Here is a 57238-nt window from a genome sequence, read left to right on the forward strand (position 1 = left end):
GTTCGCCAACAACGTCCAGCCCAGCTCTACAGCCAAAGCTTTATTTATCCATCGCAATACCCTTGAATACCGCCTTACGCGCATCTCGGATCTCACTGGCCTTAACCTGAGTAATTTTGACGATCGGCTGTTGCTTTACATCGCCCTGCAGTTGGATAACGGCAAGCCGGAACACGCCATGGCCGGCCAGCAGTCTGATTTACGACTATCTTCCCATTTCTAGGCGCACAGCCGCATCGCTGATTTCCCGGCCCGCCAGGCTACATGCGACAACTTTTTGGTTACGGCCTGGCGCATAAAAAAGCGTCTTTTCGCGCCGGCCTCATTAGGGCAGTTTCACTTGCCAATTATGTCTACAAAGGCAATGTCTTAATTTACCTTTTGATAACACGCGCGAAACATTAAATAATCGATAGGTTCGGTTGCCGATTTTATATTTCTCTGCTGTGACCCGTTTCAATATTTTCTCTGGAAAAATCGTATACATTTTATGGGTAATTTTATTTATTTGTCCTGCAGGTGGATCATATGAATAATAAATATAAGCTGCACGAATTCCTTGATGTAAAAAGGCTGCAGACACTTCAGGATAATTTCAGTAAGTCGATGATGATTGCACTTGTCGTTGTCGATGAAAACGGCGTCCCGGTCACTAAACCCAGCGGCTTTTCTGATTTTTGCGCCCGCTCCCGCATGACCCCTGCTCTGGCAAACCATTGCTATGAGAGTGACGATGCGGGTGGCCGCTCGGCAATGCTGGCGGGCAAGCCGGTGGTTTATCGCTGTTACTGCGGCTTTGTCGAGTTTGCCGTGCCGATTATGATTAACGATCATTATCTTGGCGCATTTATATCCGGGCAGGTAAAAGTCGAACAAGAAATTGAACAAACGATACCTTATATTCTCGATAATACGGCCATTTGGCAAGAAATCCCCAGGTTGGTTAATTTGCATCAGAATACGAAACGTATGCCCTATGAACGTTTCGAATCGACTGCATATACCCTGCTACACGTTTCGTCCTATCTGGTTGAACAGGCGCATGCCAATAATATTCAGCGGGAGCTTCATAAAAAGGATCTTGAATTAACCGATGAACTGCGCAAGCGGGTTGAAATAGAACGCTCACTGCATGAAGCTGAGTTCAAAGCCTTATCCTATCAGATCAGCCCACACTTCTTATTTAACGTACTAAATACCATTGGCCGCCTGGCTTTTTTGGAAGGCGCGCAGCGCACCGAAACAATGGTGCATGACTTCTCCGATATGATGCGTTATTTACTACGTAAAAATAACCATGGGTTAATAACGCTCAGGAATGAAATAAATTATGTCACGAGCTACATGTCGATTCAAAAAGTCAGAATGAATGACAGGTTCAATTATGTATGCGATATACCAGAAAAATACCTGGATATCGTTTGCCCCTTCCTGATATTGCAACCCCTGGTTGAAAACTTTTTCAATTACGTAGTGGAGCCACGTGAAATAAGTAGCCAATTGGTTATCCGTGCTACTGACGATGGCCATGATGTCATTATCGAAGTCAGCGATAATGGCGATGGTATTTCCGCACAAGACATTGATAATATTTTATCCGGCGATGAAACCCGCCGGAAAGGTGGGATCGGCATTAATAATATAAAAAACCGACTCCAGCTATTATTCGGTGAAAGCTATGGTTTGGAAATAATAAGTCCACATAAACCGCAAATGGGCACCACGATAAAACTACGATTTCCAATGCTACAGGCCTAAGATGCCGGGGATAGATTATGTATAATATAGTGATTGTCGAAGACGAACATATTGAGTCCGAAGCGTTACGCAGAATCATCTCGCGCTGTGTCGAAAATTCGGTGATCCACGAAGCCGCAACCGGCAAAAAAGCGATTCAGCTTATCGATCAGCTCAACCGAATTGATATGATGTTTGTAGATATCAATATCCCGTTGCCCAACGGCAGCCAGGTGATCCAATACCTAAGGAGAAACAATAACGAAACCAAAGTCATTGTGACAACGGCCAATGATGACTTTGATATTGTACGCAGCATGTTGAATCTGAATGTCGATGACTATCTGCTAAAGCCGGTTAAACAAAGTACGCTGACCGCCACCATTAAAAAAACGCTTAACCATAGCGATGACGATAATGCGATTTCCCGTGAGATGAAGCAAAAAATCGCTGCGCTTATTGATGCTTGCAGTTACCGGCAGTGGCATGATTATTTGTTCGACACGCTCAATGGCAAGCAGAGCGCCACACCGGGCGAACAGAATAAGGCCTTCAGCGATTTTCTTGAGGTGCTTAATCAATACCTTGCAGGAAAAGAAGAAAAAATCAGCGCGCTGGGCAAAAAGGTGGATAACGTGATCCATGAGGTGGCCTTGCATGGGCTCACCAGCCACAGTTATTACCGCATTATGCTGGCGATGTTGAGCATCAGCGAAGAGATCTTCGATTACAGCTTTAAACACCTCAACGCCAATATGGACTTTGTCGAGCGAGCGAAATTCCATATTGAGAAAAATATATTGAAAAACATCACGTTGGATGACATTGCGACCCACGCTTTCGTCAGCTCATGCTATCTGAGCCGTGCCTTTAAAAAAGCGACCGGCACGGGTTTTTCCAACTATATCGCTAACCGAAAAATGGCGATCGCCAAATCGCTATTGCGGTTTAGCGATCTCAAGGTGAACACCATTGCATTAGAGTTATCCTATCAGGACGCCAACTATTTCTGCCGGATATTTAAAAAAGAAACCGATATGGCGCCTTCAGATTATCGCAAGGCGTGCTTACCGGCGCCGCATGCCGCGGGCGGGCAACCCTGCCATGCCTGTTAATTTTGTACCAATGCCAGGAGGGAAAACAAAAAAGTCCACCATGCAGGCAATATAGTTCACGCTAACGCTTTACGCTTATTTATATAATCGGATCAAACCATTATAACAAGCGGCGTTGGCGTGAATGACTCTCTGTTTACCTCAGAATCGGTGGCCGAAGGGCACCCGGACAAAATGGCCGACCAGATTGCGGATGCAATACTGGACGCCATCCTGTTGCAGGATCCCTGGGCCAAAGTCGCCTGTGAATGCCTGCTCAAAACCGGCGTCGCTGTTGTAGCCGGTGAAATATCCACCCACGCCACCGTGGATATTGAACAGATCGTCCGCAACACGATCAGAGATATTGGCTACGTGGGTTGCGGCGTGGGCTTTGATGCACTCACCTGCGGCGTGTTGAATATCCTGGGCAAACAGTCTGGCGATATCGCGCAAGGCACCCGCGGCGAATCCCCGCAGCACCTGGGCGCCGGCGACCAGGGCATAACCTTTGGTTACGCCTGTAATGAAACAGCGGAATATATGCCGGCGCCGCTGATATACGCCCACCGCCTGATGGAACGCCAGGCGTTACTGCGCAAATCGCGGCGCCTGCCGTTTCTGTTGCCCGATGCCAAAAGCCAGGTGACGTTGCGCTATCACCAACGTAACGTGCAATACGCCGATGCCATCGTGGTTTCCACACAGCACTGTGCCGATATTTCGCTGGCAGCGCTGCGCGAGGCGGTCGTCGAAGAGATTATCAAGCCTGTTATTCCCTCCCATTGGCTAACCCCGGCCACCCGCCTGCTGGTTAACCCCGCCGGGCAATTTATCATCGGTGGCCCGGTTGCGGACTGCGGCCTGACCGGGCGAAAAATTATCGTCGACACCTACGGCGGTGCTGCCCGCCACGGCGGCGGCGCATTCTCAGGGAAAGATCCCTCCAAGGTTGATCGTTCCGCCGCCTACGCCGCACGCTATGTGGCAAAAAATATCGTCGCCGCCGGGCTGGCTTCGCACTGTGAGATCCAACTTGCCTGGGCTATTGGCGTGCCGCACCCGGTGGCGCTGAGCGTAGAGACTTTCGGCAGCGGCAAACTGCCCGCAGAGAAATTGCAGCAGTTGGTCTATCAGCATTTTGATCTTAGCGTTTTCGGCATGATCCAGATGCTGGATCTGTTGGCGCCCCGCTATCGCCAAACGGCTTGCTACGGGCATTTTGGCCGGGAAATTTTTCCCTGGGAAAAGACGGATAAGGCAGAAATATTACGTGAAGATGCCCAACGATAACGGGTTATACGCCGCTAGGCTGGGGCGGCCAGAGATGCCACATCATGAATACATCAACAGGAGAAGGTTATGACCGGGCAAAGTTTAGGTTTGATTGAAACCGTCGGCCTGGCCGCGGCAATAGCAGCGGCGGACGCCGCCGTAAAATCCGCGAATGTCAGCGTGATGGGTTATGAACTCACCAAAGGCGGCGGCCTGGTGACGGTCAAACTGGAAGGCGAAGTTGGCGCAATCAACGCCGCCGTGGCTGCGGCGATCGTGGCCGCCGGCAAGGTTGGCCAGGTTTATGGCCACAGGGTTATTGCCCGTACGGCGCAACATATTGCCAGCCTGGTTCACTCGGCCGAAACGATCGGCCAGGCGCCCGCGCAACAGGCGCCGGCAACCCCCGCAAGCGATAAGATCCCCGTGGTCAACGTTGAGCCTGATCTGGCAACATCCTGCCTGGAAAGCGTGGAAGCAACTCCCCAACCCACTGCAGCAGAGGCACCGCCGGCCGTAGAACCACCAGCCGCTGAGCCAGAACCGGATGGCGCGAAGAAAAACACGCGCCCTACAGCCAAAAAAGGCGGCAACAAATAACCCCCAGGCAAGAACCAGCGCATTTAACCTTTTACCCCGCCACCCGCAAGCTGGCGGGGTTTTTCTTGCTATTGATTATCAAGAAATAGCGCGGAGTAAAAACAAGAGAGAGGCCGGCAGAGAACCTGCCGGCGGTGCCGTTACAGCAAAGGCAATAGCGTGAAGAACCCAAGCATCGCCAACAGGTTAACCAGGGTGGTCATGATCGCAATGGTCATCGCGGGCGGATCGATATGGGTATCGCCGTGCACCAGGAATACGCGCGAGACAAACTCCCCCAACAGGGCGCACAGCAACCCGACAATCGCGGCCCAAATCAGGCTTTGTGAAAACACCGCGGCAAGGGCTGCAGGCAACGCAATATGATGTGATACCGGCACCTGGGTATTAAAGTGCAAAAAGATCAGCGAAAATGCCGAGAGGCCGAACGCCAGCAGCGCCCCATCCCCGCCGAACTTGTGGCCGAGATACCCCGCCATCAGCCCTATGCCCACGCCGAGCACCGACAACTGCGGAATACGGCTGTGGTACGGCATCCAGCATTTGTCCTGCGGCGGGTAGCAATGGCGGATCCCCAGCTCCGGTTTGCCCAACAGCCCCGTTTTACCAAAGGCCAGGCGCACCACCATACCGGAGATCACCACGGTTAATGCAACGGTATCCGTCCAAGCGTAGCCCGGCGCAAAGGCAGGGATCTGATTTAATCCCCAGGCAACCGCATAACCCAGTACGCCAAATATCCCGCCAATCAGTAATACGTCGTATGCGCCTAAACCGCTTAGCCCCGCGGTAATATCACGCCCGGAGCTGAGCATCCCTTTCTTTGCCGCATAGGCCGTCGCTGCAACGCCGGCTGCAAACCCGCCGGTATGCGGGCCAAAAAAACCGAACGGAAATAGAATGAAGTCCGAAGGTGCGCCGGTAATAATCTGAACAATAGCCATCACAATGACCAATATCCCAACAAATTCAAACGCGGCCAGCGCCCCCACGGCGGCGCCGAAAACCCCGCCGCCAAATGCGACTAATATATCGAAGCTATTCATATAGCTTACCTCTTTAATTATTGGAAGAAATAAGATGTCTACGAAAGAAAATAGGGTTACCGCTGGCCGAAATGCATATTATTATGGATATAGACTCAGCCGCCGATCTGGCATTTAAACCCTAAAGACTCAACTTCTTTTTTTAATAGCGCCATTTTTTTGTCATCGGTCTTCTGTGCATCCCCCATGGGATATTCCCGCCCCAGCAGGCCATATTTATTTTCACCAAACACGTGATACGGCAACAAATGGAGGGTATCGACATTTTGCATTAACCGCGCAAATTCAGCGATGCTGTGAATCTCTTCGGGATTATCGTTTACCCCAGGCACCACCGGAATGCGTACAATCACTTTGGTGATTAGCGAAATACGGATAAGGTTTTCCAGAATCCGGCTGTTATCCACGCCGGTATTGCATTTGTGCACCGCAGGGTTAATCGCCTTGATATCCGTCAGGGCAAGATCGACATACGGGAAAACATCTTCAATCACTTCCCGGGTTGTGAACCCGGTGGTTTCGATGGCGGTATGCCAGCCCTTCTCTTTGCAGGCCTTCAGCAGTTCACGCGCAAACTCTGGCTGCGCCAGCGGTTCGCCGCCGGAAAGCGTCACCCCACCGCCGGAACGGCGATAAAGATTCTCCTCTTTTTGCAGCTCGCGCATCACCTCCGCCACCGTCATGCGTTTGCCTTTCATTTCCAGCGCATGCGTCGGGCAAACCTGGGTGCATTTGCCGCACTGAATACAGCGTTCACGATCAACAAAGAAAAGATTATTGACTGAAAGCGCCTGCTGCGGGCAAACCTCAATGCATTTGCCACAGTGGATACAGTCGTTTTTCTTGTAGATTAATTCAGGCTGTGGCCGTTGCGATTCAGGATTACTACACCATTTACAGGCCAGCGGGCAGCCTTTTAGAAAAGGAATCGTGCGTATCCCGGGGCCATCGTGTAAAGAATAACGTTGAATGTTAAATAAAACGCCTTCAGTATCGTACTGAACTTTATTCATAACATTGCTCTTAATAAACATTGCGGGGAATAAATACACGGAAATTACCCGCAAGATATTTAGATGCCGATTCGCCGCCAATAAAATAGCCAAGACGGCGAGCGCACGAATTTATGTTGGTAATACCACCGCGATTAACGGTGGCAAGCCGCAGGGCATGCTGTTATTCGGCCCGTCCTGGGCCGGTTAGCGAATCCATCAGCGCACGCGCCGTTTTACTGACTACGCATCAGAAGTGATGTTCAGTACGGCTGATAATGTCGTCCTGAACTTCTTTCGCCAGCACCACGAACTGCGCGCTATAGCCCGCAACGCGTACCACCAGATCCTGATGCTGCTCGGGATTTTTCTGCGCCTCGATCAGGGCATTACGGTCGATAACGTTGAACTGCACATGCATGCCCTTTTTATCAAAATAGCTGCGCACCAGGCCGCTAAAGTTACGCAAACCACTCTCCCCGGCCAATGATGAAGGCAGGAATTTTTGGTTATACAGCGTCCCGTTCGAAGCGATAAAGTGATCGAGCTTGGCTACCGAGTTTGCCGCAGCCGATGGCCCCAGGATATCCTTACCCTGGCGCGGTGACACCCCATCTGCCAACGGCGCTTTGGCCAGGCGGCCATCAGGCAGCGCCCCCACATCTTTACCGAACAGCACGTTGGCGGACACCGGGTAAATCCCCGCCTGGAACTGCCCCCCGCGTGGGTTGGTGTATTTCTCCACTTCCTGGCAGTAAATCAGCGAACACTGGCGGGCAACAAAATCGACATCGTCAATATCATTACCGAAGCACGGCGTGTCTTCCATGATGCGGCGAATCTCTGCATAGCGCGTGCCGTTGCCCGCGCCCGCCGCGGATGGTGATGCGCCATCAATGGAAAGCTGGCGGTAGACCTCTTTTTTAATCGCGGCAGGATCCAACGCGCCGTGCTGATCGATGATGCGTTTCACTACCGCATAAATATCCTGTTCGCCCAGCGCGGCTTTGCCTGCCGCCGCATGCGGCGCGCCGCCGATCGGATAGCCATAGTTGGTATCCAGCGCGCTTTTCAGCTCATCAAGCGTCACTTTGCGGTCTTCAAACACCTGTTTTTGTATCGCATACACCGAATCGCCCGTGTCGGCGACGCCAAACGCCTGCGGGCCGGTGAAGTTATAAATCGCGCCCCCTTCCTGCAACGATTTACCGCGGCCGATACAATCATCCACCAGGGCCGAGAGAAACGGCAGCGGGCAACGTTCGCCGTGGGCGATGTCGACGCTGTTACAGGCTTCCACCAGTTGGTGCACGAAATGCGCCATTTGTTGACGGAAGGCCGTATAGAAATCATCCATACTGGTGTACTGCGTCATATCGCCGGTGGCCGGGCCGATCTGTTTATTCCCCGCCTTGCCGTTGTTCAGCGTAATCTCCAGCACCTTAGCCACATTAAAGAACGCAGCGTCATGCCAGCCCTCAGTGCGATGCGGCGCCTGCGGCTCTACGCAGCCGATAATGCAGTAATCACGGGCGTCATGCAGCGATACGCCGCGGTTTTGCAGCGCCGGAATAATCACTTCGTCGTTATACATCGCCGGCACGCCCAGCCCCAAACGCACCAGCTCGCACGCGCGATACAGGAATTCATCCGGCGTGCCCTGCCAGACGCGAATAGAGAATGAAGGCTGCGGCAGGCGCACGTGTGCCGTCGCCTCCATGCACATGTAGCTCAGATCGTTGGTGGCATCGAGGCCATCTTCCGTCTGCCCGCCAACACACAGGTTCTGGAATACGGCATAGCCGGCAAACGCCTGGGCCGAAATTTCATCACGCGTTTTGTTAATGTCGTTGAGTTTGATCCAACAGCAGTCCACCAGCTCCTGTGCGAACTCTTTCGAGATGGATTTATCCGCCGCCAGATAAGGATACATATATTGGTCGAAGCGCCCGGGCGAGATGGAATGGCCGCTGGATTCAATTTGCAGCATGCACTGAACAAACCAGAATGCCTGGCAGGCTTCCCAGAAGGTGGTGGCGCCGAATTCCGGCACGCGGCTGCAGTTTTGCGCGATTTGCTCCAGCTCGCGCTTGCGCGCCGGGTTGCTCTCTTGCTGGGCCAACTGCGCCGCCTGTTGAGCATAACGCTGCGCAAATTTGATGGCGGCGTTATAGCTGATGATAACGGCGTGGTAGAACTGCTCTTTCTTGATATAGCCGGAGGAGCTTCTATCAAGCTGCTCCAGTGCTTTGGTGGCGGCATTGATAATGCCGCGGAAGCCGATTTTCAGCACCTTGCCGTAGTCCACGCTGACGTGGCCGACGCCGCCATAAAAGTAGTTGCCCACGGTAAACACGCCGTTGGCCATACTCTCTTTGGTGCCTTCAGACATATACGATGCGGCCAACGAACTGGTGGTTTTACCCGGCCAGTAGTTAAATGCCGCCTGCAGTTCCTGCGCCGTTTTCTCTGGAATAATGAAAGGATCTGCTACGCGTGAACCCATGGTGCCAAATTCTTTCGCTACCCAGTCGAAGGAGAACTCCGGGCAGATTTCTGTTGAGCGTGGGTTAATGGTAACCGCACCGACGATAAGTTCATCAGGCCGAATAGTCACCGGCAATTCGCTAAAGATCTTTTCGACCACTTTCGCCCGGCGCATGATTGCCGGTAGCGCTTCAGATGCTTTATAAGCCTCTGTCGCCAGCACTGCGCGCTCTGATTCAACATACGGTTTAGCATGCAGGATCATATTCTTGAGCTTGACAACACGATCGGTCGGATGAGTAAAACCTTTCTCTAACATACAATAACTCCCGAAAATTAATTTTGTTAACCTTGCGGCAGTGCAGGGTGCTTATGGATAATGTTCACGCCAAGCAGAGTAATAAACTGGCGCAGTATTGCCGGATGCCCCATCCAGGTGGTTGCGGTAATTAAATTGCCGTCAATAACCGCTTCATCATCAGCCGCATTCATCCAGATGCCACCCGCCAACTCTATTTCAGGTTTTACTGTGAAAAATCCCGTTAAGGTTTTTCCTTGCAGCACGCCGGCGGCGGCTAATATTTGCGGCCCGTGGCATATTACGGCTAACGGTAATGAGAAGTTCATTGCATAGTGGACAATATTCAAGACGGATTTATTCAGCCGAAGATATTCCGATGAACGCCCGCCCGAAATATAAAAGCCACAGTAATCTTGTAATTTTATTTCATCGAAAGAGGCCGTTAGCCGGAATAAGTGGCCGGGTTTTTCGCTGTAAGTCTGGTCGCCTTCAAAATCATGCACGGCGGTTTTAATAAACTCCCCGACTCTTTTCCCCGGGCACACTACATCCACTCTGAAACCCAACATGCTTAATGCCTGCCACGGCACCATGACTTCGTAGTCTTCGGAAAAGTCGCCTGCGAGCAATAAGATTCTTTTCATCATGAGATTCTCAGAAGTGGCTGTCATCATCCTCAATGGTTCGCATGGCTTCATTGACGGCGGCGACTTCGCCGAAAATAGCCAGGGTGGTCACATGCTGCGGGCAACTGCCGAAGATCTCCGACACCACAACGTGCGCGCTTTTACTGGCCATATCGGCATAAAAATACAGGTCAGGCACCGGCAGCATAATCAGGCCAATCGCATCAATTCGAATCAAATCCAGCCGCGAACGAAATTCCCCCGGCATCCGGCGTTTTAACATGGCCAACACTTCCGGCGCCGGCGCATTAATGATGCGTTTTTTCATCTGGCTATGCCCCCGCCGAGCGTTAGCGAATATTCAGCGCTTCAACCATGATGCAGTGCCGTTTCCTGGCAAAATTGCGCGCCGACGTGAGCCCTTCGCCGGTCGGGCCAGCAATGGTAAACGTGGTGTGCCCTTCGCCCCCTACCCCCAGCCCCGCATACGAAGGGCCGTTCTTGACGAAAATGGTGGTCTGAATCTGCCGCGCCATTTTGGTCAGTTTGTCGACGTTGGTGGAGTGCATGATGGCGGTATGGCGATTGCCATGCTCAACCTGCACCGCCAGTTCGATCGCTTCATCCACATTCTCCACACGTACCACAGGCAGCACCGGCATCATGAGTTCATGCACCACGAAGGGATGCGTTTTCTCGGTTTCGATGACAATCACCTTAACCTCCGGCGGCGCGGCGATGCCGATCTGCTGGAGCAAGTAGCCGGCATCTTTCCCGACAAACGCGGTATTCGGCCCATTGCCCTGTTCATTCATCACCAGGCGCTGCAACTGCTGAATCAGCGCTTTATCGCACAGCAAATAACCGCCGCTCTTCTTCATGCAATGGATCAGGTAATCGGCGACCTGGTTCACGACAATCAGTTCTTTTTCCGCTACGCACGGCAGGTTGTTATCAAAACTGCAGCCCTTGATGATGTCCCGGGCGGCTTTTTCAATATCGGCCGTTTCATCCACCACCACCGGTGGATTACCGGCGCCGGCGCCGATGGTTTTTTTGCCCGACGACATCACCGTTTTCACGATCGCCGGGCCGCCGGTCGCCACCAGCATATTGATGCGCGGATCGCTAATCAGCGCGTTGGTGTTGTCAATCGAAGGCTGCGCCACCGTGACGACCAAATTGGCCGGCGCGCCCAGTTGCGCCAGCTTGTCGTTGATCAGTTCCACCGCATATAAAGACACTTTTCTTGAACGCGGATGGGGGCTGAATATCACGGTATTTCCCGCCGCCAGCATACCGATACTGTTGTTGATGATGGTTTCGGTCGGGTTGGTCGTCGGGGTGATCGAACCAATCACGCCATAGGCGGAATATTCAACCAGGGTTAACCCGCTGTCCCCACTGCAGGCGCTGGTGGCCAAATCTTCCAGCCCGGGCGTCTTCAGCGCAGCCATGCGGTTTTTGATCAGCTTATCCTGGTAGTTCCCCATGCCGGTTTCTTCCACCGCCATGCGAGAGATGGTTTGCAGCACCTCATCCTGAAGAAAAACGCTGCGAATGCCGTTGATAAACGCAGTGCGGTCCTGCATTGAGCAATAACGATACTGGACCTGCGCGGCAACCGCTGCGGCAATGGCCTGATCCATGCTGGCGAACACCCCGTTGCCCGCCGCGGGCGCCGGTTGCACCTGCTGCGCCAGCGCCTGGGCCACGATATCATCCAGGCCGGCCAACACCGCCGGCTGGGCGCTCGCCGGCGCTGCGGTTGGCATCACGGCAGCGGCAGGCGCCGCTTTCGTGTATTTGCTCAGCACATTCGATACCGCTTGAGCTATTTCAATATCATTCATCTTTTCGATTCCTTACCCACACCGCACGCACGCTTCGCCATCCGAGGGTTTCAGATATAGGGCGTTGTGGTGGATTTAATTTCTGCTGGATCTAACGTGGCCAGGAGCTGCATCCCAACGTCACGGGCCGCAATCACCGCCTGGCGAACGGCGCCGGAATCCCCGGCAAAGGTAAAAATCACTTCGTTGCTGAAACTGGTGCCTTTACTTGGGCTGGCATAGCCAATCGGCTCTATCACCGCGGATTTTGCCGCCGTATCCGCAATCACCACGCCGATCGCCGCCGGGGAGGCGCAGGTCATGCCGAAAGACTTACCGACCGGCGCGCAGAAGGCTTTATTCAGCGCGTAGCTGGCGCGGGCGGTGTATTGAAACTCAAGGTGGCCGGCGGGCGAACCATAAACGTCGCCCATCGTGCGTTCAATTTCGGACAGCGCAACTTCAATGGCGCGCCGAACGTCGGAAACATCTTCCGCCCCGAAGATAATCAAACAACCATGCCCACCGCCCCCTTCCGTATCGCGGGCCAGTTCGATGACCAATATTTCACTGTTGGTCGCTTTAATCGCTTCATCGGCGGCAAAAATATGCGGCCCGGCGCCGGTGCGCGCACCAAGAATACCGATAGAGCGATATTTCTTGTCGATATTCATAATTTCATGCAGCTGATTATCGACGTTCGCAATGACCAGACCAATGGTATGGCCGATTGCAGTACCGACAAATTCAGTCAGGCCGCAGCCCATGAACGAAGCCGCGGTCGAGCCTTTGGTGGGAGCGTCGGTCTGTTTTGTCATCACTTCAGATATAATCTGCTCAACAAGATTATCTCTCATGGTCAGTATCCTCTGTAGTTATTAACCGACGGCTTTTGGCAGAATTTTTTCCACTTCGATATGCGGGCGCGGAATAACGTGTACGGAGACCAATTCGCCCACTTTCCCCGCCGCCGCAGAGCCTGCGTCAGTGGCCGCCTTAACCGCGCCCACATCACCGCGCACCATTACCGTTACCAGGCCGGAACCAATTTTTTCATAGCCAACCAAGGTCACATTGGCGGATTTCACCATGGTGTCAGCGGCTTCAATTGCGGAGACCAAACCTTTTGTTTCAACCATTCCTAATGCTTCTTGTTGCATAACGACCTCGATAATTCCGATAGAGAGTAAAGGTGCACAAAGCAATAACGCATCGCCGATGTGCGTAATATATTCATACAAGTTAATGTTATGGCTATTTAGCGGAAATGTTTTGCCCGTCAGCGGGACTTTCTTGTTATATCGCCCGTAAACCGGACAACAAAATCCACCTGTGGTTAAAAACGTGGCCGGAAATAATAACGCGTTATTAGACACCTAAAATAAACTGTTCAATACGGTGAATTTAGCGGTTATTTTTGTTATCTCCCTCGCATTTTTATTAAATTTTTTACTCTAAATAATTCGAGCTGCAGAAAAGCCAACACACCTGCAACTTTAAGTATGACGAGTATAGCGATATATATTCAGGCTTTTAACAAAACGGCCTGGGACAGCGCCGCCGCATCATGGGCAATCATTTTTTCTTCATTGGTAGGAATGACCGCGACAATCGGTGTGCCCGGCGGAGAAATCACCCCGCTGCGCCCGCCGCAGGTTTGTTCATTTTTTTCCGCATCAAGCCGCAACCCCAGCACGGCCAGCTTTCTGACGGTCAGCGCGCGAATCAACGCCGAATTTTCGCCAATGCCGCCGGTGAACACCAACGCGTTGAGCTGCTTAAGCGAGGTAAGGTGCGCACCGATGTGCCTGGCCAGACGATGCACCATCACATCGATCGCCAGCGCTGCGCGCGGGTTGCCCTGGCTGCGAGCTTCTTGCAACGTTCGGCAGTCGCTGGAAATACCAGAAATCCCATACAGGCCAGACTGCGTATTGACCATGTGGTACAGTGATTCCATCGATTGCCGGGTGCATTTGGCAATGTAGGCGGCGGCGCCAAAGTCCAGATCGCCGCAGCGGGTTCCCATCACCAGGCCTTCCAGCGGCGTCATCCCCATTGAGGTATCAACACTTTTGCCATCTTTTACCGCGCACACCGACGAACCATTCCCCAGATGGGCGATGAGAATGCCGTGATCGTCCGGATCCAAATTAAAGGTGGCAGCAGCCACGCCGGCGATATAGCGATGCGAGGTACCGTGAAAGCCATAACGCCGCACCTGATAGCGCTGCTGATATTCCAATGGGATGGCATAGGTGTAGGCTTCCGGCGGTAATGTCTGGTGGAACGCGGTGTCGAAGACCGCCACCTGCGGCAACGCCGGGAACAGCGCGATAGCGGCCTCAATCCCCAGCAGGTTGGCGGGGTTATGCAACGGCGCCAATACCGAAAGCGCCCTGATCTTCTCAACCACCTCGGCATTCAGCAACACCGAATGTTTAAAGCCGTTGCCGCCGTGGGCGACCCGGTGACCAATAGCGTGGATAGCCGGCAACAGGCGTTGCTGCGCTAATTTATCAAATAACGCTTTTAGCGCCGCGCGGTGATTGGCCGCCGCCAATACCACGGCCGTTTTATTCCCTGCGCGATCCTTAAAGGTCATCACGGCATTATCCAGCCCCAGCCTTTCCGCAATGCCGGATAAAACCGGCGCGTCTTGCCCAAGCGGGATCAGCGAAAACTTAATGGAGGAAGAACCGCAGTTAATCACCAACACCAACGACGTTAAGGACATGCTGCCCCCTAAAGAAAAATGAAAAGAAACCCACGAATTTGGCCGGCCTGCCGCCGATGAGCGCGATAGCGATACGCGGCCTAAGCGATAAGTGAAAAATAGGCGGTGCTAAAGCGCCGCAGTACGTTACGGGCGATCGTCAAATCCTGTTCAACCGTGCCGCCGCTGATGCCGATGCCGCCGATGAGGCGCCCTTGCGCCCACAAAGGAAGCCCGCCGCCAATGCAGCAAATATCGGCCAGATGCGGCAAGCCATAGAGCACGGCGCCGGGCTGCACCAATGCGGCAAGCTCATGGGTCGGCATTTTCAACGCGACCGCGCTATAGGCTTTTTGAAAGGCCAGGGTGTGGCTGACCAACAGCGCGTGATCCATGCTGAAGAAATAGCGCTGGCGCCCGCTGCCATCCACCAGGCTAAACACGATGGGCACACCGCAGGCATCGGCCTCTTGTTGGGCGAACAGGGCTAAATGCGCCGCATCCTGCAGGCTGAACGCAGCCCCCGGTTCCGGCATTTGCCGGGCAATGGCGGCATCAACCCAGCGTTCAATCGGCAAGTATCGGGCAGGATCTGGCGCTGACATAGGCGTTTCCTCATGACGATAAAACGGCGTTATTTCCCATTTAATTCAAGGGAATCCACGATGCCGACCACGGCGGCATCAATCACCGAATGCTCCCGGCCGTTACTAAAGCGCGCCGAGCTGCCGGTGGTGACGATGACGATTTCGCCATTGCCTGCGCCAACGATATCCACCGCCACCTGCACATTGCTGGTGGGTAAGAAATGTTCATCAAGGCGGGCGACGATGAGCAGTTTCGAACCGTTGAGTGAGGCATGCTTGGTGGTAGAAACCAACGCACCGGTCACTTTTGCCAGGTACATGTTCCCTCCTTTATCAGCGTTGCGTAATGGAGATATGCCGCCGCCTGATTTCATCCAGTGCGGCAGGGGTAATCAGCGTATTGCTGTCGGCGGCAAGCGGTTCCCCGGCGGGATGCAGCCGAATATCACGCAGGGTAATCAGCGTTTTTTTCCCCCGCAGTGGCCGGTGCGCACCGGCCACTGCGGTAGGGCATGGGCCGGCGGGTTTGCGCCCTGAAATAACGATGCCATAGCTCGCCAGCACCTGCGCATAGGATGCCAATCTGGCCAGCCACGGTGCGGCCAGACTACCCCCGGACATGGCCAAACATTCGTTATTCAATGTGACAATCACCTGCTTTTGCCGACTCAGCGCATCAAACACCCATTCGCCGGCGATGTTATCGCGGATACCCAGCGCAATTTTGCTCATGCTGTTGCCAGACAAGGCCGGCAAAAAAAGGCAGCCATAAGGGGTATCCTGCATATCGCCTGGCGGCAGCGCATGGCAGACCGCGCTGGGGCACTGGCGCGCGATCGCCTGCATATACTGGGTTTTCAACGGCGAACGGCCGGCACTGTGGGAAAAATACACCCGCAGCGGATAGCCACGGCTCGCCAGCGCAGCCAGGCAATCTAGGGTGGCGGGCAAAGCGAACATATCGTCACCGGTGATCAACACCCGCACGTCTTTATCCCCGGCCGGCACGGCGGGCTTTTTTTGCGCCACCAGCTCAGCGATGATGGTATCCAGCAGTTGGGATAATGCCTGGCTGTCCATAACCCCTCTCGTATTAATACATATATATCGGGCCATACCTCGCGGCAACGGCGGCTTAGGCGATCCGAACCTGGCGCACCCGATCGCCATTACGCAGCCCGAAGCCGTTGGCTTCTTCCACATCGATATGCAGTTCCAGCACCGCATCGGCGCTGGCGCGCACCACAACATGGCGCAAGATGCCGCCACGTTGCCCTTCGGCCTGCACAGCGATCTCCATCCCATCGCGCAAGCCGTATTTTTCCGCTTCCTGTGGTGAAATATGAATATGGCGCCAGGCGACAATCATGCCGTTGGGTTTGATGACGCGCCCCTGCGGGCCGATGATTTCGATCCCCGGCGAGCCGTCAATATCGCCAGACATTCTGACCGGCGCCTTCACCCCCAAGGCGAAACCGTCGGCGACCGAGATTTCAATCTGTGTTGCGCTGCGAAGCGGGCCCAGCACCCGCACATTGGCGATGTCCCCCTTGGGGCCCCGCAGCGTCACCGTCTGTTCAGCGGCAAACTGGCCGGGTTGCTTCACCGCTTTTAACCGCGTCAGCGAGGAGCCGTAGCCGAATAACACATCCATATCCTGCCGGCACAAGTGAACGTGGCGGTTTGAAATGCCGACCGGAATGTCCAATACCTGGCCCCCGCCCATATGCGGCACCTGCGCCGGGCGTTCCCCGGCTGCCAGCTCTTCCAATATCTGCCGGGTGATCCATTCGGCTTGCTGTTGGCTATCTTGCATAAAATTATCGACCTGATGAATAAATGGGATAGTGGCACTGTCGCCCGCTGCCTTTTCTGGCTATTCAGCAACGCGATGGTGTTTTATCTTTCAACCGGCCTTTTTTACCCTTTGAGAGCAAACAGACCGCCCTGGCCTGGCTACCCGGCAATCCGGGTGAGCAACCTATCAATATCTTGCGCCGACGGCGGGCGCGGGTTGGATGCCGTGCAGCCATCGGCCAGCGCGGCATCAATCAACGCTTGGCGTAAACGCTCGAATAGCGCGAGATCCGTGCCCAGCTCGCGTAACGTCGCGGGTATGCCAAACTGCTGATTTAATCCACGGATACTTTCCGCCAATGATGTAATGCGCTGGCGCGGCGGAGTATTCGCTATCCCGATAATTTGGGCGCAGCGGGCATAACGTTCGATAGTCCCTTCCGTTACCGCTTCGCTATTAAATTCAATCAGCAACGGCAATAACATGGCATTGATTTTCCCATGGGGGATATGCAACATACCGCCGATCGCATGCGCCATGCCGTGCACCAGGCCTAAACCGGCGCAATTGAATGCCATCCCCGCCATGCAGGAGGCATTGTGCATGTGCGTGCGCGCCTGAATATCGGTTTCGTCGTTAAATACCTTGGGCAAATACGCCCAGGTCAGCGCAATGGCTTTTTCCGCCAACGCATCGCTAAAATCGTTCGCCCCGCGGGAAACCAGCGCTTCAATCGCGTGCGTCAACACATCCATGCCGGTATCCACCGCTACCTGGCGCGGCACCGTCAGCACCAGGTGCGGATCGAGAATCGCACAGTCCGGCACCAGTTGTTCGGCGATCAAGGGGTGTTTCCGGCCATTTTGCGGATCGGAAATGACCGCGTACGCCGTCACTTCCGATCCCGAACCGCTGGTGGTTGGGATGGCGATTAATTCAATCGGCTGGCCGCGATAGCACTCTTCCAGCGTCACCTTAATCCCCTTGGCGGCATCCAGCGATGAACCGCCGCCCAAGGCCACGATGGCATCCGGTTTGAAGGGTTCGAATAACGCCGCACCGGCCTTGAGAATATCAATGTCGGGATCGGGCTTAACTGCGCTGAAAATAGTGACCTCGGCGCCGGGCATGAAGCTCATCAAATAGTCTGTCTTGCCGGATTTCGCCATAAAATCATCGGTAACAATACCAACGCGTTTATTCTTCAAACCACTTAATGAAGAAATAGCGTCTTCGCCAAAATAAATCCGCGGACTGGAGAAAAAATAGCTGCCCATTATTTTAACTACCTTTATTCGGTTACCGGCACGGTAAACAGAAGGTCAAAATGTATGGGTTAAGCTAACATGGCGTGAGTTTATTGGGGATTTGCATGCTTGTGCAGGTAGAGGATTATTTTGCGTAGCTCCCTTTAAGGGCGGCAAAATAATCCTGAGCAACGCCACAATGGCGATTGCCATGCAAGGCGGTGAAAAGCGCGGGATAACACGTTTGTACAACGCAGGGCTTGCGCCCCACATTGCCAGAATACAGCTTAGGCCAGATTTAATTCGTCATAGCGGGTGACCATGCGCCCGACGATGCCGTAATCAATCGCTTCCTGCGGGTTCATCCAATAGTTGCGATCGGTGTCTTTTTTTACTTTCTCTACCGGTTGCCCGGTGGCATCGGCAATTAATCTGTTCACCCGATCCAGCATGCGCACGATTTCTTTCGCTTCGATTTCAATATCGCTAGCCTGGCCGCGCACGCCGCCAAGCGGCTGATGGATCATAAAGCGCGTGTTAGGCAATGAGTAGCGGCGCTCTTTGGGCGCAGCCAGAAAAATGGTGATCCCGGCGCTGGCCACCCAGCCGGTGCCGATGATATGCACTTCCGGCTTGATGAATTTGATCATGTCGTGGATCGTATCGGCGGCCTCAACGTGCCCACCCTGGCTGTTAATATAGATTTTGATTGGCGCATCGCTGATCCCCTGCAACAGCAGGAGCTGCGATACCACCCGTTCGGTCAATGCCTGGTTGATTTCACCGGAAATAATGATAGAGCGTGAATCCAGCATTTTTTGCTGAATCAGCGCGGAGGACGCGTTTTGTTCGGTTTCTTTGCTTTCATCATCATCTTTCTGAATAGCGAACACCATGGGACTCCCCTTCCATTAGAGTAAACGATGAAACAAGTATATACCCAAAATAATTCGAGTTGCAGGAAGGCGGCAACGCAGCGAATCCCCAGGAGCTTACTGAAGTAAGTGACTGGGGTGAGCGAGGAAAGCCAACACACCTGCAACTTGAAGTATGAAGTGTATACGCCCTGTGCGCTTGATTGGCAGAAACATGACGTTAAACCCAAGGGGATTGCTGGCCGTGCAAATAATAACGGCGGCCGCCGGCCGCCGTTCAGCGCTGCCGTCAGGCCAATTTATAGGCGTTGGCGCCGGCACCCGCCAAATTGCCGCCATCGACAATCAGGTATTCGTGGCGGATCGGCTTGCCTTCCAGGAAGTTCTGCAGGATTTCCAGCGTCCCGGCCGCATAGCGCGCCTGCCCCGACAGTGAGGTGCCGGAAATGTGCGGCGTCATGCCCTGATGCGGCATACGCCGCCATGGATGGTCGATCGGCGCCGGTTGAGGAAACCACACATCGCCGCCATAGCCCGCCAATTGCCCGGTTTCCAGTGCGTGGACGATCGCATCGCGCTCACACAGTGCGCCGCGGGCGGTATTGATCAGGTAGGCGCCACGCTTGAACTTCGCCAGGAAGGCCGCATTGACGAACCCCTGGGTTGCCGGGTACAGCGGCGTCTGCAGGTTAACCACATCGCAGACGCTGACCAGCGACTCCGGCGTATCATGGTAAATTAAACCCAGCTCCTTTTCGCACTCCGCCGACAAACGGTGAGGATCATAATAATGCAGTGGCATATCAAAGGGTTTTAAACGGCGCAGCACCGCCAGCCCAATGCGCCCGGCGCCCAGCGTGCCGAAATGCATCCCTTCCACGTCATAGCTACGCGCCACACAGTCCGCAATGTTCCAGCCGCCGTTGTTGGCGATTTGATGCGCCGGCAGGTAGTTGCGCACCAGGGCCAGTACCGTCATCACCACATGCTCCGCCACGCTGATGGAGTTGGAGAACGTCACCTCGGCCACGGTGATGCCGCGTTCGGCGGCGGCCTTGAGATCGACATGGTCGGAACCAATGCCGGCGGTCAGCGCCAGTTTAAGCTTCTTCGCTTTGGCAATGCGTTCAGCAGTCAAGTAAGCCGGCCAAAACGGCTGGGAAATGACCACATCGGCATCCGGCAAATGGCGTTCAAATACCGAATCCGCGCCTTCTTTGTCACTGGTCACAATCAGCTCATGGCCCTGACTTTCCAGATAGCGACGTAATCCCAATTCCCCAGATACGCTGCCGATCAGCTCGCCGGGGGTAAAGCCCAATTCGCCAGCCGGCGTCGGCGCCGTCTGGCCATTCGGATAGCAACGGATATCAGGGATGCTGTCGCGGGCATAAACCGGCGGAAAACCGGTAACAGGATCGGGATACAATACGCACAAAATCTTGGACATCGTTATCTCCATTTAACCTTTTAGGATGGTTACATAGCTGTGGCTTCCAGCCATATACCTTGTAACGCAGCCAGTCTGGGCGCTGGCTACTACCCCGTCCAATTGTTTGAAAATATCAGCAGATAGCCCATACCTATCTGCGCATGCCGGCAATCGCCTGGTCGATTTTGCACGGCAAGTCGAGCTGGCTCGTCATCCCCCAAACCCGGTCCAATACTGCCGGCTGGCTTTCTTTACGCAGGCGCAGCAGGCTCATCTGTGGTAACGGTGGAGATGCTATCGGGTGAACAACGATGCCATTGGTGATCAAATAGTCGGGGATCGCGCTGATCGGCGCGATACTGCAGGCCTGGCCGCTGCTGACCATTTCATACAGCACGCTGAGCGCGTTGGTCTCGACCACCACCAGGGGAACCACCTCGGCCTGATGAAAAGCCTGTTCGATCACCCGGCGGTTTTGCATCTCGTGGTTAAACAGGCACAGCGGCAGCGCCCCAACTTCGGCCCAGTTGAAAGCTGCGCCGGCCGGTGGCGCGACTTCACCATTAGACAACAGCACAAAGCGCTCGGCATACAACGGTAGGGTTTCATAGATCGCCTCCGGGTGCCGTTCGGCATAGGCAATGCCCAAATGCAAATCCTGCTTTTTTAGCCGGTTAAGAATTTCCCGGGTACTAAGGGAAAAAACTTTAAGGCTCAGCCGCGGAATAGCGCGCCGATACTCCCTGATCAGCATGGAAACCGCGTGCATGGCCGAGGGCACCACCCCAATCACCAGATGCCCCCCGGCGACGGCCTGCGCCAGGGCCGCTTCTTGCTTTAGCCCGTCCAACGAGGACAGGGTCTGTCTGGCCCAGGCCAGCACCCGCTCACCTTCCGGCGTAAAGCCCTGAAAGCGACGATCGCGCTTAATGATAGTAATACCCAACTCACGCTCCAGCTGGCGGATAGCCACGGATAAAGACGGTTGCGAAACCCAGCAACTCTCTGCGGCCTGCGCAAAATGTTGATGTTCCGCCAATGCAAGCAGGTAGTGAAGTTGTCGCAGGAACACAGTTAGCCCCTTTTAAAATAAGGAAATTCCATTAAAAACGTATTGTTGAAGGCAGCAGCGGAGACTGCCCTCCTTCATCCAGGGCAATAAACGATGGGTTCATTTCACCTGAATGCGTTCAAACATAGTCCAGGTTGCGGGGAAAAGGAGGAAAGCACCGGATACGCGGCCAGTTTTTTTGCCAGAGATGGCAACGCAGGCGTAAAGAGAACAGCGGCGGAAGGAAGAAACCACGGGGATGTAGCGACGGGAACATGGGCTTCGCCCCCGGCAACCGTGGCTTAGCGCACAACAACCAGCGGGTCAGCCTGGCTTATTGGCAATCGCCCCCGCCTAACTCAAGATAAATCTGCGCCAGGTTTTGCAACTGCTCAAAACGATTGGTGTCCAGGGCAACCTGGGCCATGCGCCGGGTCTCCTGCGCATCCAGCCAAAAGTTGATGGGCGTGGCCCCATTACGATAGCGGATTTCATACATGCTTTCCGATTGCTGCGCCAACTCCAGCGCGTGGCTTAACAGCTGTTCCTGTTTTAGCAGTTGGCCACGCAACGTCAGAGCATTATCGACATCGGCCATAGCGGCATACAGTGCCTGTTTGAAATCAATGACCCGTTGTTCATAATCGTTGCGGGCAATGTTCACATTGATATTCATTGTCCGCCACTGCAGGAACGGCAATGTTAACCCGGCATCAACAGCGGCGACCGGGTTACTCAGGAAGCGTACCAAGGCGTTACTGCTGGTGCCGAGTGAGCCGGTCAGGCTGAACGCCGGATAAAGCTGCGCCCGCTGCACGTCGACATTCGCCAGCGCTTCCCGTAACCGCAGCTCCAGCGCTCTGATATCGGGCCGGCAAGCCAGCACGCTGGCCGGGATCCCCGGATTAACCTGCGGAAAAGGCCCACTGGGCAGGTGGGCTGGGTTCACTACCGTGCTCCCGCTCTTGGCCCCCAGTAACACGGCCTGCATGTTCAGCGCGCTTTGCCGTTCGCTTAACAGCGCCAGGTGGCTATTTTCCTGATTAACGACATTTTGCTCGGCAGCAATCCTATCCAGCGCAGAAACATCGCCGGCTTGAAAGCGGGCGGTAACCAGCCGCAGGGAGTCGTTCGCATGGTCAATACTCTGCTGACTGATGGCGATACGCTGGTTCAAAAACTCCAGTTGCCAGTAGTTCGAGCTGGCATTTGCCAGCAGCGTCAGCCGGGCTTCATCCAGCTCCTGCTCGGTGGCCTCACGCTCCCAGATCGCCGCATCCTGCTGGCGGGCCAGTTTGCCCCACAGATCCGCCTCATAACTGACGCTGACTGTGGCATAGCTGCTCTTGCTCCAGGGAAGCGAACGGTCTAACGGCCGGTTACGGCTGGCACTCAGCGTACCGCTAACCACCGGCTGATGCTCGATGCCGGTCAGTTGCTCATTCAACTGCGCGCGATACACTCGCAGCGCCGCAAGCGCCAGATCGTTATTTTTCGCGGCGACCAAATCCAGCCAGCGGATTAACGCCGGATCGTTGAAATCACGCCAGGAAAAGGGCACCGCCTCACCGGCTGCGCCGGCCTGCCGCCAATGCGCGGGGTAGTCAATCACCGGCGGCGCGTATTCGCTGCGCAAGGCATTTCCACAGCCTGCGCTGAGCATGACGGCAGCCACCAAGCCCAGATGGGGGATCCATTTTTTCATCATTCCCTCGCCAGAGACAGAACCGGATCCATCCGCGCGGCTTTGCGAGCAGGGAGATAGCCGAAAATCATGCCGATAAGGGTTGAACAGAAAAAGGCCAATACCGCAGTATGCCAAGAGCTGACGGCCGTCAGTACACCGCCTGACAGCGTGGAGAACAACGGGCCGATCCCCAGCGAGATAGCGATACCCAAAATGCCGCCCGCCAGGCAGACCAATACCGCCTCGATCATAAACTGTTGCATGATATCGCTCTCGCGGGCTCCCACTGCCATACGCACCCCGATTTCGTGGGTGCGTTCAGTGACGGAAACCAGCATGATGTTCATCACCCCGATACTGCCGATGATCAGCGCAATGGCCGAAATCATCAAAATCAACATGCGGAAAGTCATGGAGGTATGCTCGATAGTGCGGCGGAATTGATCGAGATTGAAAAGCCTGAAGTCCTCGGCGCCATGGCGTTGTCTCAGCAGTTGGCCGATCGCGCCGACCGCCGCTTCATCCGCAACGTTCTCTTGCAGTTGCAGGGTGATGCTGTTGAGCGAAGATCGATTAACCAAGCGGCGCATCACGGTAGTATAAGGCAGCCAGACATTGAGGGTATTCGGGTTCATATTTTGATTGCTGTGCGCCACGCCGATAATTCTTACCGGCACATCCCCCAGGAAAACGATCTGGCCCAGCGGGCTGCCCTGTTCATTATCAAACAGCGTTTTAACCAGACCGTCTTCGATAATGACAACCTGCTGTGCATCAAGATCGTTATAAAAATTGCTCCCCTCGATGAGACTGATGCCGCCGATGCGGAAAAAATCGCGGCCGACGCCATTGATCGCGGTATTGGCCGATTTGCCCTGAAAGCGGATCGGCTTTAAGGTGGTAATCATGGGGCTGGCACTGGCAACCACGCCCAGGCCAGCCAACGCATCCACATCCGCCGGGATCAGGGTATGAAAGCTTTTGGGGACCCCCTTGGAATAATCCACCGCAGGGTAAATATTGACCATGCTCGAGCCCAGGTTCTGGATGCTTTGCAACGTACGCTGCCTGGCCCCCTCGCCCAAGCCGGCAACGCTCACCACGGCGGCGATGCCGAAAACAATGCCAATCATGGTCAGCCCCGTTCGCAGTCGGTGAGCCGCCATGGTTTTCAACGCCATGCGCAACGATTCACGCACACGGTCAAACAGGCTACGCCAATAGCGTTGCCCTGCGATACGCGGGCGCAGATGCGGCTCATGAGTAGCAGATATCTTCTGGCCGCTGTCAGCCACGATCTCACCGTCACGCAGCTCAATGATACGCTGAGCATGTTGGGCGACCGCCATATCGTGGGTGACGATGATAACGGTATGCCCACGCTGGTTAAGGCTGGCGAGGATTTGCAGCACCTCTTGCCCGGAATGGGAATCAAGCGCGCCGGTAGGTTCATCCGCCAGAATGACTTCCCCACCGTTAATCAGGGCGCGGGCAATGCTCACCCGCTGCTGCTGGCCGCCGGAAAGCGCCCCCGGCTTATGGTGTTCATAGCCGGCAAGCCCCAGTTGGCCCAGTAGTTGAGTGGCGCGTTCGCGCCGTTCCCGACGATCAGCGCTGGCATAAATCGCCGGGATTTCCACATTCTCCAGCGCACTGGTGTCCGGCATCAGGTGATAACGCTGGAAAACAAAGCCAATATGCTCACGCCGCATGCGCGCCAGCTCGTCTGGGGAAAGTAAGGCGGCATTCTGCCCGCCGATGAAATAGTCCCCACCGTCGGGCACATCCAGGCACCCCATGATATTGAGCAATGTTGACTTGCCGGAACCAGACGCACCGATGATCGCCACCATCTCGCCGGGGGCGATCGCCATGTCGATCCCTTTCAACACCCGGGATTGCGTGCCGCCGTTGGTGTAGGTGCGGCTGACATTGCGCAACTCGATGATGGTGTTCATCGGGTGTTCGCCGCCCCGTTCTGCGTTGATGACAACACCACGCGTTCGCCCGGCTTCAGGCCCGCCAGCACCTGTATATCCACGTTATTGGTGATGCCGGTGGTGATCTCACGCGCCTGCGGTTTATCGTCGGCACCCAGTATGAGCACTTCGCGTTTGCCGCCCGGTTTATTGGACACTGCCTGCAGGGGAATCAACGGGGTATTTTTGGCCTCGGCCCTGAGTATGGATACCTGCGCCGTCATCGCAATGCGGAATTTGTTTTCCGCATTCGGCACATCTAACAGTGCGTTATAATAAACCGAAGGGTTATCACTGCCGGAGGATGACTGGCTAACAGAAAGCGCGTCGTCCTGCATAACAGACTCCGGCGCAAGTTCCACGCTGCGTAATATCGCGTTGTAGCGTTCCCCCGGTTCGGAAAAAATAGTGAAGTAGGCTTTCTGGCCTATCGTGACATGGGTGATATCCGCCTCGGATATTTGCGCTTTAATATGCATGACATCCAGTTTGGCCAGTTTGGCGATAGTGGGCGCCGTTTGATTCGCATTGACCGTCTGGCCTTGTTGGGTGATAACTGCAATGACGGTGCCGTCCATCGGCGCCAAAATCTTGGTATAGCCGAGAGCAAGCTTTTTGTTATCCACTTCGATTTGCGCTTGCAGAATCTGGGCCTTTAGCGCCAGCAGATCGGCCTGGGTCGTCGCCAGCGTGGCTTCCGCGCTTTCATAATCCTGTTGGGAACTGGCATTATCGCTCAGCATTCTTTTTTGCCGGCGAAACTCGGCTTCCACCTGTTTCAAGGCGGCCTGCTTGGCTAATTGTTGGGCGTAGGCCACATTGAGCGCCGCTTCGGCATTGCGCAACTCATTACGTTGCGGCAAATCATCGATTTCGGCTATAAGCTGGCCCTTATGAACATGATCCCCCACTTTGATCTTCAGTGATTTCACCTGGCCCGACACTTGCGCGCCAACGTTGACGCGATCAATCGCATCCAGTTTGCCGGCGGCCAGTATGGTATTTTCGATGTCGCCGTTACGAACCGGCACGGTGATATAGGTTAACGGTGCCGCACGCGGCCAGAAAAGCAACAAGGCCATAGCGATAATCATCGCGCCTATCAGGGCGACACCTCGCTGGCGGCGTTGGGAAAATAGCATCAACCCAAGGTCCTTATGTCATTGATAAGCGGCTCCCGCCGCTTTACAGCAGGCCGGCATCAGCCGCTCACGATAAGTTCTGGCGGCGCTCAAGCCATTTTTTCCGAGACTCGTCCTATATGTGCAATAAGAATGGAAAAGTGACACCATCATTAGAAAAAAATGATGGGTGAAAAGCTGTACAGATTGCGCCGGTTTTTCGCACAGGCAGGAAAGTTAGTGGCAAATCCTCGACCTGTCACCACTTCGCGCTAGCAAGGATGCGGAGCTTCACCCACCTGGATGTATGGACTAAAAAGTTTCGGATGTAAGGGATTGCTGAGATGTTCGCTGAAACGAAAAAAGGACCCGAAGGTCCTTTTTTGTTGGCCTGCGGCGTTATCCACAAGCACATAATTTGGAGCGGGAAACGAGGCTCGAACTCGCGACCTCAACCTTGGCAAGGTTGCGCTCTACCAACTGAGCTATTCCCGCATTATCATAACGCATTGATTCGTTGCTAACTTTTTGCAAACCACCGCAGCTGCCTGATGCGGTGCATTCTACTTACCTGATGCATTGAGTCAATAGAATTATTGCGCCGCTGCAGCCGTTTGCCGATTTTTACAGCGTTTTGATCAGGGTTCCAGCAAATCTTTGCGTGCCGCATTCAGGTACTGGAACATTGACCAGAACGTCAGCACGGCGGCAATGTACAACAGGCCAAACGCCACATATTCCACGGTGCGATCCGGCCGCCAGAGCAAGCCGACCAGCGACATCATCTGGGCGGTGGTTTTCACCTTGCCGATCCATGAAACCGCAACGCTGCTGCGCTTGCCAATTTCCGCCATCCATTCACGCAGCGAAGAAATGATAATTTCCCGGGCGATCATCGTGGCGGCCGGCAGCGTGATCCACCAAGTGTGATAGTGTTCCGCTACCAGCACCAGCGCGATAGCCACCATCACCTTATCGGCAACCGGATCAAGAAAGGCGCCAAAGCGGGTTGTTTGTTTCCAACGGCGTGCGAGAAACCCATCAAACCAATCGGTTACGGCAGCAAACACAAAAATAATCGCGCACACCATGGAAGCCCATTTGAAAGGCAGGTAAAAAGCCAGAACAAAAAACGGGATCAGCACTACGCGAAACAGGGTAAGCCAAGTCGGTATATTTAATTGCATATGCTACGGTAACTATCTGGCTGGAGTGGAAATTAAGAGTATGTTGCTACATTACCCTCAGTGTTTCAATGCATTGTGTATCTTTTCTGCCAATGCATGTGAAATACCCGGCACTTTTGCAATTTCCTCAATGCTGGCATTCAATAAAGGTTGAAGTCCGCCCATATACTTCAACAGTACCTGCCGCCGTTTTGGCCCAACGCCCTCGATCTGTTCCAGCGCGCTGGTGTTCCTGACCTTTGCCCGGCGCTGGCGGTGCCCGGTGATTGCATGATTATGCGAATCATCGCGAATATGCTGAATCACATGCAGCGCCAGAGAGTCCGGCGGTAAAGAAAACCCCTCGCCTTCCGGTTCGAAAAACAGCGTTTCCAACCCCGCACGACGATCGCTGCCCTTGGCAATGCCAATCAGCAGCGGTTTGGTTTTATCCCAGGGCACGTTGAGCGCAGCGAACACGTCTTTCGCCATCCCCAGTTGGCCTTTGCCGCCATCGATAAAAATGACGTCCGGGATTTTCTTCTCTTCCAACGCCTTGCCGTAGCGCCGTTTCAACACTTGCGCCATCGCCGCGTAGTCATCGCCCGGCGTAATATCGCTGATATTGTAACGGCGGTATTCCGAACGCAATGGGCCATTGCCGTCGAACACGACGCAGGAAGCCACCGTTTGCTCCCCCATGGTATGGCTGATGTCGAAACACTCCATACGGTTGATTTCCGGCAGCTTCAACACCCTGGCCAATTCCGCCAAGCGTTGATGGATCGTCGACTGTTGGGAAAGTTTGGTCGTCAGTGCCGTTGCCGCATTGGTACGCGCCAGCTTCAGGTAGCGGGCGCGATCGCCGCGCGGCTTGCTCTGGATCTGGATCTTGCGGCCCGCCATATCAGAAAGCGACTGCGCCAATAGATCTTTTTCCGCCAGACTGAAATCCAGCAGGATCTCCGCCGGCAAGGTGCGCATCTGGCTGCCCTGCAGGTAAAACTGGCCGACAAACGTCTGCACTACTTCGCCCAGATCGGTATCGCCCGGCACCTTTGGAAAATAGCTGCGGCTGCCCAGCACCTTGCCCTGGCGGATAAATAGCACGTGCAAGCACGCCATTCCGGCTTCAAATGCCACGCCAATCACGTCCAGATCATCCCCGGAACCGGAAACAAACTGCCGCTCGGTCACGCTGCGCACCGCCTGAATTTGATCGCGAATGCGCGCCGCCTCTTCAAAGTGAAGCGCTTTGCTGGCCGTTTCCATCCGCGCGATCAACTGGTGCAACACCTGTTGATCTTTGCCGGAAAGGAACAGGCGCACATACTCCACCTGCTGGCGGTAATCCTCTTCGCTGACCAGCCCGGCGACACAGGGGCCCAGGCAACGGCCAATCTGGTACTGCAAACAGGGGCGGGAGCGGTTGCGGTAGGCGCTGTTTTCACATTGGCGCACCGGGAACAGCTTTTGCAGCAGCGCCAGCGTCTCGCGTACGGCATAGGAATTGGGAAACGGCCCGAAATATTCGCCTTTTTCATGTTTGGCGCCGCGGTGGATAGCCAGCCGCGGATGCGGATCCGCACTCAGGAAGATCAGGGGATACGATTTATCATCGCGCAACAGCACGTTGTAGCGCGGCTGGTACAGCTTGATATAGTTATGTTCCAGCAGCAGCGCTTCTGTTTCGCTATGCGTAACCGTAACGTCTATCTGCGCGATGTTTTTGACCAGTGTCTCGGTTTTCCGGCTGCCAACCTGAGCGCGGAAGTAGCTGGAAAGACGTTTTTTCAGGTCTTTAGCTTTACCGACATAGATAACCTCAGCAGTGGCGTCATACATGCGGTAGACGCCAGGCTGGCTGGTGACGGTTTTTAGGAATGCTTTGGCATCAAAACGTTCAGTCACTGCTTAGCAACGTCTCCGCGTTGAACATGCCGTGGCGGATCGCCAAGTGGGTCAGTTCTACATCACCACTGATATTCAACTTGCTAAACATACGATAGCGATAGCTGTTAACCGTCTTCGGGCTAAGGTTCAACTGCTCAGAAATCTCGTTCACCTTCTTCCCTTTCGTGATCATCAGCATGATCTGCAGTTCACGGTCAGACAGGCAGTCGAACGGGGTTTCCGTTTGCGGCTCAAGCTGGCTTAACGCCATCTGCTGAGCGATGTCGGAGGCAATATAACGTTGCCCCGAATGCACCATACGAATGGCATTGACCACTTCCTGTGGCGCAGCGCCTTTGCTTAGGTAACCCGCAGCCCCAGCCTGCATCACCTTGGCCGGCAAGGGATTCTCAGTATGGATAGTCAACATAATCACTTTGGTATCAGGCGCATAACGCACAATTTTGCGGGTAGCTTCCAGCCCGCCGATACCAGGCATATTCATATCCATCAAGATGATATCTGCGGTATTTGCCCGGCACCATTTTACGGCGTCTTCGCCGCATTGAGCCTCACCGGCAACCTTTATGCCTTTGATATCTTCAAGAATGCGTCGTATCCCTGCGCGCACCAGTTCGTGGTCATCAACAAGAAGAACGCTAATCAAGGAAATTCTCCAAAAAAAGGGGAGTAACGCAATCAACCTCTGTTTCTTAACACCAATATTACTTGTTTTTTATCAAGGAATGAATACAGATTAAAACATACTCTCAGTAAACTTTTGCGAAACAGGCCTAATTTTTAATTTTTTTGCCCTATCAAGTTAGCTATCGGTATGCCGCGGGCAAAAAATCGCCATATCAATTAACCCAATCGGCTTATCGATGCCCTTCGTACATCCACTCATCGTTTAAAACTATGCCTAAAAAGCATAGCAAGTATGGCTTACTGATATTAACATCATACAAAAAATTTGGTAAGTAAATGATTTTTGCGGGTACTCCACCGGTGAGCGGTGCCCTCGTCGCCGCATTATTACTTCCCTATCCGGCAACGGCGCAGAGGATCCTCACTGGATTAATAATTAATATCCGGCAAAAGAATAATTCATATATCAAACCATTAGTACCCTTGCGTAATAACTACAAAGATTTCCAGCAACAATTATTTTTCAAAAAATCAATGACCAGCCAATTATGGCTAATTACTGACCACGGCATGGCGCCGGTGGCGCAGCGCCCCTGTTCCCCTCAAACAGCTATGCTATACTTCATGCCAAACCGGGCACGCTGGCACAGCCGAACATTGGTGCCCCACAGTTGAAGGAAAAATCAGGAGAAAGTATGAGTAACGTTGATTTCACTACATCAGCCGATCCAGAAGCCCTGGCTGCCGAAGTCGCATGCCTGAAAGCCACGCTGACCTTAATCCTGAAGTCGATTGGCCAGGCCGATGCGGGGAAGGTTATTGTTAATCTGGAGCGCTTCATCACGCAGCTTGAAGATCCTGCACAGGCGGAAATATTCAAAAACAGCGTACTGCAAATCAAACACGCCTACCGCCAGTAGTCCCCTCCCTGGCCTGCCAACGCGCAGGCCTGTTTTATCCCCTTCAGACTTCAAGTTGCAGGTGTATTGGCTTGGTTACTCGGCTCAAAGGGGCCCGTGCCAGCGCTGTTCAAAAACGCTTTTGCGTTTTTGCCCGCAACTTGAATTCTTTTGGGGCTACCCTAATAGATTGATCTCTTATAACGTTTCAGGCAGTGTATTTTTTATTTAGCCGTGAGCCATTATGGGTATTGTTATTAAAGCGCTGATTGGCGCACTGGTTGTCGTTCTGATTGGGCTGCTGTCCAAAACCCGCAATTACTACATTGCCGGCCTGGTGCCGCTCTTCCCTACGTTTGCATTGATTGCGCACTACATCGTCGGCAGCGAACGCTCTGTCGAAGCGTTGCGAACCACCATCGTGTTCGGCATCTGGGCGGTACTGCCTTATCTGGTCTATCTGATCTCGTTGTACTTCTTCATTACCAGTATGCGTTTGCCACTGGCTCTGGGTGCCGCGGTGGGATGCTGGGTTGTAGCAGCCTGGTTGCTGATAACGGCCTGGGGCCTATGGCAGGGGCGTTAATCAAATCGGCCCTTGGCCGGGCCGCTTAGCGCAACCAACATACGTACCACATAAAATATCCGCACCATATATCAGTGCCGCCTATCATTAGCATCACGAGATAATCACTATTGTTTACCATTAATAGCGACCCTGCCACAGCACCGATAACATGCCTTATTTTCGCGGTATGGTATTGTTCACTACCCGTTTAATCTTTTGTCGCTACACGTGGCCCAGAGTAATAGCCAGATAAGATGAAAGGGCTTTTGAACGGATCATCCCGGCCAAAACCAAAGCACACAATAAGCCACGGAAAATCACCGGTTGGCACATCAACTATGCCGCTATCGTAAATAACAAGAAGAGATGACGGCGGTCACCCTAAAGAGTAGGAAAAAAACCAATGTTAGGTACTACATTCAATAAGACTTTCACTATTTATTCAGTTTCACCATCCCTTTTTCCAAATCATCCCGGAACATGCCGCCGACATAATCCAACCCCATTTTGGTAACGTAAACGCGTGGGTAACCGGATTCCGACTGTGTCACTATCATATAGCCAGCACAGGTCATTTCTGGGGTTGGGGTATTCATCCGCGTTAGCAGGCCACGCCCCCTGCACCACTGGTAAAACCGGGTGCGGCCGTACCCCAGGGCGCCACCGACTTCAGAGAGGCTCTTTATTTCATTATGATTCAGATGCAACGATAATGTTGCATTACAATCATTGTCTGCAACACCAAGTTTTCTTTTCAATGCCAGCTCCATGCAAAAACCAGAAATTAACATGAGAATTATCCGAACTTGTAATTTAGAAAAATTACAAGATAATTGCAATCTATTATCAACAATTTTATTATCGTTAAGCAGCATTTTCACGCTCACCTGGATTGTGTTGGCACCTCATCAACTGTTGCGAAAAAAAGCAAACTGTATATTTTCCCCACAGAAACGCCGTCAATAGCGATTATAGTTCGCAGTATCAAGAGAGAACGGCAACATAATAAATAACAGGGTCGGCATTAATTAATGCTCGCACTTCAGACCGCTTATTTATTGTGAGGAAATAAACGCATATAAATTCCCAATATTTATTAAGCCATTATATTATTTTTATGCGAAAATTCTTAACCAACACTTCACAAATTAAATGACTAATAATATGGCAGGAAACTATGCGGCAACCTCTGTAAACGGCATATGCCAGTTGGGGAAAGCCGTGGGGGCAGAACGGAAAGCGCGGCGAAGGTAACAGGCCCGCGCCGCTTTGCGGGCCAGGGGTTTAGCGGATGACCATTACCGAGGTCTTGGCATGGCGCACAATAGCTGCAGCATTAGAGCCAAGCAGATAGGTTTTTACATTTGGCCGGCGTGAGCCAATCACGATCAGATCGGCCTCGATTTCTTCTGCCAACTCAATCACCTCATCGCGCGGTGAGCCAAAGCTGATGGTATAGGACAGCCGATCCAACGGCAGATCAATTTCCGATATGATCTTTTTCAATTTGTCGGCGGCTTTCACTTCCGCCTGGTTTTCAAACTCCTTGATGCCAAAAGAATACGCGGTAACAAACGCCGACGCATCCGGCAGCACGTGACAGAAATGCACCTTTGCATTCGACAGCTTAGCCAGATACTCCACATGCTTTAGGGCATGCTCGGTCAAAAAGTCCTCTTCTATATCTACCGGCACTAAAATGGTCTTGTACATAATCAATCCCTTCTATGACAACAGCGATGAGTATAGATTACTGCCGCAGGCTGATGCCGTGAACCGCTTTGTGCCGCTTTTTGTGATCGGGATTAAACTGCAGTGCAATTAAAACGCCGCAGAAACACCTGGGGAGAAACTGAGCGCCTGATGGCGTTATCCTGTTGGCAAGCAAACACCAGGCTGGCACAGTAAAGTGTGGAAATGCAGCGATCAGTCACATTAATGACTTGAGACATACTAGGGCAAACGCAGCCGCAGCCATGGCGAAACCCGCCGCTTTCTCCGCCGGATGGGCATAAAAAAAGAGGCATCAAAGATGCCTCTTTTTTTGCTTAACCTATTGATTAAGCCTGTCTGCAAAACCGGCAAAATCACTGCCGATTTACCCACCTGCGGCGCACCAATAACGTGGCCACACGAGGAACAGCACCTAAGTGCTTGTTTCAAAATGGTGGGTCGTATAGGGCTCGAACCTATGACCAATTGATTAAGAGTCAACTGCTCTACCAACTGAGCTAACGACCCGTTGGCGTGGATTATTCGCTTCTGGGCGGCCGGTGTCAAATACTTTTATTCATTAGTTTTTCTCATGCGATTTTTTTAACCGCTAATTTAATCAACGAGATACTGATCACAAAGGCTGTTCATTTGCTATGGCGAGGAGTAATCTTCCGGCCCCAAGACGTCCGATTGGCCACAACCGTGTAATCATTAATCAATGTGACGAAAATCATATCGTTAAATTAATGTTACACAAGGCTGGCGTTATTGCACTACCTTACTAAAGCCGGAAACACCGGATTAAATGCATTAAAATAGCCGTTTTAGAGCTTATTATTTCACTCATGACAGGTAATACAGGACATCATCAGATGGTAGATCAATCTAAAATAACCACCGATGCAGCCACCGCATCAGAAGATAATCTCCGAAGGAACCTATCTAACCGGCATATTCAACTGATCGCTATCGGCGGCGCCATCGGGACTGGGTTGTTTATGGGATCGGGCAAGACCATCAGCCTTGCCGGGCCATCCATCATTTTCGTATATATGATCATCGGCTTTATGCTGTTCTTTGTGATGCGGGCGATGGGCGAGATTTTACTTTCCAACCTGCAATACAAATCCTTCAGCGATTTTGCCGCCGACCTGCTCGGCCCCTGGGCCGGCTTCTTCACCGGCTGGACCTATTGGTTCTGCTGGGTTGTCACCGGCATTGCCGACGTCGTGGCGATCACAGCCTATGCCCAGTTCTGGTTCCCGGAGCTTTCGCAATGGCTCGCTTCGCTGCTGTGCGTGCTGTTGCTGCTTGGCCTTAACCTGGCGACGGTGAAAATGTTCGGTGAGATGGAATTCTGGTTTGCCATGATCAAAATCGTGGCCATCATCGCACTGATCGTCGCCGGCCTGGTGATGATCGCCATGCATTTTCAATCGCCTACCGGCACTACCGCCTCGTTCTCGCACCTGTGGGATAACGGCGGCATGTTCCCGAAAGGGATCAGCGGCTTCTTCGCCGGCTTCCAGATTGCGGTGTTTGCGTTCGTCGGTATTGAGCTGGTCGGCACCACGGCAGCTGAAACCAAGGATCCAGAGAACGTGCTGCCGCGCGCGATTAACTCGATCCCGGTACGCATCATCATGTTCTATGTGTTCTCGCTGATTATCATCATGTCAGTGACGCCATGGAGCTCCGTCGTTGCCGATAAGAGCCCGTTTGTCGAACTGTTCGTCTTAATCGGCCTGCCTGCTGCCGCCAGCGTGATCAATTTCGTGGTGCTGACCTCCGCGGCCTCTTCGGCCAACAGCGGCGTGTTCTCCACCAGCCGCATGCTGTACGGCCTGGCGCAGGAAGGCGATGCGCCAAAATCTTTCGCCAATCTGTCTAAACGCGCCGTGCCAGCCAACGGCCTGACCTTCTCCTGCATCTGTCTGCTGGGTGGCGTGGTGCTGATTTACCTGATCCCCAATGTCGTGACGGTGTTTACGCTGGTCACCACGGTATCGGCCATTCTGTTTATGTTCGTGTGGAGCATTATCCTGTGCTCTTACCTGGTTTATCGTAAGAAACGGCCACAGCTGCACCAGAAATCGCGCTATAAAATGCCGGCGGGTAAACTGATGTGCTGGGTTTGCCTCGCGTTCTTTGCGTTCGTGCTGTGCCTGCTGACGCTGCAGAATGATACCCGTCAGGCGCTGATGGTTACTCCGCTGTGGTTTGTCATCCTGGGCGTGGGTTATCTGCTGGTTCGCAACAAAAAAGCGGCCTAAGCCCCAGCGCTTTATAAAAAAACCCGGCAACTGCCGGGTTTTTTCTTACCTCATCCTTTGCAGGAACGCGTTGTTACTTCCCCTGATGGCGCGGCATGATGCCGTTGATGATCACCTGCTGCACATTCTCAACCGTCTGCTGGAAAAAATCATCGTCCTGCAAGCTCTTTCCTGTCACCGCCTCGACCTGCACCCAAAAATCCGCGTAATGCTGCGTGGTGGCCCACAGCATGAAAATCAGGTGATGCGGCTCCACCGGCGCCAGGTGCCCCTGTGCGACCCAACGCTCAATCATGGCGGATTTCTCATCCACCAGGGTTTTCAATCCGCCTTTCAGTTGCTCCTTAAGCAACGGCGCCCCCTGGATCATTTCCAGGCAGAACAGGCGCGATGCCTGCGGATGATGGCGTGAGACCTCCAGCTTCAGCCGGATATATTCACGGATCGCCTGCAGCGGCTCTTGATCGGGGCGCAGCGCTTTCAACGGCGCTAACCACACATCAAGGATGCCTGTGAGCACGGCAACGTACAGATCTTCTTTGGACGGGAAATAGTACAGCAGGTTGGTTTTGGAAACGTCCGCCCGCTCCGCCACCTGATCAAGACTGGTGCCATGAATACCGTACAGGGAAAAAAATTCCAGTGCGGCATCCATAATAGTACTGCGTTTGGCGGCTACCGCGCGCGAGCGGCGCGTCGCCGGCTTTACCGATTGTTGCTTCACAGCATCTCCTTGGCGCAACCGTGATTTTCATCAGCATAACAAAGCCGATCGGCGAAACCCACGCTTTTACCCTCCTCCGCCGGGTATGCAGATGCACCGTTTATGGGCAATCGCGCCTATTTTTTGTGCAGATAATTTTTACCAAATGGTCTGTTTTAGACCATTCACTCAATTATTGACCTAGATCAAATTAACAGCCATTTGATTCCACTCGCTTTTCTAAAACTGGCATCGCCTTTGCAATAGCGAAACCAGCGCCGCGCAATTCGGAACCCGCAGGAAGCACTCAAGCAGCGCCTGAATCGTCCCATTTGCAGACCCGAGGTGTTCAAATGAAAATTGGTGTATTCATCCCGATCGGCAACAATGGCTGGCTGATTTCCAGTAACGCGCCACAGTACAAACCCACGTTTGAACTGAATAAAACCATCGTACAGAAGGCGGAGCACTACAACTTCGACTTCGCGCTCTCCATGATCAAACTGCGCGGTTTCGGCGGTAAAACCGAATTTTGGGACCATAACCTGGAGTCATTCACTTTGATGGCCGGGCTGGCCGCCGTAACCTCACGCATTAAAATTTATGCCACCGCGGCGACGCTAACCATGCCGCCGGCCATCGTGGCACGCATGGCATCCACCATCGATTCCATTTCAAATGGGCGCTTTGGCCTGAATGTGGTGACCGGCTGGCAAAAGCCCGAGTATGAGCAGATGGGCATGTGGCCCGGCGATGACTACTTCGGCCGCCGCTACGACTATCTGGCCGAATATGTCCACGTGCTGCGCGATCTGTGGGGCACCGGCAAGTCAGACTTCAAGGGCGAATTCTTCCAGATGAACGACTGCCGCGTTAGCCCGCAGCCACAATCCGGCATCAAAGTGATCTGCGCCGGGCAAAGCGACGCCGGCATGGCGTTCTCGGCTAAATACGCCGACTACAACTTCTGTTTTGGCAAAGGCATCAACACCCCTACCGCCTTTGCGCCTACCGCCGCACGCCTGAAAAAGGCCGCGGATGCCGAAGGCCGCAACGTGGCCTGCTACGTGCTGTTTATGATTATCGCCGATGAAACAGACGAAGCGGCGCGCGCCAAATGGGAAAGCTACAAGGCCGGCGCCGATACCGAAGCGCTGGCCTGGCTGACCGAGCAAAGCGGTAAAGACACCACCTCCGGCGCCGACACCAACGTTCGCCAAATGGCCGATCCCACCTCTGCCGTGAATATCAATATGGGCACGCTGGTGGGTTCTTACGCCAACGTTGCGCGCATGATGGATGAAATCGCCACCGTTCCCGGCACCGAAGGCGTGCTGTTGACCTTCGACGACTTTATCAAAGGGGTCGAGGACTTTGGCGAACGCATCCAACCGCTGATGAAAAGCCGCGCCGATATCGTTTCCCCCAACCGCGAGGTCGCCTGATGAAAGTTGTTGAAAATCATACCGTGGTGCGCCGCCAAGTGCCGGAAACGGAGAAAACCGTTACCCTGCCGGCGCGCCCGGAGGCGATTGCCTTCGCGCCGCAGGAAACCGCGCTGATCGTCGTTGACATGCAAAATGCCTACGCCTCGCAGGGCGGCTATCTCGATCTGGCCGGGTTTGATGTCTCGGCCACCGCCCCGGTGATCGCCAATATCAAACGCGCCATCGCCGCCGCCCGCGCCGCCGGCATCAAAGTGATCTTTTTCCAGAACGGCTGGGATAAACACTATGTGGAGGCAGGCGGCCAGGGTTCGCCCAATTGGCACAAGTCCAACGCCCTAAAAACCATGCGTAAGCGTCCTGAACTGATGGGCAAACTGCTGGCCAAGGGCGACTGGGATTACGATCTGGTGGATGAACTACAGCCGCTGCCCGGCGACATCGTCATCCCCAAACCGCGCTACAGCGGCTTCTTCAATACCCAGCTCGACAGCCTGCTGCGCTCCTACGGCATTCACCACCTGGTGTTCACCGGCATCGCTACCAACGTCTGCGTGGAATCCACGCTGCGAGACGGCTTTTTCCTTGAGTATTTCGGCGTGGTGTTGGAAGACGCCACCCACCAGGCCGGCCCGGAGTTTGCCCAGCAGGCGGCGCTCTACAACATCGAGACATTCTTTGGTTGGGTATCAGACGTAGACAGTTTTTGCCAGACCGTTGCAGCACCGCTCAGCCGTACGGCGTGACGGCTGCCTTTCAATCGACTTTTATTAAGGAAATCACTATGCCAAAAACCATCATCACCCCTGCAGGCACCGGCAAACCACTGGCGCCTTTCGTTCCCGGCACTCTGGCCGACGGCGTGCTGTATGTCTCCGGCACATTGGCTTTCGATAAAGACAATAACGTGGTGCATGTGGGCGATGCCGCGGCGCAAACCCGCCACGTGCTGGAAACCATTAAAAGCGTGGTGGAAGCCGCCGGGGGCACGATGGATGACGTCACCTTCAATTCAATCTTTCTTACCGACTGGCAAAACTATGCGGCGATCAACCAGGTATACGCCGAATTCTTCCCCGGCGACAAACCGGCGCGTTACTGCATCCAGTGCGGGCTGGTAAAACCGGACGCACTGATCGAAATCGCCAGCATCGCCCATATCGGCCGTTAAAGGAGAGACGATGTATTTTGAGATCCTGGGGAAAGATACCCCGCTGGCGCAAACGGTGGTGCTTTCCGCCGGCCTGGGCGGCAGCGGTAGCTTCTGGCAGCCGCAGCTCGCCGCGCTCGGCGAGCATTTCCGGGTGATCATTTACGATCATCAGGGCACCGGGCGCAGCCAGGGCACCGTGCCGGAAGGTTACAGCATCGCCGACATGGCGGAAGAAGTGGCGCAGTTGCTGCACGCGATCGGTATCGAAAGCTATTATTTCGTCGGCCACGCGTTAGGCGGCATGATCGGCCTGCAACTGGCGCTCGCCTATCCACAGCGGGTGGCGAAACTGGTGGTGGTAAACGGCTGGCCGGCGCTGGACAGCCAAACCCTGCGCTGTTTTAACGTCCGGCAGGATCTGCTGCTTAACTGCGGCGTGGCCGCCTACGTGCGCGCCCAGCCGCTGTTCCTGTTCCCGGCCGACTGGCTTTCCGCGCATGAGCAACAGTTGGCCGCAGAGCAAGCGCATCAGACCGCGCATTTCCAGGGAACGGAAACCCTGCTGCGCCGCCTGCACGCGCTGATGGCCGTGGATTTCCGCCCGCACCTGGCCAGTATCACCACGCCGACCCTGGCGCTGTGTTCCCGCGACGATCTCCTGGTGCCCTATCACTGCTCGCACCAGTTGGCGGAAGAGTTGCCCCAGGGGGAGTTGGCGCAGATGCCCTATGGTGGCCACGCCATGAGCGTAACCGACAGCGAAAACTTCAACCAGATTCTGCTGGGCTGGCTGCTGAAGACACATATGCAGCCCTTGCCACAGCAACCCGCACAGCGGCCCGAACAGGTACGGTAAGCAACAGGAGAAGCACAATGCAGTCAACGGCCCTTTTCACTACGGCGGCGCTGCCGCCCTGTGTGGAAAAACAGGATTTTCGCGATGCCATGGCGCGCCTTGGCTCAGCGGTCAATATCATAACCACCGACGGCCCGGCGGGGCGCGCCGGGTTTACCGCATCGGCCGTTTGTAGCGTGACGGATACGCCGCCAACGCTGCTGGTGTGCCTGAACCGTTCGGCCTCGGTGTATTCCGTGTTCCAGCAAAACCAACGGCTGTGCGTCAATACGCTGGCGGCGGAACATCAGTCGCTGTCCAACCTGTTTGGCGGCAAAACGCCGATGGAGATGCGTTTTTCAGCCGCACGTTGGGCAACCCTGGCGACCGGCTCGCCGATCCTGCTCGGCGCGTTGGTTTCTTTCGATTGCCAAATAACCCAAACGGTCAGCGTCGGCACCCACGACGTGCTGTTCTGCCAGGTCGTTGATGTGGTGCGCAATGACGAAGGGCATGGGCTGGCCTATTTCGATCGCCGTTATCACGCGCTGAAGGCTCCGGTTTAATGCCCCTCACCCCAGCCCTCTCCCCATGGGAGAGGGAGTGGTGCGGTGATAAGGATAACAGACGAGGTTTCATGCCGCCCCTCACCCCAGCCCTCTCCCATGGGGAGAGGGAGTGGTGCGGCGATAAGAGTAACAGACGGAGTTTCATTCCGCCCCTCACCCCAGCCCTCTCCCATGGGGAGAGGGAGTGGTGCGGCGATAAGAGTAACAGACGGAGTTTCATACCGCCCCTCACCCCAGCCCTCTCCCGTGGGGAGAGGGAGTGGTGCGGCGATAAGGGTAACAAATGGAGTTTCATACTGGCACGATACTCCCCCTCTCCCTGTGGGAGAGGGTTGGGGTGAGGGGCAGTCAAACCGCATTTCATGCAAACCACACACTCTGGAGATGACAATGGCGAATACCTGGTTCCCCACATGGCGTATCAAGCAAGGTAATCTCGATGGCACGGTGGTCGCACCTGACGAACGGCTGCCGCTCGGCCCCACGCTGGTTATGGGCCTGCAGCATGCCGTTGCGATGTTCGGCGCTACGGTACTAATGCCGTTGCTGATGGGCTTCGATGCTAACCTGGCCATCCTGATGTCGGGTATCGGCACCCTGCTGTTCTTTCTGATCGTCGGTGGCCGGGTGCCCAGCTATTTGGGCTCCAGCGCGGCGTTTGTCGGGCTGGTGATCGCCCTTACCGGCTACAGCGGCCAGGGTGCCAACCCCAATATCGCACTGGCGTTGGGCGGTATTATCGCCTGTGGCCTGCTCTATACCGTGATTGGCTTTATCGTCATGAGCGTTGGAACGCGCTGGATTGAGCGCCTGATGCCGCCGGTCGTCACTGGCGCAGTGGTGATGGCGATTGGCCTTAACCTGGCGCCAATCGCCGTGCGCAGCGTCTCCGCGTCGAGCTTTGACAGTTGGATGGCGGTCGTCACCATCCTGTGCATTGGTTCAGTGGCGGTTTTTACCCGCGGATTGGTGCAGCGGCTGCTGATTTTGGTTGGGCTGATCGTCGCCTACCTGCTGTATGTCGTCGTTACTAATGGCCTGGGGATTGGTAAACCCATTGATTACAGTGCGCTAAGTCAGGCGGCCTGGTTTGGCCTGCCGACCTTTACCGCACCAGCATTTGACGCCCACGCCATGCTGTTGCTGGCCCCTGTCGCCGTGATTTTAGTGGCGGAGAACCTTGGCCATGTTAAAGCCGTCGCCGGGATGACAGGGCAAAATCTGGATCCCTACATCGGCCGGGCGTTCGTGGGCGACGGGTTGGCGACCATGCTGTCCGGCTCGGTCGGCGGCACCGGCGTCACCACCTATGCGGAAAATATCGGCGTAATGGCGGTCACCAAAATCTATTCCACGCTGGTTTTCATCGCCGCTGCGGCCGTGGCTATCGTGCTCGGTTTCTCGCCCAAATTCGGCGCATTGATCCACACCATCCCCGGCCCGGTGCTGGGCGGTGCTTCCGTGGTGGTTTTCGGGCTGATCGCCGTTGCGGGCGCCCGCATCTGGGTGCAAAACAAGGTGGATTTAAGCGATAACGGCAACCTGATTATGGTGGCAGTCACGCTGGTGCTGGGCGCTGGCGACTTTGCGCTGAGCATCGGCGGGTTCACCATGGGTGGGATCGGTACCGCGACCTTCGGCGCCATTCTGCTCAATGCGCTGTTGCGCAACCGCAAAATATTGCCGTTGGCCGATAGTTCAACACGTTAAAAGTGGGGCCAGGGCGTGCGCTTGCCGCCGCCCTACTCCGCCACAATCGCCTTTTTGGCCTTGCGGCGCAAGCGCAGTTCGCTGACGATCACCCCCAGCACAATCAACGCGCCGCCCAGCAGCGCCACGCCCGGCAGGCGTTCACCCGCAATGCGGCCGACGATCCCCGCCCATACCGGTTCGCCGGCATAAATCACCGTGGCCCGCGTTGGCGAAACGCTGCGCTGCGCCCAGTTCATGGTCAACTGAATAAGCGCAGTGGCGATGCCCAAGCCCACCGAGCTATACAGCAGATAGTTGGAATATGCCGGTAGGCGCTCACCGGCGGGAGCCATCACCAAGAATGACAGCAACGACGCGGTGGCCAGTTGCACAATGGTGACCCGCCTGATGTTAACCTTGCCGGCAAAGGCGCCGATCAGGATAATTTCCGCCGCCACCGCCAGCGCACTGACCAAGGTGGCTATTTCGCCAAAGCTCAGCGTGATGGAAGATCCATCTGGCCCGGCCAACAAGATTAGCCCGGTAAACGCCAGCAAGATCCCCAGCCAAGCCATAATGCCGGGGAAGCGCCCGAGCACCAGCCACTGCAACAGCGGGACGATAGGCACGTACATCGCCGTCATAAAGGCCGACTGGCTGCTGCTGATGGTTTGCAAGCCCACGCTTTGCAGGCCGTAGCCGCACATGATGGCAATGCCGATAAACACGCCGGCCCGCAGCTCATACCACGTCAGCCCACGTAGCGCCTTTAACGAGAACAAAAGCAACGCCAGCGCCGCGGCGCCGAAGCGCAGACCGACAAAAAAGAAGGGGCCGCTCACCAGCATGGCATGCTGGACCACCAGAAAAGTCCCGCCCCAGATCATCGTAATGAAGATCAGTATCGCTTCTTGGGGGCGGATAGTCAGAAACAGGTTTGGAATAGAGGATTTTTTTACCACTGCCACAGTATTGCCCTTCATACAGAGTGCAATATAATGCACAACCGTTGCCAGTATGGGGCAAAGCCTGCAAATGAGCAATATAATGCACAATGGTAATCACGAGCCGCCCAAGGTTCTACAATATCTAAGCAGTAACTTGCGCAGCTATCGCCGCCAGGCGGGGTTAAGCCAAGTGGCGCTGGCGGAGCTTTCCGGCGTTAGCCGCCGCATGCTGGCCGGTATCGAAGCCGGGGATCGCAACGTTAGCCTGGCGGTGTTGGATAAACTGGCGGAAGCGCTGGGCATCTCCTTCAGCCACTTGATCCAGGCGCCGGAAGCACGCGGCGATTTTTTGGTCGGCGAGCTGGCCTGGCAAGGCAAAGAGGCGCAAAGCCAGGCACGGCTTTGCGCCAGCGTGCCGGCACATCACCGGGTGGAGCTGTGGGAATGGTCTTTGATGCCGGGCGAGCGCTATGATTCCGTTCCCGATGCCGAAGGCTGGCATGAAATCCTCTACGTCCTGGAAGGCACACTGACGCTGCAGTTGGAAAGCCGCACTCTGACGCTGTGCCGTGGTGAAACCCACGTATTCAACAGCAATCAGCAATACGTCTATTTTAATAACAGCGACCAATTGCTGCGGTTTATCCGCAACGTCACGTTCTAAGCGGCCTGTCGCCTCGGTGTCACCTTGCTGTCGTGGCCGATTAATCACCAGCGGTTACACTCATGGTTATTTTCAACCGGAACAGCACGGCAACGGGTCCGCCGTGGGAACGCCGCCGCTATTCAGTCAGGAGTATGCCATGCAACACTACAACATAAGGGAATTGCGCTTAGCCAAAGGATGGTCGCAGGAACAGCTTGCCGCTATCGCAGGGCTCAGCACCCGGACTATTCAGCGCATTGAGAATGGCCACCAGGCCAGCCTGGAAACACTCGGCGCCATTGCAGCAGCGCTCGGGGTGCAGGTGAGCGATCTCGCCAGCCAAGCGCCAGAACAAACGGCCTGCAGCGCAGCGGAATTAGCAGCCCGGCGCCGGGTAGAAAACGAAGGCCTGCTATTGAGCAAGCTGCTACGCTTTGTGGTCTTGAGCCTGATCCTGCTAGCCATTAACGGCATCACCCAGCCGCAATACTGGTGGTCGCTGTGGGCGATCGGCGCCATCGGGCTGGGGTTAGTCATGCGCGCCGCCCGCACGCTGGTGCTGCGCGATGCGTTGCAACGCTGGCAAACGCGGCGACTGGCGCAAAAGCTCAAACAGTTATGACACAAGCGCCACGCCGTTAAAATGCAAAAAGCCCCAGGCTTGCAATAAGCCTGGGGCTAAAATATGGCGGAGGAGCAGAGATTCGAACTCTGGAACGGTTTCCCGTCGACGGTTTTCAAGACCGTTGCCTTCAGCCACTCGGCCACCCCTCCGCAACGAAGCGCACTATAAACATAGCAGATCCACTTGTAAAGACCGCCCTCGTTCAACCGCACGAAAAACCAGCACACCCGGCGCAATAACGCCCTTTTACCATAATGATCGCAGCCAGGGCCGGGAACCCCGAACGGTTGAACAACAGCGAGCTTTTTCGTTGGGTTGCCACAATGATAACTAACGGTAAAGATTGGTAAACAAACTTTAATCACATGCTTGCACTGCCTATCATCGTGATTAATTTTGTGATGACCTGATAAGAGAGATCATTATGGACCGCACTATCGTCTCATCCGCCTCGCGTGGCTCGCTGCTTAGTACGCACAAAGTCTTGCGTAATACCTATTTCCTGCTTTCGCTGACGCTGGCCTTTTCCGCACTGACCGCCACCGCCAGCACCCTGCTTGGCCTGCCTGCGCCAGGGTTACTGCTGATGCTGGTGGGCTTTTATGGCCTGATGTTCCTGACCCACAAACTGGCTAACAGCCCGGCGGGCATTCTGGCGGCTTTCGCCCTGACCGGCTTTATGGGCTATACGCTGGGGCCTATCCTCAGTTCCTTTATCGGCAGCGGCGCAGGCGATCTGATCATGCTGGCGCTGGGCGGTACCGCGCTGGTGTTCATCTGCTGCTCCGCCTACGTGCTGACAACCCGCAAGGATATGTCTTTCCTGTCCGGGATGCTGATGGCCGGCTTCGTTGTGCTGTTGGTTGCGGTGATTGCCAACCTGTTTCTGCAAATCCCGGCGCTGCACCTGGCGATCAGCGCACTGTTTATCCTGTTTTCCGCCGGCGCCATCCTGTGGGAAACCAGCAACATTATTCACGGCGGTGAAACCAACTACATTCGCGCCACCGTCAGCCTGTACGTTTCGCTGTATAACATGTTTATCAGTCTGCTGAGCATCCTGGGCTTTGCCCGCAGTAACTGATAACCGGCTTGTTGAACGGCACAAGGCCCCGCTCACCCGAGCGGGGCCTTGTTTTTGGCGGCGGCAAAAATTTGCTAAACTGCCGGGCGTGATGAATTACCCGTTAACGAGGCAGTATGTTGGAGTTTGAAGGCCGGATTATCGCCACAGATGCGCAAGGCTACCTGAAGAACAGCGCTGACTGGCACGAGGAACTGGCGCCAATATTGGCCGCCCAGGAAGACATCGTGCTAACGGAAGCCCATTGGGAAGTCGTCAGGTTCGTGCGCGATTTCTACCAGCAATTTAACACTTCGCCGGCGATCCGGATGCTGGTGAAGGCAATGGCGCAAAAATACGGTGAGGAAAAAGGCAATAGCCGTTACCTTTATCGCCTGTTCCCGAAAGGCCCGGCCAAACAGGCGACAAAAATCGCCGGCCTGCCCAAACCGGTCAAATGCATTTAGCTTAATAGCGGATGCTGAACCCTGAATACGCCGTTATGCCGCGCGGCTCGACTAACAGACGTTCGATTTTGGCGTTGCGCGGCCCGCCGTTTTTCAACCAGATCGTCAGTTGGTCGACCTGCTCCGGGTCACCACATACCACCACTTCTACACTACCGTCGTCCAAATTACGGGCATAGCCGGTCAGCCCCAGTTCCTTAGCCTGCTGCTGGACGCTGTAGCGGAACCCTACCCCTTGCACAACGCCATAGGCATACGCGGCAATACAAATTTGTGTCATAATCGGCTCCTTTGCTGTAATCGTACTTGTTATGGCATGCCTATGTTTTACCACAGGTATGCCGTTCTTTTTACCTAGTTGGCTGCATACTTAATTATGACCGTACGTCTGTTTCTCGCCAAAGGCCGTGAAAAATCCCTACTCCGCCGTCACCCGTGGATCTTCTCAGGTGCGGTGCAACGTATTGAAGGAAAAGCCGTTTCTGGCGAAACCATTGATATTTGCGATAACCAGGGCAAATGGCTGGCGCGCGGTGCCTATTCGCCGCAATCGCAAATCCGCGCCCGAGTCTGGACATTCAAGCAAGATGAAGCCATCGATACCGGGTTTTTTATCCGCCGCCTGCAACAAGCGCAAAGCTGGCGTGACTGGGTGGCGAAACGCGATGGCCTTGACGGCTACCGCCTGATCGCCGGCGAATCCGATGGTTTGCCGGGCATCACTATCGATCGCTTCCAGAACTTCCTGGTGCTGCAACTGCTGTCAGCCGGCGCCGAATATCAGCGTGACGCGCTGGTTGCCGCTTTACAGCACTGCTATCCCGATTGTGCCATTTACGATCGTTCCGACGTTGCCGTGCGCAAAAAAGAAGGACTGCCGCTGGCGCAAGGGCCTGTGTTAGGCGATCTGCCGCCGGCGCTGTTGCCGATTACAGAACACGGCATGAAACTGCTGGTGGATATTCAGCAAGGGCATAAAACCGGCTTTTATCTCGATCAGCGGGACAGCCGCCTGGCGGCGCGTAACTATTCCGCCGGGCGCCGCGTACTGAACTGCTTCTCGTATACCGGCGCCTTCGCTGTTTCTGCGCTGATGGGCGGTTGCGAACAGGTGATCAGCGTTGACACTTCCCAGGCCGCGCTGGATATCGCCAGGCAAAATGTCGAATTGAACGGCCTGGATCTGCAGCGTGCCCAGTTTGTGCGCGACGATGTGTTCCAACTGCTACGCAACTACCGCGCCCAAGGGGAAAAATTCGATCTGATCATTATGGATCCCCCCAAATTTGTCGAAAACAAGAATCAGTTGGCGAGCGCATGCCGCGGCTACAAAGACATCAACATGCTGGCCATGCAATTGCTGAACCCGGGTGGCATTTTGCTGAGCTTCTCCTGCTCCGGCCTGATGCCGACCGAACTGTTCCAAAAAATTCTGGCCGATGCTGCGTTGGACGCCGGTTGCGATATGCAGTTTATCGACCAGTTCCGCCAGGCGGCCGATCACCCGGTGATCGCCACCTATCCGGAAGGCCTGTATCTGAAAGGGTTTGCCTGCCGCGTGATGTAACTTGAAATCGCCCGCTTTTGCCTACATATATAGAGCAAAGCACTTTTTCAGGAGGACGTCATGATTACCAGTAAATTTGGCATCGGGCAACAGGTTCGGCACAAGCTGCTGGGCTGCCTGGGGGTCATAATTGATGTCGACCCGGAATACTCACTGGCTCAACCGAAAGCCGGTGAGATCGCGGTAAACGACCAATTGCGTTTAGCCCCCTGGTACCACGTCGTGATTGAGGATGAAGAGGGGCAGCCGGTGCATACCTATCTGGCCGAGGCGCAGCTCTCGGGCGAATACCCGGACGCCCACCCGGAACAACCTTCATTGGATGAGCTGGCCGAGTCGATCCGCCACCAGCTGCAAGCGCCACGCCTGCGCAACTAAGCGCGTTGCGCCGCTACATCGCACACAAGCCATCAGGGCCCGGCCATTCGCCGGGCCCTCTCCATTTATCCGCTACGGATGCCGGCTCTTTACGCGCGCGCCAATCCCAGGCGCGGAATTTCAATTTTCGGGCAGCGATCCATCACCACCGCAAGCCCGGCCTCTTTTGCCAGCGCCGCGGCCGCCTCATTGATCACCCCAATCTGTAACCACAGCACTTTAGCACCGATGGCGATGGCTTCCTGCGCCACTCCATAGGCCGCCTCGGCATTGCGGAACACATCCACCATATCCACCGGTTGAGGGATCGCCGCCAGCGTGGCATAAACCGGTTGCCCCAGTAGCGTTTGCCCCGCCAGCTTCGGGCTGACAGGGATAACCTGGTAGCCCTGCTGCAACAGATAGGCCATCACCCCGTAGCTTGGCCGCGCCGGGTTATCGCTGGCGCCAACCAGAGCGATGGTGTTGGTTTCTTGCAACAGTGCTGCAATTTCATGATCTTGCATGATCGACTCCTGATTGAATAAAGAAATCCCCATAAGCCAAGTGTAACCCTTCAGCGCTCAAGCGGCAGTTGCATTGGCTTTGCTGGCCCCACCCTGCCGATCCGATGCCAAAAGACGGTAGTTATGTAAAAGTGTGAAAATTGTAATATAAATGAAATACTTTGACACACTATCCCTTGTGCCTGACACTATGCCATGTTCCCTTACACAAGGAGATAATAATGAAATTTGGTCTGGTGGTTGCGGGGCTGCTTAGCCTATGGCTCAGTGCGCCTGCCGTAGCGACGACCCTAAAACTTTCCCCGGATATCGATCTGCTGGTAGTTGACGGCAGACAAATGACCGGCTCGCTGCTGAAAGGCGCCGATAGCCTGGAATTGGACAGCGGAGAGCACCAACTATTATTCAAAGTGGTCAAAACGGTCACCTCAAGCTCGCACGGGCCGATCACCTACACCTCACAACCCCTGATCGTGACGTTTAACGCACACAACACCCGCATGGTCAGCTTTGAACTGCCGCGCATTGACAGTGCGCGCGACGGGCTGCAGTTCAACCATGCATTAAACTATCAGCTCGTCGACGACAGCGGCAAAAAATTGGCAACCAAAAATGATAAGCTGGCCGCCAATCCGGGCGCCGATCTGGAAAAAACCATGATCGCATACAATGGCCAGAAACACGCCGCCTCGGTGCCAGCCTTCGCCCACCTTCGCGCCAGCACGCCCATCCCACCGCCAGGCGTAACGCCCCCGGGGCAGAAATCCATCACGCTGAAAGAAGCCTATGTTTCAGAGCAAATGTTGCAATACTGGTTTCAGCAGGCCGATCGGGATACCCAAAAACGCTTTCTGCGTTGGGCCAATCAGTATACTGAAAACCGCGAAACGCCCTGATTTCTTATCTGAATCCGTGCACTCTTCATATTTTCAGCGCTAAATGCTAGGCAGAGAAAAACAGTTTCAGTAACCTGTCGCTCACCTCCGCTCAGCAAAGGATATCAACATGGAAATGACCACCCGCACCATCGCCGTTCGCAAGCACATTGCGCTGGTGGCGCACGATCACTGCAAACAGGCGCTGCTTCAGTGGGTTGAAGACAACCAAACGACATTGGCGCAGCACCAGCTGTATGCCACCGGCACCACCGGCAATCTGGTTCAGCGCGCCACAGGGGTGCCGGTCAAGAGCATGATGAGTGGCCCAATGGGGGGAGATCAGCAGGTTGGCGCGCTGATCGCGGAAGGGCAAATCGATATGTTGATTTTCTTTTGGGACCCATTGAACGCCGTCCCGCACGATCCTGACGTGAAGGCGCTGCTACGCCTGGCGACGGTTTGGAACATCCCGGTGGCAACCAACCGTTCCACGGCGGATTTTCTTATCGCCTCCTCGCTGTTTACCCGCGAAGTGGAAATCGCTATCCCCGACTACCAGCGTTATCTGCAAAACCGCCTGCAATAACGCCGGCGCCCGGCGGCCTGGTATTCCACCAGGCCGGCCGGTTACGGTTTTTTCTGCAATGGCACACCAATGTTATGCAATTGCTCAACAAAGACCGACGGGCGCTCACGATCCTGCAATAGCCATACCTGATGTTTTGCTCTGGTCAGCGCCACGTACAGCAGGCGCCGCTCTTCTGCATGCGGAAAATCTTCCGGCGGCGGCAACAAGACATCTTCCAACACCGACTCCCGCGCCGCCGCCGGAAAACCGTCATTCCCCTCATGCAGCCCGATGATGATCACATACTCGGCCTGTTGCCCCTTGCTGGCATGGATGGTCATAAACTCGATGTTCAGCTTCGGCCACCGCGTCGCCGCTTTCTGCAGCACTTCCGGCTTGAGATGGTGGTAACGCGCTAAAATCAGGATGCGTTCGTCCGGTTTGGCATAGCCGCTCAGCTTATCCAACAGGCTTTCCAACTGCTCCTGCGGCAGGATCACCACCGACTTCTTATTGCCTTTGCTCAGGCTGTTGAGCGGTTTTTTCAACTGATGCGGGTTCTGTTGTACAAAACGATTCGCCACCTCACCGATACGCTCGTTAAAACGGTAGGTGGTATCAAGCGCGCACTGCGCCCCCTCGCCGAAGTTGTGGGAAAAGGCCGTCGTCAGCGCCAATTCTGCGCCGCTGAAGCGGTAAATGGCCTGCCAGTCATCGCCAACGGCAAACAGACAGGTCTGTTTGTTCTGTTTGCGCAATGCCGCCAGCAGCAACGCCCGCTGTGGAGAAATATCCTGGAACTCATCGACCAGAATATGCTTCCAGGGGCTGATGAAACGCCCCTTATCCAGGATGTTCACCGCCTGGTGTATCAGCCCGGAAAAATCCACCGCGCCCTCTTCCTTCAACGCGCCTTTCCATGCTTTGAGCAACGGCGCCATCAGGCGAATGCGCTTGGCAAACAGATCGCGGACTTCCTCATTCGCCTGTTCGATCATCTCGGCCTGGCTGCCACCATGCATCCGCATCAGCCCCAGCCAGCGCTCCAGGCGCCCGGCCAACCGTTCGGCCAGGCGTTTATCCTGCCAGAAGTCCCCTTCCGCCACCTCCCATTCAAGCTCGTCGACCAACCACTGCCGCCACCCTTTGGCCTGGGCCTTTTTTTCGGCGCAGTTCTGCTGCCAGTGCGAGATCAACAGCGCCCGGCGAGCCTTGCTGTCGGTTTCCAGCTTGCTGATCGCCGGCGCTTTGCGGCTGCCCTGCTGGATAATCTGCAGCGCCAGTGCATGGAAGGTTTTCGCCTGGATCGCCGTTTCCCCCAGGCGTTGTTTGATACGTTCATTCATTTCCTGCGCCGCCTGGCGGCCGAAAGCCAGCAGCAAGATTTGTTCCGGCGCCGCTTCCTGGCGGCGCAGTAGCCAGCCGGCACGTGCAACCAGTACCGAGGTTTTACCGCTCCCGGCGCCGGCCAATACCAACACGGACTCTTCACCGTTAACTACCGCACGGCTCTGCGAGGCATTCAGCGGCGAAGTCTCTACCTGCTCGAAGAAATCCTGATGTTCCGCCAGCATGCGCTCGACCCACTGCTGATTGCGGCGGGCAACGCTTTGCGGGCCATGCTGTAGCCACTGCTGGCATGTTTGGTAGTCTTGCCGGCAGTTATCAAAGGCTTCCAACCTGGCGATCGGCATGGGCAGCGCGCCGAACGCCTGGCGGATTTGCTGTTGCAACTTGCCAAGCTCCGCACCGTTAAACCAGCGGTCCTGTTGCTCAATGCGCGCTATTTGCGCCACCTGCTCCTGCAGTACCTTGGCGCAAACGGCGCTCATCTCGCTGCTCCACTGTTGCCAGGATTGCAACAGGTAGTGATAGAAACGCTGGGTCTCCTGCCATTCGGTGCCATGCAAACGCACCACTTTTTCGTCGGGAAGTTCAAACTCCAGCTCGCCCCAGACAATCCCTCTTTTGCAGCGGATGTTAATCAACTGATTAAACGGGATCAGGTATTCGTGTTTTTCACCACTCACCTCAACGCCGGCATGCAGCAACCGCACACGGTTGTAAGGGTGCTGAGCAAGATGCTTGCCCAGCGATGTCGCTTTAAGTTCCATATCGTCGCGCCATGACTCAGTTGAGAATTAGATATTTACCAGTTTACCTGCGTTAAGCAGTGGCGCTCTAGCGCTAAAAAAAGGGTAGAATAGGCTCGATGCTACCATCACAACGCACCCGCCCTGCGGTTTGGCTATCATTAGAGCAGAATGACGATTATGCGTACTGTACTGAACATTCTTAATTTTGTATTAGGTGGTTTCTTTACCACCCTGGGCTGGCTGGTTGCCACTTTCTTCAGCATTGTGCTGATCATCACCCTGCCTCTCACCCGCTCTTGCTGGGAGATCACCAAGCTTTCGTTTCTGCCTTATGGGAATGAAGCCATTCACGTCAACGAATTATACCCTGAAAAAAGCAACGCGCTGCTCAGCGCGGGCGGCTCCCTGTTAAATATCATCTGGCTGATTCTGTTTGGCTGGTGGCTGTGCCTTTCGCATATTGCCGCGGGCATCGCCCAATGCCTGACCATCATCGGTATCCCAGTCGGGATCGCCAATTTCAAAATTGCCGCGATTGCGCTTTGGCCGGTTGGGCGCCGCGTAGTCTCTGTAGAAATGGCCCAGCAGGCAAGAAATGAAAATGCCCGCCGCCAGTATCAACAACGTTAACTTTTCTCTGCCAGGGGTTTTTTGTGCTCGCTTTAGCACCCGTGATGCGCCGTTACACGTACAACAGCAATTTGCTTTATAACCTGCGAATTTTTCTTTCACTGGCGGGGGCGGCGGCTGTGCCGTGGTGGTTGGGCATCCCGACGCTGACCATCCCGCTGACGCTCGGTGTGGTTGCCGCCGCGTTAACCGACCTGGACGATCGCCTGGCCGGCAGGCTGTTAAACCTGGCCATCACCCTGTTCTGTTTTTTTGTTGCCTCGGCCTCTATTGAACTGTTGTTCCCTTACCCCTGGCTGTTTGCGCTGGGCTTAGCCATCTCGACCTGCGGTTTTATTCTGCTGGGAGCGCTTGGGCAGCGCTATGCGACCATCGCCTTTGGCGCGTTGTTGATCGCCGTTTACACCATGTTAGGCACCTCAATGTACGGCACCTGGTACCTACAGCCGCTGTTGCTGGTGATTGGTGCCGTCTGGTACAACCTGCTGACGCTGATAGGCCACCTGCTGTTCCCGATCCGGCCGCTGCAGGAAAACCTGGCGCGCTGCTATGATCAACTGGCCAACTACCTGGAGGCCAAAGCCAACCTGTTCGATCCCGACGCCGAACGCGACGCAGATCTGCCGTGGATGGAACTGGCGATGGCCAACAGTTCCCTTGTCGCCACGCTTAACCAGACCAAAGCCTCTCTGCTGACACGGCTAAAAGGCGACCGCGGCCAACGCGGCACGCGCCGGACACTGCATTACTATTTTGTCGCTCAGGATATCCACGAGCGGGCCAGCTCTTCCCATGTGCTTTACCAGGCGCTTAGCCAGCAGTTCCGCCATAGCGACATTCTGTTCCGCTTTCAGCGGCTGCTGACCATGCAGGCCGCGGCTTGCCGCCAGTTGGCGCAGTCGATACTGCTGCGGCAAAAATACCAACATAACGTGCGTTTCGAACCGGCGTTTACCCGTATTGAAGAAGCATTGGCGCGCATTACCATTACGCAGGAAAATCGCGAACTGACCAAAGCGCTGTCCCACCTGTTGAAAAACCTGCGCGCGATTGATGCGCAGTTGGCCAACATCGAATCCGAACAGGTGATAGCGAATGGCCAGACGGAAGAAAACAGCCTTTCAGACGACAGCATCACCGGCTGGAGCAATATTCGCCTGCGCATCAGCCGCCACCTGACGCCCCAATCGGCGCTGTTCCGCCATGCCATCCGGATGTCTGTGGTATTGTGCGCCGGTTATGCCTTTATTCAGTTTACCGGAATGCACCACGGCTACTGGATCCTGTTGACCAGCCTGTTCGTCTGCCAACCCAACTACAATGCCACTCGGCGCAGGCTGGCGCTGCGCATTATCGGCACCCTGGCGGGTATTCTGCTTGGCTTGCCGATACTGTATTTTGTGCCTTCCCTTGAAGGCCAGTTGATCCTTATCGTTATCAGCGGCGTGCTGTTTTTTGCTTTCCGCACCGTGCAATACGCTCACGCCACCATGTTTATTACGCTGCTGGTGCTGCTGTGCTTCAACCTGTTAGGTGAGGGGTATGAAGTGGCCGCCCCGCGGGTCTATGACACGCTTTTAGGCTGTGCGATTGCCTGGGCCGCCGTCAGCTTTATCTGGCCGGACTGGAAGTTCCGCCAACTGCCGATGGTGGTCAGCAAAACGCTGAACGCCGACTGCCGCTACCTGGATGCTATCCTGGTGCAATACCACCAGGGGAAAGACAATAGCCTGCCCTACCGTATCGCACGCCGCGATGCCCATAACAGCGACGCGGAACTGGCTTCGGTGATTTCCAATATGGCCGCGGACCCCAAAGCGGACAAAACGCTGCAGGATGCGGCCTTCCGCCTGCTGTGCCTGAACCACACGCTGTTAAGCTACATCTCGGCGCTGGGCGCGCACCGTGAACGCCTGGAGAACACGGACATTCTGGATCTGCTTAACGATGCCGTGTGTTATGTCGATGACGCGCTGCACCAGGCGCCGCAGGATAGTCAACGCGTCGCCCAAGCGTTGAGTGCGCTTTCCAACCGCATCCAGGCGTTGTCGCCTGAGCCGGAAAGCAAGGAGCAGTTGGTATTGCAGCAAATAGGCTTAGTGATTGAACTGTTGCCCGAACTAACGGCGTTGAATGCCCAGATAGGCAAAGCTCAATAATTAGTCGTGGCGCGGCAAGTGGCCATGGATGGCGGCCGCACGCGGCACCCCCGGCCTTGCGGCAACGCTGTCAAACCAACTGAGCATTTCGCGGCGGATCGAACCCGGCAACGCGGCATGATGATAGCCGGCAATGGCGCCGGCCAGCGACAATAGCGCTTTCAGCCCCAGGTTCTGTTGCTGCCGTTGCAGCATGAGGTAGCTCTTCTGCGCCCCGATCAGGCGCAGTTGATACACAGTGCGGATACCGGCCCGCCACAGGGCGCGCTCCATGGCAATATCAATATTCGGCAAATCCTTCAACCGACCGAAAGCGTGGTTTGGCGGTTGCTGGGTCTTTCTGACGGCCCCAATCGCCCGGCTGGCGAACGCCAGAAGTTCCTGCTCCCGTTGCCAAAGCGCATCGTCCACCCAGTAATAACGCATCGTGATGGGGATCCCCCGTTTGGAATAGACCATATTTTCCATTCCCAGCGAGCGAAACTCAGCCTCTAAACCGCCAGGCGCGCGGAGGTACAGTTCCCCTTCGGCAAGAATGGCGAACATGATGCCGTCGGCCAGCAAACCATACCCCCCAAACTGAGAACGCGTCGTGATTTTCCCTAATACGCTAAACAGAGCCTTCGCCTGTGCCGTTCTGGCTGCATTTTTGCTTTTCATATATAACTCCCTTTAATAAACCGTACGCAGGTCATTCCCTAATGCAATAAACGTAACGCGAACAACTAATTATGGAAAATACGCAGGTTCCCTGCCCCTGCCAATCACAAAATGGGCATGCGCAAAAAACGATCGCAGATATGCGGCGCGTCACGAAAAATTGAGTTGATTTTCACCACTGATGCCTATACTGTATATCCATACAGCAATACTACGGGCGGGATACTTTTATGCGTACTCAATCATTTCACCAACCCCATTTCGGCTACACGGCTTATGCGGCGGATTCCACGCTAAACAGCACCAGCAACGGTAAAGAAAATGGTCTTATCAGTGAACTGGTCTACAGCGAACAGCAACCCGCCGTGGTGCAGCTCCTTTTGCCGCTATTGCAACAGCTTGGCCTGCAGTCGCGCTGGCTGCTGTGGCTAACGCCACAGCAAAAGCTCAGCAAACGCTGGCTACAGCAATCCGGTCTGCCGGTCGGGAAAGTGGTGCAACTTAGCCAAATCACGCCGACCGCTACGGTTGAAGCAATGGAAAAAGCATTATTGACGGGGAACTACAGCGTGGTGCTGGGCTGGTTGCCGGAATTGAACGAGCAAGATCGGTTGAGATTGTCACGGGCAGCGGTTTCTGGCAACGCTTACGGGTTCATTATGCGCCCTCAGCGTGACACTAATTTGCCTCAGGGACAGTGTTCCACGCTAAAAATTCACTCTTCTTTGTATCATTAAGTAAATTTAGGAGTTTTCCCATCATTTTTATCCTCCGGGGGAAGCATCCCCGGGGGACAGCCAACAAAGCGTGATCGGCTGCGGTTCCCCATACCCTGGAGTGTAAAAAACAACCAACTTTTTCGCTGCTAATTGTCAGCAAATATGTACAATTCGCTGTTTTTTTTTAGAGCTTTATCACATCACACTTGTAACTTTCGCGCCACGTTGTAGACTTTACATCGCCGAGGTTGCTCTATAACGCCAGAAAAACTGGTAGAGTAACAAACGAGGGCATAAACCTTGGCGAAGGAATTTAACCAAGGGCTTAAAATAGCTTTAAAGCTCATTGCCTATTTGGATGATAACGAGGCGCAAAATGAAAAAGACAGCTATCGCATTAGCAGTGGCACTGGCTGGTTTCGCTACCGTAGCGCAAGCCGCCCCAAAAGATGATACTTGGTACACTGGTGCTAAACTGGGCTGGTCCCAGTATCATGACACCGGTTTCTACGGTAATGGTTATGACAACCGTATCGGTAATGGCCCTACCCATGAAAACCAATTGGGCGCAGGCGCATTCCTGGGTTACCAAGCGAACCAATACCTGGGCTTCGAGCTGGGCTATGACTGGCTTGGCCGTATGCCTTACAAAGGCAGCGTGAACAACGGTGCTTTCAAAGCACAGGGCGTTCAACTGGCAGCTAAACTGAGCTACCCAATCACGGATGAACTGGACGTTTATACCCGTCTGGGTGGTATGGTTTGGCGTGCAGACTCCAAAGCCAACTACGCCAATGGTACTCGTCTGAGCAACCACGATACCGGTGTTTCTCCATTGGCAGCAGTGGGTGTTGAATACGCTCTGACCAAAAACTGGGCAACCCGCCTGGACTACCAATGGGTTAACAACATTGGTGACGCTGGTACCGTTGGCGCTCGTCCAGACAACAGCATGCTGAGCCTGGGCGTTGCATACCGCTTTGGCCAGGACGAAGCAGTAGCACCAGCTCCTGCTCCAGCACCAGCTCCAGTTGTTGAAACCAAACACTTCACGCTGAAATCTGACGTGCTGTTCAACTTCAACAAATCAACGCTGAAACCAGAAGGCCAACAGGCTCTGGATCAACTGTACACCCAGCTGAGCTCTCTGGATCCTAAAGACGGTTCCGTTGTTGTTCTGGGTTACACCGACGCCGTTGGTTCTGAACAGTACAACCAGAAACTGTCAACTCAACGTGCTCAAAGCGTTGTTGATTACCTGGTATCCAAAGGTATCCCTGCAGACA

At 54.7% G+C, this 57238-nt stretch carries 58 protein-coding genes and 3 tRNA genes (2 of these 61 only partly in view); 27 read left to right on the top strand and 34 right to left on the bottom strand.

The window, feature by feature from the left end; all coding sequences use genetic code 11:
• The 5 genes from ABFX35_RS14555 to ABFX35_RS14575 all read left to right on the top strand — a co-directional run.
• Positions 1-223, top strand: the final stretch of a protein-coding gene (locus tag ABFX35_RS14555) for a CdaR family transcriptional regulator (protein WP_346081904.1). 989 nt of this gene lie to the left of the window's left edge; 223 of the gene's 1212 nt are visible here — the last part of the coding sequence; its start codon lies off the left edge, out of view; the stop codon is at positions 221-223.
• 305 nt (positions 224-528) lie between these two features.
• Positions 529-1758, top strand: a complete 1230-nt coding sequence (locus tag ABFX35_RS14560; protein ID WP_095848148.1) for a sensor histidine kinase — start codon at positions 529-531, stop codon at positions 1756-1758.
• Positions 1759-1775: 17 nt separating this feature from the next.
• Positions 1776-2852 (top strand): response regulator transcription factor, encoded by a 1077-nt coding sequence (locus tag ABFX35_RS14565; RefSeq protein ID WP_121525736.1) that lies wholly within the window; start codon positions 1776-1778, stop codon positions 2850-2852.
• A gap of 120 nt (positions 2853-2972) precedes the next feature.
• Positions 2973-4124 carry a methionine adenosyltransferase gene (metK, locus tag ABFX35_RS14570; RefSeq protein ID WP_346081907.1) on the top strand — a complete coding sequence of 384 codons (1152 nt, stop codon included), beginning with the start codon at positions 2973-2975 and terminating at the stop codon, positions 4122-4124.
• A gap of 69 nt (positions 4125-4193) precedes the next feature.
• Positions 4194-4706, top strand: coding sequence for a BMC domain-containing protein (locus ABFX35_RS14575; RefSeq protein ID WP_346081908.1), 513 nt, complete (start codon positions 4194-4196; stop codon positions 4704-4706).
• Between the two features lie 140 nt (positions 4707-4846).
• Here the strand turns inward: ABFX35_RS14575 and ABFX35_RS14580 are convergent, their stop codons facing one another.
• The 24 genes from ABFX35_RS14580 to uvrY all read right to left on the bottom strand — a co-directional run bounded on the left by ABFX35_RS14580 (position 4847) and on the right by uvrY (position 30209).
• On the bottom strand, positions 4847-5752 hold the full coding sequence (locus ABFX35_RS14580; protein WP_346081910.1) for a DUF7973 family transport facilitator: 906 nt from the start codon (positions 5750-5752) through the stop codon (positions 4847-4849).
• A gap of 95 nt (positions 5753-5847) precedes the next feature.
• Positions 5848-6765 (bottom strand): glycyl-radical enzyme activating protein, encoded by a 918-nt coding sequence (locus tag ABFX35_RS14585; protein ID WP_346081912.1) that lies wholly within the window; start codon positions 6763-6765, stop codon positions 5848-5850.
• Between the two features lie 229 nt (positions 6766-6994).
• Complete coding sequence (gene grpM / locus ABFX35_RS14590; RefSeq protein ID WP_346081914.1) at positions 6995-9550, bottom strand: glycyl radical diol dehydratase GrpM; 2556 nt, start codon at positions 9548-9550, stop codon at positions 6995-6997.
• A 26-nt stretch (positions 9551-9576) separates the two neighbouring features.
• Positions 9577-10176 (bottom strand): DJ-1/PfpI family protein, encoded by a 600-nt coding sequence (locus ABFX35_RS14595; RefSeq protein ID WP_121553327.1) that lies wholly within the window; start codon positions 10174-10176, stop codon positions 9577-9579.
• 10 nt (positions 10177-10186) lie between these two features.
• Positions 10187-10486, bottom strand: a complete 300-nt coding sequence (locus tag ABFX35_RS14600; RefSeq protein WP_095848141.1) for a BMC domain-containing protein — start codon at positions 10484-10486, stop codon at positions 10187-10189.
• A 22-nt stretch (positions 10487-10508) separates the two neighbouring features.
• A complete protein-coding gene (locus ABFX35_RS14605) occupies positions 10509-12011 on the bottom strand; it encodes an aldehyde dehydrogenase family protein (RefSeq protein ID WP_346081916.1) in 1503 nt (500 codons plus the stop codon).
• Between the two features lie 50 nt (positions 12012-12061).
• A complete protein-coding gene (pduB, locus tag ABFX35_RS14610; RefSeq protein ID WP_346081918.1) occupies positions 12062-12847 on the bottom strand; it encodes a propanediol utilization microcompartment protein PduB in 786 nt (261 codons plus the stop codon).
• A 21-nt stretch (positions 12848-12868) separates the two neighbouring features.
• Positions 12869-13150, bottom strand: a complete 282-nt coding sequence (grpH, locus tag ABFX35_RS14615; protein WP_002438304.1) for a propanediol utilization system shell hexameric protein GrpH — start codon at positions 13148-13150, stop codon at positions 12869-12871.
• 365 nt (positions 13151-13515) lie between these two features.
• A complete protein-coding gene (tdcD, locus tag ABFX35_RS14620; RefSeq protein WP_346081920.1) occupies positions 13516-14727 on the bottom strand; it encodes a propionate kinase in 1212 nt (403 codons plus the stop codon).
• An 80-nt stretch (positions 14728-14807) separates the two neighbouring features.
• A complete protein-coding gene (locus tag ABFX35_RS14625; protein WP_346081922.1) occupies positions 14808-15311 on the bottom strand; it encodes a GlcG/HbpS family heme-binding protein in 504 nt (167 codons plus the stop codon).
• Between the two features lie 29 nt (positions 15312-15340).
• Positions 15341-15613: a EutN/CcmL family microcompartment protein gene (locus ABFX35_RS14630; protein ID WP_095848136.1), complete on the bottom strand. Its 273-nt coding sequence runs from the start codon at positions 15611-15613 to the stop codon at positions 15341-15343.
• A gap of 13 nt (positions 15614-15626) precedes the next feature.
• Complete coding sequence (locus tag ABFX35_RS14635; RefSeq protein ID WP_346081924.1) at positions 15627-16373, bottom strand: hypothetical protein; 747 nt, start codon at positions 16371-16373, stop codon at positions 15627-15629.
• Positions 16374-16428: 55 nt separating this feature from the next.
• Positions 16429-17109 (bottom strand): phosphate propanoyltransferase, encoded by a 681-nt coding sequence (gene pduL / locus ABFX35_RS14640; protein WP_346081925.1) that lies wholly within the window; start codon positions 17107-17109, stop codon positions 16429-16431.
• Between the two features lie 140 nt (positions 17110-17249).
• On the bottom strand, positions 17250-18368 hold the full coding sequence (locus ABFX35_RS14645; RefSeq protein ID WP_346081926.1) for a 1-propanol dehydrogenase PduQ: 1119 nt from the start codon (positions 18366-18368) through the stop codon (positions 17250-17252).
• 257 nt (positions 18369-18625) lie between these two features.
• Positions 18626-19234 (bottom strand): ATP-dependent Clp protease proteolytic subunit, encoded by a 609-nt coding sequence (locus tag ABFX35_RS14650; protein ID WP_346081927.1) that lies wholly within the window; start codon positions 19232-19234, stop codon positions 18626-18628.
• A 268-nt stretch (positions 19235-19502) separates the two neighbouring features.
• Positions 19503-20663: an NAD-dependent formate dehydrogenase gene (locus ABFX35_RS14655; protein ID WP_346081928.1), complete on the bottom strand. Its 1161-nt coding sequence runs from the start codon at positions 20661-20663 to the stop codon at positions 19503-19505.
• Between the two features lie 133 nt (positions 20664-20796).
• A complete protein-coding gene (locus ABFX35_RS14660) occupies positions 20797-21717 on the bottom strand; it encodes a LysR family transcriptional regulator (RefSeq protein ID WP_346081929.1) in 921 nt (306 codons plus the stop codon).
• Between the two features lie 313 nt (positions 21718-22030).
• Complete coding sequence (locus ABFX35_RS14665) at positions 22031-23404, bottom strand: TolC family protein (protein WP_346081931.1); 1374 nt, start codon at positions 23402-23404, stop codon at positions 22031-22033.
• Positions 23401-25341, bottom strand: coding sequence for a MacB family efflux pump subunit (locus ABFX35_RS14670; RefSeq protein ID WP_346081932.1), 1941 nt, complete (start codon positions 25339-25341; stop codon positions 23401-23403). The genes ABFX35_RS14665 and ABFX35_RS14670 overlap by 4 nt, the downstream gene beginning before the upstream one ends.
• Positions 25338-26504, bottom strand: a complete 1167-nt coding sequence (locus ABFX35_RS14675) for an efflux RND transporter periplasmic adaptor subunit (protein WP_095848127.1) — start codon at positions 26502-26504, stop codon at positions 25338-25340. Before ABFX35_RS14675 ends, ABFX35_RS14670 begins: the two co-directional genes overlap by 4 nt.
• A 398-nt stretch (positions 26505-26902) precedes the next feature.
• Positions 26903-26978 (bottom strand) — tRNA-Gly (locus tag ABFX35_RS14680).
• A 143-nt stretch (positions 26979-27121) separates the two neighbouring features.
• Positions 27122-27670: a CDP-diacylglycerol--glycerol-3-phosphate 3-phosphatidyltransferase gene (gene pgsA / locus ABFX35_RS14685; protein ID WP_095848122.1), complete on the bottom strand. Its 549-nt coding sequence runs from the start codon at positions 27668-27670 to the stop codon at positions 27122-27124.
• Positions 27671-27727: 57 nt separating this feature from the next.
• Positions 27728-29560 carry an excinuclease ABC subunit UvrC gene (uvrC, locus tag ABFX35_RS14690; protein WP_346081935.1) on the bottom strand — a complete coding sequence of 611 codons (1833 nt, stop codon included), beginning with the start codon at positions 29558-29560 and terminating at the stop codon, positions 27728-27730.
• Positions 29553-30209, bottom strand: coding sequence for a UvrY/SirA/GacA family response regulator transcription factor (uvrY, locus tag ABFX35_RS14695; protein WP_095848120.1), 657 nt, complete (start codon positions 30207-30209; stop codon positions 29553-29555). Before uvrY ends, uvrC begins: the two co-directional genes overlap by 8 nt.
• Positions 30210-30526: 317 nt before the next feature.
• On the opposite strand from uvrY, the gene ABFX35_RS14700 reads away from it, so the two are divergent.
• The 3 genes from ABFX35_RS14700 to ABFX35_RS14710 all read left to right on the top strand — a co-directional run bounded on the left by ABFX35_RS14700 (position 30527) and on the right by ABFX35_RS14710 (position 31675).
• Positions 30527-30865, top strand: a complete 339-nt coding sequence (locus tag ABFX35_RS14700; protein WP_346081937.1) for a hypothetical protein — start codon at positions 30527-30529, stop codon at positions 30863-30865.
• Positions 30866-30885: 20 nt separating this feature from the next.
• Complete coding sequence (locus ABFX35_RS14705; RefSeq protein WP_095848119.1) at positions 30886-31110, top strand: DUF2594 family protein; 225 nt, start codon at positions 30886-30888, stop codon at positions 31108-31110.
• A 223-nt stretch (positions 31111-31333) separates the two neighbouring features.
• A complete protein-coding gene (locus ABFX35_RS14710) occupies positions 31334-31675 on the top strand; it encodes a GlpM family protein (protein WP_095848118.1) in 342 nt (113 codons plus the stop codon).
• 416 nt (positions 31676-32091) lie between these two features.
• Here ABFX35_RS14710 and ABFX35_RS14715 read toward each other — a convergent pair whose 3' ends face one another.
• The 3 genes from ABFX35_RS14715 to ABFX35_RS14725 all read right to left on the bottom strand — a co-directional run bounded on the left by ABFX35_RS14715 (position 32092) and on the right by ABFX35_RS14725 (position 33898).
• Positions 32092-32532: a hypothetical protein gene (locus ABFX35_RS14715; protein WP_428832210.1), complete on the bottom strand. Its 441-nt coding sequence runs from the start codon at positions 32530-32532 to the stop codon at positions 32092-32094.
• A 409-nt stretch (positions 32533-32941) separates the two neighbouring features.
• Positions 32942-33370 carry a universal stress protein gene (locus ABFX35_RS14720; RefSeq protein WP_279028247.1) on the bottom strand — a complete coding sequence of 143 codons (429 nt, stop codon included), beginning with the start codon at positions 33368-33370 and terminating at the stop codon, positions 32942-32944.
• Positions 33371-33822: 452 nt separating this feature from the next.
• Positions 33823-33898 (bottom strand) — tRNA-Lys (locus tag ABFX35_RS14725).
• 347 nt (positions 33899-34245) lie between these two features.
• Between ABFX35_RS14725 and cycA the strand changes: the two genes are divergently transcribed.
• The gene (gene cycA, locus ABFX35_RS14730) at positions 34246-35646 is read left to right on the top strand and encodes a D-serine/D-alanine/glycine transporter (RefSeq protein ID WP_279028250.1); all 1401 of its coding nucleotides are present in this window, start codon (positions 34246-34248) and stop codon (positions 35644-35646) included.
• A gap of 73 nt (positions 35647-35719) precedes the next feature.
• Here the strand turns inward: cycA and rutR are convergent, their stop codons facing one another.
• Positions 35720-36370, bottom strand: coding sequence for an HTH-type transcriptional regulator RutR (gene rutR / locus ABFX35_RS14735; protein ID WP_279028253.1), 651 nt, complete (start codon positions 36368-36370; stop codon positions 35720-35722).
• A 332-nt stretch (positions 36371-36702) separates the two neighbouring features.
• Between rutR and rutA the strand changes: the two genes are divergently transcribed.
• The 6 genes from rutA (at position 36703) to rutG (ending at position 42061) form a co-directional block, all read left to right on the top strand.
• Positions 36703-37794: a pyrimidine utilization protein A gene (gene rutA / locus ABFX35_RS14740; RefSeq protein WP_279028255.1), complete on the top strand. Its 1092-nt coding sequence runs from the start codon at positions 36703-36705 to the stop codon at positions 37792-37794.
• Positions 37794-38540 carry a pyrimidine utilization protein B gene (gene rutB, locus ABFX35_RS14745; RefSeq protein ID WP_346081942.1) on the top strand — a complete coding sequence of 249 codons (747 nt, stop codon included), beginning with the start codon at positions 37794-37796 and terminating at the stop codon, positions 38538-38540. The genes rutA and rutB overlap by 1 nt, the downstream gene beginning before the upstream one ends.
• A gap of 38 nt (positions 38541-38578) precedes the next feature.
• Positions 38579-38965, top strand: coding sequence for a pyrimidine utilization protein C (gene rutC, locus ABFX35_RS14750; protein ID WP_095848112.1), 387 nt, complete (start codon positions 38579-38581; stop codon positions 38963-38965).
• Positions 38966-38975: 10 nt separating this feature from the next.
• Entirely contained in the window at positions 38976-39803 is an 828-nt protein-coding gene (gene rutD, locus ABFX35_RS14755; protein WP_279029595.1) for a pyrimidine utilization protein D, read from the top strand.
• Between the two features lie 17 nt (positions 39804-39820).
• The gene (gene rutF, locus ABFX35_RS14760; RefSeq protein WP_279029597.1) at positions 39821-40348 is read left to right on the top strand and encodes an NADH-dependent FMN reductase RutF; all 528 of its coding nucleotides are present in this window, start codon (positions 39821-39823) and stop codon (positions 40346-40348) included.
• Positions 40349-40741: 393 nt separating this feature from the next.
• Positions 40742-42061, top strand: a complete 1320-nt coding sequence (gene rutG, locus ABFX35_RS14765; protein WP_346081945.1) for a pyrimidine utilization transport protein G — start codon at positions 40742-40744, stop codon at positions 42059-42061.
• Between the two features lie 32 nt (positions 42062-42093).
• Here rutG and ABFX35_RS14770 read toward each other — a convergent pair whose 3' ends face one another.
• Positions 42094-43011, bottom strand: coding sequence for a DMT family transporter (locus tag ABFX35_RS14770; protein ID WP_428832197.1), 918 nt, complete (start codon positions 43009-43011; stop codon positions 42094-42096).
• Between the two features lie 67 nt (positions 43012-43078).
• Here ABFX35_RS14770 and ABFX35_RS14775 point away from each other — a divergent pair, with 67 nt between their 5' ends.
• Positions 43079-43654, top strand: a complete 576-nt coding sequence (locus ABFX35_RS14775) for a helix-turn-helix domain-containing protein (protein WP_279026921.1) — start codon at positions 43079-43081, stop codon at positions 43652-43654.
• A 139-nt stretch (positions 43655-43793) separates the two neighbouring features.
• A complete protein-coding gene (locus ABFX35_RS14780; protein WP_279026922.1) occupies positions 43794-44258 on the top strand; it encodes a helix-turn-helix domain-containing protein in 465 nt (154 codons plus the stop codon).
• A 64-nt stretch (positions 44259-44322) separates the two neighbouring features.
• Here ABFX35_RS14780 and ABFX35_RS14785 read toward each other — a convergent pair.
• Positions 44323-44410: transfer RNA gene (locus ABFX35_RS14785), tRNA-Ser, on the bottom strand.
• A 275-nt stretch (positions 44411-44685) separates the two neighbouring features.
• Here ABFX35_RS14785 and yccA point away from each other — a divergent pair.
• On the top strand, positions 44686-45345 hold the full coding sequence (yccA, locus tag ABFX35_RS14790; protein ID WP_279026923.1) for an FtsH protease modulator YccA: 660 nt from the start codon (positions 44686-44688) through the stop codon (positions 45343-45345).
• Between the two features lie 116 nt (positions 45346-45461).
• Positions 45462-45791 carry a sulfurtransferase TusE gene (gene tusE, locus ABFX35_RS14795; protein WP_279026924.1) on the top strand — a complete coding sequence of 110 codons (330 nt, stop codon included), beginning with the start codon at positions 45462-45464 and terminating at the stop codon, positions 45789-45791.
• A 1-nt stretch (position 45792) separates the two neighbouring features.
• On the opposite strand, the gene yccX is transcribed toward tusE, so the two are convergent.
• Positions 45793-46071 carry an acylphosphatase gene (gene yccX, locus ABFX35_RS14800; RefSeq protein ID WP_279026925.1) on the bottom strand — a complete coding sequence of 93 codons (279 nt, stop codon included), beginning with the start codon at positions 46069-46071 and terminating at the stop codon, positions 45793-45795.
• Positions 46072-46167: 96 nt separating this feature from the next.
• On the opposite strand from yccX, the gene rlmI reads away from it, so the two are divergent.
• Together rlmI and hspQ are read left to right on the top strand one after the other, a co-directional pair.
• Complete coding sequence (gene rlmI, locus ABFX35_RS14805; protein WP_279026926.1) at positions 46168-47358, top strand: 23S rRNA (cytosine(1962)-C(5))-methyltransferase RlmI; 1191 nt, start codon at positions 46168-46170, stop codon at positions 47356-47358.
• Between the two features lie 60 nt (positions 47359-47418).
• Complete coding sequence (gene hspQ, locus ABFX35_RS14810) at positions 47419-47736, top strand: heat shock protein HspQ (protein ID WP_095848103.1); 318 nt, start codon at positions 47419-47421, stop codon at positions 47734-47736.
• Positions 47737-47825: 89 nt separating this feature from the next.
• Here hspQ and ABFX35_RS14815 read toward each other — a convergent pair whose 3' ends face one another.
• Positions 47826-48242, bottom strand: coding sequence for a CoA-binding protein (locus ABFX35_RS14815; RefSeq protein ID WP_279026927.1), 417 nt, complete (start codon positions 48240-48242; stop codon positions 47826-47828).
• A 221-nt stretch (positions 48243-48463) separates the two neighbouring features.
• Here ABFX35_RS14815 and ABFX35_RS14820 point away from each other — a divergent pair, with 221 nt between their 5' ends.
• Together ABFX35_RS14820 and ABFX35_RS14825 are read left to right on the top strand one after the other, a co-directional pair.
• Positions 48464-49138: a DUF2057 family protein gene (locus ABFX35_RS14820; RefSeq protein ID WP_095848101.1), complete on the top strand. Its 675-nt coding sequence runs from the start codon at positions 48464-48466 to the stop codon at positions 49136-49138.
• A 109-nt stretch (positions 49139-49247) separates the two neighbouring features.
• Positions 49248-49706, top strand: a complete 459-nt coding sequence (locus tag ABFX35_RS14825) for a methylglyoxal synthase (RefSeq protein ID WP_346081951.1) — start codon at positions 49248-49250, stop codon at positions 49704-49706.
• 41 nt (positions 49707-49747) lie between these two features.
• On the opposite strand, the gene helD is transcribed toward ABFX35_RS14825, so the two are convergent.
• Positions 49748-51802 (bottom strand): DNA helicase IV, encoded by a 2055-nt coding sequence (helD, locus tag ABFX35_RS14830; protein ID WP_346081953.1) that lies wholly within the window; start codon positions 51800-51802, stop codon positions 49748-49750.
• A 159-nt stretch (positions 51803-51961) separates the two neighbouring features.
• On the opposite strand from helD, the gene ABFX35_RS14835 reads away from it, so the two are divergent.
• Both ABFX35_RS14835 and yccS read left to right on the top strand, forming a co-directional pair.
• On the top strand, positions 51962-52414 hold the full coding sequence (locus tag ABFX35_RS14835) for a YccF domain-containing protein (protein WP_279026929.1): 453 nt from the start codon (positions 51962-51964) through the stop codon (positions 52412-52414).
• 23 nt (positions 52415-52437) lie between these two features.
• Positions 52438-54573, top strand: coding sequence for a YccS family putative transporter (gene yccS, locus ABFX35_RS14840; RefSeq protein ID WP_346081955.1), 2136 nt, complete (start codon positions 52438-52440; stop codon positions 54571-54573).
• Here the strand turns inward: yccS and ABFX35_RS14845 are convergent, their stop codons facing one another.
• On the bottom strand, positions 54574-55233 hold the full coding sequence (locus tag ABFX35_RS14845) for a TfoX/Sxy family DNA transformation protein (protein WP_346081957.1): 660 nt from the start codon (positions 55231-55233) through the stop codon (positions 54574-54576).
• 230 nt (positions 55234-55463) lie between these two features.
• Between ABFX35_RS14845 and sulA the strand changes: the two genes are divergently transcribed.
• Both sulA and ompA read left to right on the top strand, forming a co-directional pair.
• Positions 55464-55970 (top strand): SOS-induced cell division inhibitor SulA, encoded by a 507-nt coding sequence (gene sulA, locus ABFX35_RS14850; protein WP_279026932.1) that lies wholly within the window; start codon positions 55464-55466, stop codon positions 55968-55970.
• Positions 55971-56328: 358 nt separating this feature from the next.
• Positions 56329-57238 carry the 5' portion of a porin OmpA gene (gene ompA / locus ABFX35_RS14855; protein WP_279026933.1) on the top strand. The gene runs 167 nt beyond the window's last position, so 910 of the gene's 1077 nt are visible here — the first part of the coding sequence; its start codon is at positions 56329-56331; the stop codon falls past the right edge of the window.

Origin of the sequence: Gibbsiella dentisursi, assembly GCF_039539505.1 — a bacterium.
GTDB classification, from domain to species: Bacteria; Pseudomonadota; Gammaproteobacteria; order Enterobacterales; family Enterobacteriaceae; genus Gibbsiella; species Gibbsiella quercinecans.

Coding starts and splice junctions, on each gene's coding strand:
- ABFX35_RS14825 (WP_346081951.1), top strand. CDS start 49,248: ATGGAAATGACCACCCGCACCATCGCCGTTCGCAAGCACATTGCGCTG.
- cycA (WP_279028250.1), top strand. CDS start 34,246: ATGGTAGATCAATCTAAAATAACCACCGATGCAGCCACCGCATCAGAA.
- ABFX35_RS14625 (WP_346081922.1), bottom strand. CDS start 15,311: ATGTCAGCGCCAGATCCTGCCCGATACTTGCCGATTGAACGCTGGGTT.
- ABFX35_RS14780 (WP_279026922.1), top strand. CDS start 43,794: ATGCAACACTACAACATAAGGGAATTGCGCTTAGCCAAAGGATGGTCG.
- rutA (WP_279028255.1), top strand. CDS start 36,703: ATGAAAATTGGTGTATTCATCCCGATCGGCAACAATGGCTGGCTGATT.
- rutB (WP_346081942.1), top strand. CDS start 37,794: ATGAAAGTTGTTGAAAATCATACCGTGGTGCGCCGCCAAGTGCCGGAA.
- ABFX35_RS14655 (WP_346081928.1), bottom strand. CDS start 20,663: ATGTCCAAGATTTTGTGCGTATTGTATCCCGATCCTGTTACCGGTTTT.
- pgsA (WP_095848122.1), bottom strand. CDS start 27,670: ATGCAATTAAATATACCGACTTGGCTTACCCTGTTTCGCGTAGTGCTG.
- tusE (WP_279026924.1), top strand. CDS start 45,462: ATGTTGGAGTTTGAAGGCCGGATTATCGCCACAGATGCGCAAGGCTAC.
- ABFX35_RS14705 (WP_095848119.1), top strand. CDS start 30,886: ATGAGTAACGTTGATTTCACTACATCAGCCGATCCAGAAGCCCTGGCT.
- rutD (WP_279029595.1), top strand. CDS start 38,976: ATGTATTTTGAGATCCTGGGGAAAGATACCCCGCTGGCGCAAACGGTG.
- ABFX35_RS14775 (WP_279026921.1), top strand. CDS start 43,079: ATGAGCAATATAATGCACAATGGTAATCACGAGCCGCCCAAGGTTCTA.
- ABFX35_RS14585 (WP_346081912.1), bottom strand. CDS start 6,765: ATGAATAAAGTTCAGTACGATACTGAAGGCGTTTTATTTAACATTCAA.
- ABFX35_RS14835 (WP_279026929.1), top strand. CDS start 51,962: ATGCGTACTGTACTGAACATTCTTAATTTTGTATTAGGTGGTTTCTTT.
- grpM (WP_346081914.1), bottom strand. CDS start 9,550: ATGTTAGAGAAAGGTTTTACTCATCCGACCGATCGTGTTGTCAAGCTC.
- ABFX35_RS14665 (WP_346081931.1), bottom strand. CDS start 23,404: ATGATGAAAAAATGGATCCCCCATCTGGGCTTGGTGGCTGCCGTCATG.
- ABFX35_RS14675 (WP_095848127.1), bottom strand. CDS start 26,504: ATGCTATTTTCCCAACGCCGCCAGCGAGGTGTCGCCCTGATAGGCGCG.
- ABFX35_RS14560 (WP_095848148.1), top strand. CDS start 529: ATGAATAATAAATATAAGCTGCACGAATTCCTTGATGTAAAAAGGCTG.
- ABFX35_RS14710 (WP_095848118.1), top strand. CDS start 31,334: ATGGGTATTGTTATTAAAGCGCTGATTGGCGCACTGGTTGTCGTTCTG.
- pduL (WP_346081925.1), bottom strand. CDS start 17,109: ATGCAAGATAGCCAACAGCAAGCCGAATGGATCACCCGGCAGATATTG.
- yccA (WP_279026923.1), top strand. CDS start 44,686: ATGGACCGCACTATCGTCTCATCCGCCTCGCGTGGCTCGCTGCTTAGT.
- rlmI (WP_279026926.1), top strand. CDS start 46,168: ATGACCGTACGTCTGTTTCTCGCCAAAGGCCGTGAAAAATCCCTACTC.
- ABFX35_RS14720 (WP_279028247.1), bottom strand. CDS start 33,370: ATGTACAAGACCATTTTAGTGCCGGTAGATATAGAAGAGGACTTTTTG.
- ABFX35_RS14700 (WP_346081937.1), top strand. CDS start 30,527: ATGATTTTTGCGGGTACTCCACCGGTGAGCGGTGCCCTCGTCGCCGCA.
- ABFX35_RS14600 (WP_095848141.1), bottom strand. CDS start 10,486: ATGAAAAAACGCATCATTAATGCGCCGGCGCCGGAAGTGTTGGCCATG.
- ABFX35_RS14630 (WP_095848136.1), bottom strand. CDS start 15,613: ATGTACCTGGCAAAAGTGACCGGTGCGTTGGTTTCTACCACCAAGCAT.
- ABFX35_RS14605 (WP_346081916.1), bottom strand. CDS start 12,011: ATGAATGATATTGAAATAGCTCAAGCGGTATCGAATGTGCTGAGCAAA.
- ABFX35_RS14565 (WP_121525736.1), top strand. CDS start 1,776: ATGTATAATATAGTGATTGTCGAAGACGAACATATTGAGTCCGAAGCG.
- ABFX35_RS14820 (WP_095848101.1), top strand. CDS start 48,464: ATGAAATTTGGTCTGGTGGTTGCGGGGCTGCTTAGCCTATGGCTCAGT.
- ABFX35_RS14845 (WP_346081957.1), bottom strand. CDS start 55,233: ATGAAAAGCAAAAATGCAGCCAGAACGGCACAGGCGAAGGCTCTGTTT.
- hspQ (WP_095848103.1), top strand. CDS start 47,419: ATGATTACCAGTAAATTTGGCATCGGGCAACAGGTTCGGCACAAGCTG.
- grpH (WP_002438304.1), bottom strand. CDS start 13,150: ATGCAACAAGAAGCATTAGGAATGGTTGAAACAAAAGGTTTGGTCTCC.
- ABFX35_RS14580 (WP_346081910.1), bottom strand. CDS start 5,752: ATGAATAGCTTCGATATATTAGTCGCATTTGGCGGCGGGGTTTTCGGC.
- rutC (WP_095848112.1), top strand. CDS start 38,579: ATGCCAAAAACCATCATCACCCCTGCAGGCACCGGCAAACCACTGGCG.
- sulA (WP_279026932.1), top strand. CDS start 55,464: ATGCGTACTCAATCATTTCACCAACCCCATTTCGGCTACACGGCTTAT.
- ABFX35_RS14575 (WP_346081908.1), top strand. CDS start 4,194: ATGACCGGGCAAAGTTTAGGTTTGATTGAAACCGTCGGCCTGGCCGCG.
- ABFX35_RS14650 (WP_346081927.1), bottom strand. CDS start 19,234: ATGGTGTTCGCTATTCAGAAAGATGATGATGAAAGCAAAGAAACCGAA.
- ABFX35_RS14635 (WP_346081924.1), bottom strand. CDS start 16,373: ATGGACAGCCAGGCATTATCCCAACTGCTGGATACCATCATCGCTGAG.
- ABFX35_RS14715 (WP_428832210.1), bottom strand. CDS start 32,532: ATGCTGCTTAACGATAATAAAATTGTTGATAATAGATTGCAATTATCT.
- ABFX35_RS14645 (WP_346081926.1), bottom strand. CDS start 18,368: ATGGGCAGCTATTTTTTCTCCAGTCCGCGGATTTATTTTGGCGAAGAC.
- helD (WP_346081953.1), bottom strand. CDS start 51,802: ATGGAACTTAAAGCGACATCGCTGGGCAAGCATCTTGCTCAGCACCCT.
- rutF (WP_279029597.1), top strand. CDS start 39,821: ATGCAGTCAACGGCCCTTTTCACTACGGCGGCGCTGCCGCCCTGTGTG.
- ABFX35_RS14595 (WP_121553327.1), bottom strand. CDS start 10,176: ATGAAAAGAATCTTATTGCTCGCAGGCGACTTTTCCGAAGACTACGAA.
- tdcD (WP_346081920.1), bottom strand. CDS start 14,727: ATGTCCTTAACGTCGTTGGTGTTGGTGATTAACTGCGGTTCTTCCTCC.
- pduB (WP_346081918.1), bottom strand. CDS start 12,847: ATGAGAGATAATCTTGTTGAGCAGATTATATCTGAAGTGATGACAAAA.
- yccX (WP_279026925.1), bottom strand. CDS start 46,071: ATGACACAAATTTGTATTGCCGCGTATGCCTATGGCGTTGTGCAAGGG.
- ABFX35_RS14815 (WP_279026927.1), bottom strand. CDS start 48,242: ATGCAAGATCATGAAATTGCAGCACTGTTGCAAGAAACCAACACCATC.
- rutG (WP_346081945.1), top strand. CDS start 40,742: ATGGCGAATACCTGGTTCCCCACATGGCGTATCAAGCAAGGTAATCTC.
- ABFX35_RS14670 (WP_346081932.1), bottom strand. CDS start 25,341: ATGAACACCATCATCGAGTTGCGCAATGTCAGCCGCACCTACACCAAC.